This window comes from Bacteroides faecalis, assembly GCF_003865075.1.
Taxonomy (GTDB): Bacteria; Bacteroidota; Bacteroidia; order Bacteroidales; family Bacteroidaceae; genus Bacteroides; species Bacteroides faecalis.
In genome coordinates, this window is sequence record NZ_BHWB01000013.1 from 57672 (window position 1) to 115342 (window position 57671).

Sequence of the window (57671 nt, forward strand, 5' to 3'; positions counted from 1 at the left end):
AGGAATCGGGGGTAAATGGATGTCTCACCGGACAGCAGGCATTATAGGTACGCTGGTATTGGGAGCAGTAGCAGTACTATCGTACGTCACAGCTTTTCAATATTTCTCAGCACCACGTCTGGAAGATGGAACGTTCGCCACTTTAATACCTTATAATTTCACGTGGCTTCCTTTCACTGAGACTTTACATTTTGATTTGGGCATTCTGCTCGATCCTATATCAGTAATGATGCTGATTGTCATCTCCACCGTATCGCTGATGGTACACATTTACTCTTTCGGCTATATGAAGGGAGAGACCGGATTCCAACGCTATTACGCTTTCCTGTCTTTGTTCACCATGTCAATGCTTGGACTTGTGGTGGCAACTAATATTTTCCAGATGTATTTGTTCTGGGAATTGGTAGGTGTCAGCTCATATTTATTAATCGGTTTCTATTACACCAAACCAGCAGCTATAGCCGCTTCCAAAAAGGCCTTTATCGTAACAAGGTTTGCCGATCTAGGGTTCCTCATCGGTATTCTGACTTACGGATACTATGGAGGTACGTTCGGTTTCACTCCGGACACGATATCAATCATTAGCGGTGGTACTTCTATGTTGCCTTTGGCATTAGGATTAATGTTTGTGGGTGGTGCCGGAAAAAGTGCAATGTTCCCATTACACATCTGGTTGCCGGACGCAATGGAAGGTCCAACGCCTGTGAGTGCATTGATCCATGCAGCAACAATGGTTGTAGCGGGTGTCTATCTGGTAGCACGTATGTTTCCACTGTTTATTGCTTATGCACCCGACACATTACACATGGTTGCCTGGGTAGGAGCTTTCACTGCTTTCTATGCAGCAAGTGTGGCTTGCGTACAATCAGACATTAAACGTGTACTTGCCTTTTCTACCATCTCACAAATTGGTTTCATGATGGTAGCATTGGGAGTTTGTACTTCTATGGACCCGCATCACGGAGGATTGGGATACATGGCTTCCATGTTCCATTTGTTTACACACGCCATGTTTAAAGCATTGCTCTTTTTGGGTGCAGGTAGCATTATTCATGCTGTACATTCTAATGAGATGTCTGCTATGGGAGGACTTCGTAAATATATGCCAATCACTCATTGGACATTCCTGATTGCCTGTCTTGCTATTGCCGGTATTCCCCCTTTCTCCGGTTTCTTCTCCAAAGATGAAATCTTAGCAGCCTGTTTTCAATATCATCCTGTGATGGGTTGGGTGATGACTGTTATTGCAGCAATGACAGCTTTTTATATGTTCCGCTTGTATTATGGTATTTTCTGGGGCAAAGAAAACAAAGAAGCACATGCTGCACATACTCCCCACGAAAGTCCATTAGCTATGACTTTCCCACTCATGTTCCTGGCAGTTGTCACTTGTGGAGCAGGCTTCATTCCTTTCGGGCATTTTATCAGTTCGAATGGTGAATCTTACTCCATACATCTGGAGCCATCTGTTGCCATTACTAGTGTAGTCATTGCAATCATCTCCATTGCCATAGCAACCTGGATGTATAAGAATGCCAAACAACCGGTTGCAGATATGTTGGCACGCCATTTCAAGAAATTACACAAAGCTGCTTATAACCGTTTTTACATCGACGATATATACCAGTTTATCACACATAAGATCATTTTCCGCTGCATTTCTACTCCTATCGCATGGTGGGATCGTCATGTAGTAGATGGATTCTTTGATTTCCTGGCATGGGCAACCAATACAACAAGCGACGAGATCCGTGGTTTACAGAGCGGTCAGGTACAACAATATGCTTATGTGTTCCTTTGCGGAGCATTGGCACTAATCCTGTTACTGCTTCTATAATTCATAATTAATAATCTATAATTCATAATTATACAAATGAATTTCTTATCAATCTTCGTACTTATTCCTTTATTGATGCTGGTCGGACTTTGGGCAGCACGAGGAATTAAAGCGATTCGGGGGGTCATGGTCACCGGAGCATCAGCACTCCTGATTGCTTCTGTGGTACTAACCTTCCTGTATCTGGGAGAACGTAGTGCCGGAAACACGGCAGAGATGTTATTCCGTGCTGACACAGTCTGGTATGCACCCCTTCACATTGCCTACTCTGTGGGAGTCGATGGGATCTCAGTAGCTATGCTATTATTATCTGCTGTGATTGTTTTCACCGGTACATTTGCTTCCTGGCGTTTACAACCTCTGACTAAAGAATATTTCCTCTGGTTCACACTCTTATCCATGGGAGTTTTCGGATTCTTCATATCTATTGACTTATTCACCATGTTCATGTTTTACGAAATAGCACTTATTCCTATGTACCTTTTAATTGGTGTGTGGGGATCAGGTCGCAAAGAGTATGCTGCCATGAAACTGACGTTGATGTTAATGGGTGGTTCAGCCTTCTTGTTAATTGGTATCCTCGGTATCTATTTCGGTTCAGGAGCAACCACTATGAATATATTGGAAATAGCGCAATTAGATAACATACCTTTTGCTCAACAATGTATCTGGTTCCCTCTTACTTTCCTTGGTTTTGGAGTATTGGGAGCACTTTTCCCATTCCATACATGGAGTCCCGACGGTCATGCTTCCGCACCAACTGCGGTATCCATGTTGCATGCCGGAGTATTGATGAAATTAGGAGGTTACGGATGTTTCCGTATTGCTATGTATCTGATGCCAGAAGCAGCTAACGAACTTTCCTGGATCTTCCTTATATTAACAGGTATCTCTGTTGTATATGGTGCATTCTCGGCTTGCGTTCAGACAGACTTGAAATACATCAATGCTTATTCATCCGTATCACACTGCGGTCTGGTACTTTTTGCTATTTTGATGTTGAACCAAACAGCAGCAACCGGAGCTATCCTCCAGATGCTTTCCCACGGGTTGATGACCGCCCTGTTCTTTGCTCTTATCGGTATGATTTACGGACGTACCCACACACGTGATGTTCGAGAGCTTTCAGGTCTAATGAAAATTATGCCATTTCTCAGTGTATGTTATGTGATTGCAGGTCTTGCCAATCTGGGATTACCGGGATTAAGTGGATTCATTGCAGAAATGACCATATTTGTCGGATCCTTCCAGAATCCGGATGTATTCCATCGCACTTTGACTATTATCGCTTGTTCGTCCATAGTCATAACAGCAGTTTATATCCTCCGTCTGGTCGGTAAGATTTTATATGGTACCTGTACAAACAAACACCATCTTGAACTAACAGATGCAACATGGGACGAGCGTGTTGCTGTTATCTGCCTGATTGTTTGTGTAGCCGGATTAGGTATGGCTCCTTTCTGGGTTAGCCATATGATTGGTGAAAGTGTATTACCAGTTGTTTCTCAACTGGTACCTTAATTCATAATTCTTAATTCATAAATCAGACAAAATGGATTATTCACAATTTCTACATATGCGAGAAGAGTTGTCACTCATAGCCGTATTGCTTATTTTATTTCTGGCTGACCTCTTCATGAGTCCGGATGCACACAAAAAAGACGGTAAAGCACAATTAAACACAATGCTCCCTGTTATATTGATGACTATTCACACGGTTATCAATTTTGTTCCGGGCACTGCTGCCGATACTTTCGGTGGTATGTATCATTATATTCCGATGCACACAGTCATCAAGTCAATTCTGAATGTTGGTACACTGATTGTATTTCTGATGGCACACGAATGGATGAAGCGTGAGGATACTTCTTTCAAACAAGGTGAGTTTTATGTACTTACACTTTCTACCCTGTTTGGTATGTATCTCATGATCTCTGCCGGACACTTCCTGATGTTCTTTATCGGATTAGAGACAGCTTCTATCCCTATGGCCGCGTTGATCGCCTTTGACAAATACCGCCATAACTCAGCAGAAGCCGGAGCTAAGTATATTCTAACTGCTCTTTTCTCTAGTGCTCTGCTACTATTTGGTCTTTCTATGATCTACGGTTCAGCAGGAACACTTTATTTTGATGATCTCCCTGCTCATATCAACGGCAATGCACTACAAATAATGGCCTTTGTTTTCTTCTTCACCGGTATGGCATTCAAACTCTCATTGGTTCCGTTCCATCTTTGGACAGCTGATGTATACGAAGGAGCGCCAAGTACTGTAACCGCTTACTTAAGCGTTATTTCAAAAGGTTCAGCTGCATTTGTATTACTAGCTGTCCTTATCAAAGTATTTGCTCCGATGATTAATGATTGGCAGGAAATACTTTATTGGGTCATCATTGCAACAATAACGATTGCTAACATTTTCGCTGTTCGTCAGCAGAATCTGAAACGCTTGATGGCTTTCTCCAGTATATCACAAGCTGGTTATATCATGTTAGGAGTAATCGGAGGTACTGCACAAGGAATGACTGCTCTGGTTTATTATGTATTAGTTTATGCTACTGCCAACCTCGGTGTATTTGCAGTAATTACTATTGTAGCATTACGCAGCGAAAAGTTCACACTGGAAGATTATCAAGGATTATACAAAACAAACCCAAAGATTGCTTTCCTGATGACCATATCTCTGTTTTCTTTGGCTGGTATTCCACCATTTGCAGGGTTCTTTTCTAAGTTCTTCATATTTATGGCTGCTTTCGATGCAGGATTCCATCTGCTAGTATTCATAGCACTCGTTAATACAGTCATTTCTTTATACTATTACTTATTAATCATTAAGGCAATGTATATTTCTCCTTCTGATAATCCTATTCCAACTTTCCACAGTGACCGTTGTACCAAATTGGGATTGGCACTTTGTACTTTAGGTATCATCGGCTTGGGTATTGCAAGTATTGTATATCAATCCATTGATAAACTATCGTTCGGAATATAATAATAAATATATAATCTCTTAAAAGAAATGGGCTTGGTTTTATGACCAAGCCCATTTCTTTTAAGAGATATAAAATAACTTTATACCATCTCTGAATCCGTCAAATAAGGATGAGTAAACCAGAAACGAGAACCTTTTCCTAACTCAGAATCGACCCCAATTTTCCCACCTAATTGTTCCACAATACTTTGGCAAATAGAAAGTCCCAGTCCTGTACCATGTACAAAAGAATCTAGTTTCACAAAACGCTCGAAGATAGCATTCTGATGTTGTTTATCAATTCCTACACCTGTATCTTTTACATAAAACTCAAGTTCCTTTCCCTTCAATTCATAACCAACACAAATACTTCCCTCTGAAGTAAACTTAATTGCATTGTTCACAAAATTAGAGATAACCTGATGCAAACGATTTCGATCACTAACGATATGATAATGCGGAAGATTTGAATCAAAAATCAGTTGTACATTCCCTTTCACTTTCATTTGCATAGAAAGTACAATGTCTTCACACATCATATTCACATCCATATCAATATTAGTAAAATCAAAAGTACCTGCTTCAATCTTTGATAAATCAAGTATGTCAGAAATCAATTGAAGAAGCAAATCATTATTCTCACGAACTATCTTTATATATTCTTTTCTTTCATCCAAATCTTCCGCATCAACTAACAAATCAGAAAAGCCAACGATAGCATTCAACGGAGTGCGAATTTCATGACTCATATTAGCAAGAAAAGCACTTTTCAGCCGATCCATAGTCTCGGCTTTATCACGAGCTTGAATCAGTTCTTTTTCCGTTTCTTTCAATTCTGTAATATCATAGTTAATGCCTATAATTTCTATTTCATTTTCTTCCGGTTTATAAGTTGTTACCACTACATTCATTCGTACCCAATTCCATTTGTCTTTTGTTCCGGGACGACGAACCCGCATTTCTTCCTTAAAGTTCTTTGCATTGCCTTTTTTCACCTCTTCATAAAAATCAAGGATACGTTTACGGTCTTCCGGATGCATTTTATTATAAACACCAACGACCTCGCTCAATGGTATATCATCATCTTCACCCATATTTTTATACCATTGTTTGATAGCATACCCTTTCCTATCAATGAGATTTAATTTTGCATATCCCACTTTAGCATAGTCAGAAATCAGCAAAAAGAAATTTTCAAAATCACGGATACGTTTCATAGCATCCATACGCTCGGTATTATCAATACTAATCAAAATATATCCATTAAAATTTCCATCATTATCATATATCTTACTAACTTTCGTATACAAATCAATGACATTAAAACGTTTTGTATGATAATATTCACCAACTTGATCGAAAGAGTAATTCAAACGAAACTCAACCAAATCTTCATTTCGCACTCGCTCACGAATATCCTGTGGAACATTAGGATTGTCAAAGAAGTTCACGCCCAAAGCATCTGTCTTATCATTCAGCCCAAATATTTCCACATCCTTATTATTCATGTCAAGCAAGTTCCCATCTTTGTCATAAATCTCCACCCCAGCCGGAATATTAGCAAAAATATTCTTAAAAAGTTTCTCACTACGGTCTAATGCCCGGTTAGCTTTCACAGCCTCTGTAGAATCAAGAAACAACCCTACCAGCTCATTTTTCTCAGGAGAATAAACGATCCAATGCGTATAAATTCCGGTTCTTGGAAAATATTCATCAAATTCTTTATACGTTTTCGATTCTAGAATCTTCAATAAGTCATCCAATTTCTGACTATGATTAGCATATATTTCCGAAGCCTGTAAGCCTATATATTTCTCACTGGAGATACCAAATATCTTAGAACTGATTTCATTAGCATCCGTTATTCGATAATCACAAGGCACATCATTTTCGTCACGGATGATAGATAACCTCACATATCCCATCGGCATATATGAAAACAAATTACGCAAGAAAGATTGTTCACGTGTAATATTATCCTTTGCTTTTCGCAATTCCATACATATACTAACGATATTAGCCAAAGAAGCGAACCATTGATAATCCTCATTGCTCCACTCTCTATATGAACCAACAAGATCAATTCCCATATATCCCCAAATATGATCACTTGCCATCAAAGGAGTAATCATCAACGAACAAATTCCCTGTTTGGAAAGAATATTATATTCATCTACAGCCTCTTCCGGTAATTGCCGCAAAGAATTCAGAATAATCGGTTTACCTGACAATATCTGTTCAGTCCACCATTTAGTTTGATTACTAGGAATAGATTTTAAATATTCCTTTTCCGGAGATATACCCTCAGATACGACTTCGTACGTGCAACTATGATGACTATTCGTGTCATCATATTCAAAGATATACACACGTCCACCTCTATAAAGTTCCAATATATCTGTCAGAATCTTCATGATACAAGATTCCACTTCCTCATCCTGAAGGAAACATAATAAAGATCGGGAAATAGAATTCTGTTGACGTATCAAATTATTAACACGACGTAAAACCCCTTTTTTATCTATACTTTCCAGTGATTCTACCCGTTGAATCACCCCAAAAGACTTATCACCTCCATTCGTACCGGTACCTTTCTCACGTTCTGCCAGACGTGTATGTAGCCAAACTTCACCATACTTAGAATAAATGGGGAATGTCTGCTCATAGAAATTCTTATGAATGGACTTATTCGCCTGAAACTCACAAATCACTTGTTCACGGTAATCTTCACGAATCACTTTCTGGAAATCCTGAAAAGAAATAGTATCTCCTTCTAAATCTAAAAGGTCACAGAGAAAATCAGAACATAAATAGTGCCCTGCTACAAAATCTGCTTCCCACCATCCAATCTGGGCCAAGGAAGACATTTTACGATATCGTTTGTTGCTTGTTTGCATACCTTCATTTAATTAACCAGGAAGTCAGCAAATGTACATAAAATATTTTAATCTGGATACTATTCCTTTAGAAAACAAAGGTTTCTATTTTTCAAATTAAAAAAATGACAGAAGCTATATAAACGACTTCTGCCATTCCATTCAAACTATTCTTATAGCTAAATATATTCCTACTAATTTTAAGATTAATGGACTAAAATTGGAAAAGTATAACTTGTCCAGTCAAACACAGAAATAGTGGCACCTGCACAAGAATTATTTGCAGCTACATTAGCTGTTCCGTTAAGTACTTTATCGTGAACCGTAAAAGTTGAAGCAAGAGTATAAGTGATAGATGATGCCACATTCCCATCCCCTTTACTATCAGTCATATCAATCAAATCTTGTGTTCCTCCTGTACCGGCAATCAATACATTTGAAATAGTAGCTTTTGCACCGCGCCGAATTTTGATAACATCTACCATACGATCTACTTTATTTTGTGTATCGGCAGCATTATTTACGATTGTCATATTTTCAACTGTAAAATTTGCTTGTCTCAAATGGTCTTCTCCATCACCATCCAAGTTACCATCAGCTTCAATTCCACGCGGATCATCTTCTGTACTGGTATAACGGTTCTCCCAGATTCCATAACAGTTACTCAATTTACCACTATATCCTTGTGTAAAGTCAAACATATCATCATCAGGATTCACTACTAAGAGGTTAGTGACATTTACTGTACCACCGAAAAATTCGATAGCATCATCTGCACTTTCCAGAATATAAATATTATCAATCTTTGTTCCGTTACCAACACCATTCAAGGTCAGTCCATTATGCTCAATATTCTCAGTGGAACGTGCACCGGCATAGCAAATCTTCACATAGGTCAATGAACCGGAATTGTCATTGGTAATACTACCACCATACTTATAGTCATTATTAATCTCAGTTAATCCTATATCACTTGCACTCTGGCTGATACCGGAAATCGGTGCTTTACCGTTAATAATTACACCTCCCCAATAACCGGAAGATGGCTGAACAGCATCTGCAGTAAAAGTGATTGGTTTTTCTTTTGTACCATTTGCGTAGATTCTACCACCTTGTGCAACCAATAAATAATTGCCAAAACCTTGTTTAGCTTTAATTATCGCCCCTGCCGGAATAGTTAATACTCCTCCATCCGCAATAATCAGAGATCCGTCTAGATAATACTCTTTCGCCTCCAAAATTTCATTTTCTGTCAATGTTCCTCTCAATGTATTACCATTGACAACAATTGAACTTTCTGGTTTATCACCATTGTGATCATCACTTCCACAAGAAGTCAATACTAATGTCGTTGCTGCAACAGCAACCACCATAAAATTTAAAAACAGTCTTTTCATTTCCTTTAATATTAGTTATTATTGATACTGCTTAGAAGATATACGAACCCCCTAAGCTAATATTTATTCCTTTTTTGTAATTACCTAATACAACCTTATCTCCTCCCTCATTTGCCTTGCGAACTAATTTATGAGCAGGATTCAATAAATTTCGAGCTTTCAGATTAAGTGAGATATGTTTATTCAGTCTTGCCTGTGATACAAAATCAAGTGTAACCAAGCTATTCTCCATAATATCCTGAAAGCCTTGAGTACCTATAGTATATACTTTCTCGCCAATATAATTTAGGATGAATGTATTTACAAGACTAAAATTACCCTTTGTATAATTATAAGATAAATCAAAGTTAGCAATCCAAGGGGCAGCACCTTCCAACTGAGAACCAGTAGTAACTGTTGCCAAAGGCATTTTAGCATTCGTATATATATAGGAACTATTTAGTCCAAGAGAAAGGCGATTTGCTCCATCGCCATTCGCCCCAACCGAATGCGTAAAGATATTCTTACGTACCTCTATTTCTGCTCCTGCTACAGTTGCATGATCTGCAATATTTTCATACGAAAGGTATCCACCGGCACTTGCCACCTCAATTCTGGAAATAGGATTTTTAATGTATTTATAAAAAGCAGTTAATGAAATTAGTTCCGTCGGTGTAGGATTAAAATCCCATTTCAAATCTAGATTGTAACTATCCGAGGGCTTTAGTTTCGTATTTCCCTGACTACTAAAATTAACTCCGACATAGCGATAAGGTGAAATCTCTTTAGATTGTGGTAAAGTATATGTCTTACTTGCTCCCAGACGCAAAGAGTTCTTTGCATTCAGGTTATATTTCAAATTCAGGCTTGGCAGGAAGTAGTTCTTCTCAATCTTATTGGAACCTTTCGAACCACCTTTATTTACATCATAATCTACCTGTATATCAATATTATCATATTTCACTCCTACATTGGCAATCCAACGAGAAGAAAACTGATAAGTAAACTCCGTATATAGTGAATGAATATACTTCTTCACATCGTATATATCAATATTCTTCTGTAATCCGAACATTCCATTCGAAAAATTCTCCTGTGTATAATAATCATCCAATACTATTTCTGCCAGCGAGCCGAAATGACCAGAGGAATATGTCGGCATATTATATTCTGTCGATTCAAAATTATCATCTACCATTCGCCCAATATATCCTAAACGGATATTAGAGATTTCTTCAACATTATCTCTCAAACGATAGACAAAACCTGTTTTTATATTTAGATCACCTTCATTCAAAGAAGAAAAATATCGTTGTTGTGAATTTCCACGAAGTAATGAGTAACCATCCGACGACTTAGTTATATTATTGATTCGACGATCTGGTTCATTGCCATTTACAAGGTTATAAGAAATACCTGCATCAAGACTCAATTCTTTTGTCAGCCCCCAGTTAGTCATCAGTTGATTGACAAGTAACCAATTATCATTTATTTGTTGCCGACGGGTAAAGCCGATATTACCTTGATCATCGTCAAATATCGAGTTTTTACCATCATAATCACCAACAGATTGCGTATTAGCATGTATCATCATAAAATTATAACTCAAATGATGACGATTCTGCATATCATAATCCACATTAGCTAATGCTAACTGATTAATATTTTCAACATACTTTTTACCAACCATATCCTTATAAATAGTACCGCTAGTAGTCGTATTGCGTATTGTTTCTTCTGTATACTGGTAATCAATGGTATGTCCGGCAGTCACAAAAAAGGAAAGAAGGTTCTTATCTTTTCCTATATAAAAGCGTTTTCCACCTGATACACTATAACTTCGGTTTATCTGAAGGTTTTGTTTTGAAGGGTCCAGCTTGTTCTTAAAATCCCAACTAGTTTCAGTAACTGGCTGTTTATCGTCAACTAATCCCATAAAATTAACTCCACTGAGTTTAAGAAAATCGGCTGATACTGTTTGCGTATTTATACCTCCTGAAACACCGACACCTATGTTCTTATTTCCAATCAGTTCTTTGGATACGATATCAATGGTTGCTCCACTGACATCACTGCTGCCTCCAGCACTAAAAACTTTATTGACGCCTACAGACTGAATGATATCCGTACCAAAGAAATCAAGAGAAATGTTCTTATATTCGGGGTCTTCGGATGGGACTGCAAATCCATTGAAAGTAGTCGAATTATAACGATCGCCCAACCCACGCACGAAAACATTCTTCACTCCTTCTTGTTTAGATATTCCCGAAACTTTTGTTACGGCTCCTTCCGCATCTGCAACTCCTTTACGTGAAAGTTCCTTTACTCCAACAGACTGTACGGCAATAACTGCTTTTTGTTGTTCAAGTAACAACATATTTTCATTTTCACGATTTTTTTTTGCAACGACCACAACATCAGAGAGTTCAAGTGCATCTGTTTCCAATTCCAGATTCAGGATTACTAATTTCCCATTCTCCACACGTACCTTGCGACATATTTCAGTTTTGTATCCCACATATTTGATTTCAATATCATACATGCCTTCCAGAACTCCCATTCCATTCAGTTCAAAATTCCCTTCTGTGTCGGTAACAGTACCTGCATGAGTACCTATTAATCGTATGGTCGCTCCAATCAGCGGCTCCTTAGAAAGTTTGTCTTTTACGACACCTTTAATTTTGATATTTGCAGCCAAAGCAGGAAGTGCACATAGTATGCAAAAAAAGGCTACAACGGAAAGTCTAATAAGAAATAGTTTTTTCATCGAACTTTGCTATACGTTTTAATTACGGCAGCAAAGATATAGGGGCAGCGTTACAGAAGTAATACAAACTAAATACAATAAATTGAAATAGCAGTTTCAAGTTTGTTGCATATTTGCAATAAGACCAGAAACTGCTATTATATTAATAATACGAATATAAAACTGAAGTTTCTTTATTTCTAATTCTTTACTCTTAATTCTCGTAAATCTTCTCCGGAAGGATTCTGGAAGACTCGTAATCCAAATTCCGGAATAATAGCCAATACATGATCGAACACATCAGCTTGCACTTCCTCATAAGGAACCCAGTCTTTAATGGCAGAAAAGAAATAAAGTTCCAACGGAATTCCAGTTTCAGTGGGTTGCAATTGGCGAACCATGCAAGTCAGTTCCTGATTAATAGTAGGCAAACTTTTCAGATAACTATTCAAGTAAGCACGAAATACACCCAGATTTGTCTGACGACGGCCATTTACCAATATAGAATTATCGATATGATGTTCCTTATTATATATCTCAACTACTTCTTCTGTTTTGTCAATATAATCTTTTAATAGTTGAATTTTCCGATATTTAGCCAACATCTCCGGTGTACAAAAGCGTACACTGCTCATATCTATATTAATAGAACGTTTCACACGTCGTCCACCAGATTCACGCATTCCTTGCCAGTTCTGAAAAGAATCACTTACCAACAGGTAAGGAGGAATTGTTGTAATGGTATTATCCCAGTTACGGACTTTAACGGTATTCAATGTGACTTCAATCACTGTACCATCCGCACCATATTTCGGCATAGCAATCCAATCTCCTACCTTCAGCATATTGTTGGCAGAAAGTTGAATACCTGAGACAAATCCAAGAATCGTATCTCTGAAGACTAACATTAATATAGCGGCAGAAGCTCCTAAACCGGTCAGTAATACCGTTGGGCTTTTATTAATCAGAATACTTACGATAACGATAGCTCCAATAAAGAAGATCGTCACCTGAGCCGTCTGTAATAATCCTTTTAATGGTCGATCCTTAAACTGTTCCCGTTCACTGTACACATGATAAATAGCTGCCAAAAACACACTGATAAAACGAAGAAAGACAGCAATAATATAGATCAGACAGATACGGCGAAGAAAATCAAGTAGTCCCGATTGTGCATGTTCCGGGAATGCTATGGGGATTGCTATATAAATAAGTATAGGTGCCACCATGCGGCTAATGTGTATCATCACCTTATGGTCAAAAACTACATCATCCCAAGTCGCCTTAGTCCGCTTCACCAATTTTGCAACCGCCCGCAAAATAATATGGCGGCAGATCACATTGGATAACAAGGCAACACCGATAATAAGTATCAATACAATCCAATTGTCTGCCTTGTTTGCCCAGGTAGCATCTACTCCCATAGATACCAGACTATGATTCACTTCCTGCATCACTGCATTGGTGGTCTCCTGTACTCCTTCGGTCTTTGTAACTACAGTCAATGTATCTACTATCACTTCTTTCATATATTACTGACACCTTCTTTTGATAAATAATCCTGAATATCCTGCCTCAACCATTCATAATGGAGGAGTCTCTTATACGCAACGTTCTTTTTCAACATTATCTCTACACTGATCTGACTGTTCTGATAACAAGTCAGTTCATTTCTGAATTGTTCATTATGCTCTGCCAAACGTTTAATTTCCTGTTCCCGTTCCCGACGTAACACAGTGCAAACAGGAATCAATAATTTCATTACCACATTGTCCATCACATGATGTCCTTGCATATATAAATAGGTTGTTTCCGGAAGTAGTCCTAAATCTTTCAGTTCAGTCCGCAGTCCGTTCACATTATTGATATAATAAGGAAAACGTTTTTTCAACTCAAAAAGTTTCTGATCTACCCTATGTTGCAAGGCATCTAAGCTACGTTCAGGATGCTTAAGACTAATCTCATGCAAAGCTGTACAAGAGTGAAAGTCATACATTGGAAATGTATACGTATCCCGTTGACGGTAGAACCATACATTCCACAAGAAAAGCGGGTACACTATTTCGGAATAACGTTTCATATAAGCATTAAAATCCAGAATAAACCGATCGTTCAATGTCGATTGTACACATACTTCATGGAGACTTTCCGCAAAGCAATGATAGTTCTCAATAGCATATGTATATGTTTGAAAAATATATTTGTTCCGGTTGATTTTGCGAGAGGTGTTGGTTGCCCCTTGCAACAAGAAATCATAATCACTATCTACACAGGCAATCAGACTTTTTCCCAGTTCTGCTGTGTTCAGCGTATTCATAAGCACCATCTTCTTTCCCTTTGCCAATGATGTTGCTGATGGCAGCATTACCTGAAAATAACGTTCGTCATCTTCAAACTCCTCCAAAAGAGTACGCCAGAAAGCAACATCATCATAGCTTTCGACATAGGCAATAATGCGACGACGAGCCTTTTTCGAATAAAGTTTGTGTGCGGCACTGAAATAAGAAGAAGTCAGAGAATCTACAAGCCGGGCAGGACGTGCCGGTTTGTTTCCATCCGTTCTCACTTCTTCTTTCCGGGAAGGAGACGGAGCAGAATAATATTTACGGTTTGTGTTACTTTTTACGGTATCGTTATTCATAATCTATACGTGTTCTATTCAGAAGAGATTATTTTACCCCTTTTCCTTATGTGAAGGTGACATTGGAGCTGACACTTCAGCTATGTCGCTTACTTCCGTTACAGCATCCAACCATCCTTCCATCACAACAGCAGGTGAATGCGTTGTCAGAATAATCTGCACATTAGGATTCAGTTCACGAATCATTGAAATTAATTTTTGTTGCCACTCAATATGTAACGAGGCTTCCGGTTCATCCATAAACAGTACACAGTGACTATCATTTTGCACAAGTACTGTCAATAAGATCACCAACATCTGTTTCTCTCCTGAAGAAAGTTTATAAGGAAACAGTAATTCTCCATCCTGATAAAAGGCAATATCATTCCGTTTACGATCTATCTTTTTACGGGTGTAACTGAAAAGGTCGTCAATCATATCTTGGAAACGGCGTTTTGCAACAGATAAAGTGGCGGCTTTCCGGCGTTGTTCTTCATTTTCACAGGAAAGAAGTTCAATCATTTTATTACCTATATTGACTTGATAATCAAGATAACGGCGCTGTAATAAATAAAGTTGCCAATCCAATTCGGATTTCACATTCTTATCTGCCATTCGCGCAGTAAAATCTCCCATTATGAGAGGCCGATCGTAACTGCGGATTACATCATAAGGGATATATGTTGCTTCAGGATTATCAAAAAACAGATGTACTCCGTTCTTCCCGTCACTCTTTATCTCTCCGGAAAGCTGATCCAGATAATCTACTGAACGATTGAGAATCGTCGTCTTCCCTACTCCGTTGATACCGGAGAGAATGTTCACATCGGGACGCAGATCCCAGGCTATATCAAATCTATCCCAGAGACCTTGTATTTCTATACGACGGATATAATTGGCTTGTTGTTCCATAATATTCCACTTTAATCAAGGCAAATATAAACAAATCAAACGATAAATTGGTTACCTTTGCAGCAGTTTTCAATAAAGGTAACAATTAGAAGTTATGAATAATAGCAAGAACCTGCAAGGCCATCTTTTCGCACTCACAGCAAATGTAATGTGGGGATTGATGTCTCCTATCGGGAAATCGGCTCTACAGGAGTTTTCACCCATTTCAGTAACTACTTTCCGTATGGTTGGTGCAGCAGTTGCATTCTGGATACTTTCTATATTTTGCAAGCAGGAACACGTGGATCATCGTGATATGCTGAAAATATTCTTTGCTTCTTTATTCGCTTTGGTGTTCAATCAGGGAGTATTTATTTTCGGACTTTCGCTAACATCACCTATCGACGCTTCTATTGTTACTACTACTTTACCGATCGTTACTATGATTGTAGCTGCTATTTATCTGAAAGAACCGATCACTAATAAGAAAGTTCTAGGAATTTTCGTGGGAGCAATGGGAGCACTTATTCTTATTATGAGCAGTCAGGCTGCAAATAATGGTGGAGGAAGTATTATTGGTGACTTGCTTTGCCTGGTTGCACAGATCAGTTTTTCTATTTATCTGACTGTATTTAAAGGATTGAGTCAGCAGTATTCGGCTGTGACAATTAACAAATGGATGTTCATCTATGCTTCTATATGTTACATTCCTTTTTCATATTATGATATTTCTACGATCCAATGGGCTAATATTTCTACTATTGCCATCCTGCAAGTGCTCTATGTGGTATTGGGAGGTAGTTTCCTCGCTTATCTCTGCATTATGACTGCTCAAAAATTACTTCGTCCCACAGTAGTTAGTATGTATAATTATATGCAGCCAATTGTGGCTACTATCGCTGCAATTATTATGGGAATTGGAAGTTTCGGATGGCAGAAAGGAATTGCAATAGCACTTGTGTTCTTAGGAGTATATATTGTAACACAGAGCAAGTCAAGGGCAGATTTCGAAAAAGCAGGGAAAGAATTGTAAAGTTTACAATTCTCAGCTCTTCCTATAAGTTTTTTCCATAAAAAATCCGTCACCATCACTAATTCAATCTCAACTATCTAAATATTAATGATTAGCAGCGTGACGGAAAGTGTGATGGCAGTGTGACGAGAAAAATATCCGTCACACTCTGTATTTTCAATCTATATAGCTAAAATCTGTTTCATAGGGTGAAACTATTCGTTTCTCGGTGTGAAACTTTTAGTTTCAATAAGTGAAACCAATAGTTTCACCCTATAGAACCATTAGTTTCATCCTATTGAAACCAATGGTTTCAAAGCATGAAACACTTTTCTATTCTTTATCCTTGGTTATACTATCAATACGATACTCTTGTCCTTGCTTAACAACTTTAATTTTTAAAGTTTTATTCTTCGCAAAACTTACTTGGTAGGTATCTTCATTTATTGGAGTAATCTTAATAGAAGGACGCGATAAATTATCAAAATCGAAATCAAGAATCAATAAATCATATCCATGCCCATTATTTTCCAGAAACTCTTCCTTCTCAACTGCATCAAACTGTTTCAAGGCATTTGGTGTAAGATATTCAGTACGTATGGATGCAAGTTGGCTTGCCAATCCTTCCGGCATACTACAATATTTCAATGTGTAGGCATCATAAAAAGTTTTCAGAAATGAGAGAGGTTCTGATGTATTAATTGCCGGTATCACCGGGTTATCACATAACAAACTGTCTCCATAAAGACTACCATTCCATATCGGAGTAATATAATCAATCATATATTGTCCATCAATTTTAGTCACTCTCAAAGGAATATTTTGCGTACTTTCAAATTCACCACCTTTCCCCCACGTATAGCTAACCATATACCAATTATCATTCAAATGTTTTACGGTTAATGTCTCAAGGACATCGTCACTAACATCTTGCGCACGTATAATTGGATCACAATCCGTTGCTTTCCTTACTCTATCAAGTTTTTCAATAAGTCCCTTGGTCAATTTAATATTAACTGATTTCAATGATTTAGAAGGATGTTCAGCCAGACACACCTTGTAAAATTCCTTAATTAAATTAATTGCATCCTTTTCAACAATAGTATCTGTCGGAACCATGCTTATCCACACTGTATCTTCCTGGTTATCCGTAGATTCCGCAAATACATTCCTTTTCTGATTACCACAAGAAAAGAAAAAAATAGCACACAACACTAATGCTAGATTGACAAATGTTAATTTCAAAATAGTAGTATTAAGAGTTAATCATTAAATTCTCTGAAAGTATCTCGATAACTTTTTATTTCTTCAATTCTGCAAAATATGTATCCAACAAACTTTTAGCCGCTACAAATGAAGTCAAACTACCACCTAACACTTGTTTCTCTCTTTCCTGAAGCATAGTTTCAATCTTCGAATTATGATAGAAACTGTCACGTAGTTGTTCATTGATGCTTTCATACATCCAATACTTGCTCTGTTCATTACGACGATATTCAAAATAACCATTGTCTTTAACAAAGGCAATGTATTGATCAATCATGTCCCAGATTTCTTTTATACCTATATTATAGAATCCGGAATAAGTCATTACTTGTGGAGTCCATCCGGAATCAGGAGCAGGGAAAAGATGCAAGGCATTACGGAATTGAGTGGCAGCCAATTTTGCCCTTTCAAGGTTATCACCATCCGCCTTATTAATGATAATACCATCCGCCATCTCCATTATACCACGTTTGATACCTTGTAGTTCATCTCCTGTACCAGCCAACTGGATCAACAAAAAGAAATCCACCATCGAGTGAACAGCTGTTTCACTTTGTCCTACTCCAACTGTTTCTACGAAAATCTTATCAAATCCGGCAGCCTCGCAAAGAATAATTGTCTCACGAGTTTTACGTGCAACTCCTCCCAAAGAACCGGCCGAAGGACTAGGACGAATAAAAGATTTAGGATGCACAGAAAGTTGTTCCATACGAGTCTTATCACCCAAAATACTACCTTTACTACGCTCACTACTCGGGTCGATAGCCAAAACAGCTAACTTTCCTCCTTTTTCTAATACATGTAGTCCGAATACATCAATCGAAGTACTTTTACCTGCTCCAGGGACTCCACTGATACCTACACGAATAGAATTTCCAGAATAAGGTAAACACTTTTCAATTACCTCTTGTGCAACCGCCTGATGATCAGGCTTCACACTTTCTACCAATGTCACAGCCTGGCTTAGAATAGTAACATCGCCTTTTACGATTCCTTCTACAAACTCTGCCACCGAAAGCTGACGTTTTTTCGGTTTGCGTTTCAAATAGGGATTCACAGATGAAGGTTGCTCGATACCTTTATTGACAACCAATCCTTTATATTCTTCACTATTTTCCGGATGTTCCATAGCAGTGATTATTAACGTTTGATATTTATTTCAACTTTCGGGCGTAATGGATCATTTGTTATCATCAGGATACGCAAATGATGTTTCTTATTACCCACATCCCGTTTATGAATAGTTACTTTCAATTTCGTTGTCGCCCCCGGTTGAATGACCGTCTTTTTCAGGCTTACTCCTACAGAAGAATTGAATACTTGCAATTTGCTGATGACTAACGGAGTTTTTCCTGTATTAGTGATTACAATATTGCGACTTACCTTCTTCTTTTTTAATAACGCTTCACTAAGATCTATGTTCGTCTCAGAAAGATGAATAACAGGAGCATTTAATGAATCCTGAGCAGTCATATGAGAAAAGTTAGGAAGTAAAACCGCTGAAACAGGAATTTCATTGTCTTCACTGACTTTATCACCCGCAAAACGAGAAAGATATACGGAAGATTGTGTGAGTCCAAAGTCTTGCAGAAGCTCTGTATCCAGTGTCAATTTGATTATACCTTTCTTACCCTTCAACAAAACGTTAGGTTCCTTCTCCATTTTTAAATAAGGTGGTAAGTGCATTAATATCGGTTCATAAGGACGATCCGATAAATTAACAACTCCTATGGTGAGTGTCGGTTTTTCTCCACGATATAAATCTGAGAAAGCTATTTCATCTTTATCGATGCGAATATTCCCAATCTTAAAAGGATGAGTCTTAGTAAAATCTTTTACTTCTTTTACTACTTCACCTGCAAATTTCAAATAGACCAGATGAGGTTCGGCATTACTATAAATTCCTACCGACTTTTCAAAATGTCCCAATGCCTTTGCATCAAAAGAAGCTTTTACTGTTCCTTTTGCTCCGGGTGCAATGGGTTCTTTTGTCCAATCGGCAACCGAACAAGCACAAGAGGTAGTGACATTAGTCAGTACCAAAGGCTCATTGCCTGTATTGGTGATGATATATTCTACTGTTACCGGACTCTTCCATTCAATCTGTCCAAAGTTATGAATCTCTTTATTAGAAGAGATACGGGGTTGGGCGATAGCCGCCAATGCAATAGAAAACAGAGAAAATATAGATAGTAAACGACGTTTCATATAATACTTTTTATTTTGATGCACAAATGTAGGGGTTTTAGATGAGATAATGAACGGATTGAAAGGATTATCTTAAATCATTTGTTGTTCTTTAGGATAATTTTATTCCACAGTCACCAGCATCGAAATAGAATGTGAAGCATATTCAGGTGCATACGCACATTGCAAAGTAGCCAATCCTGTTTCATATGTCCCTTCACGACTCACGCGGTAACTGTATTCCAAAATATAACTTCCTTTTACTAAACGGTCAAAAAAGAAGTTAGTGGAAGCATCTTTGATATCGATATAGTAACCAAGTCCTCTATTCCAATGATAGCCGGAGAGATTGCCAATAGGTTCAAAGCAAACACCACGCTGATCTTTCAGTTGCACAAAGTCCATGGAACGATCTACACGAATACTCAGACGGGAAACCACTTTATCACCTACCCGGAGAACGGTTTTGTCTGTGATAGGTTCCAATTGAACCGTATTAGTTACCGTCATACGTTCCACATACAACTGTTTCTTTACCTTCAGTTCTCTACCTTGTTGTTTCACGTCACGAATCGGTGAATCATATTCAGCATAAACTGCTCCCCAAGCTATACCCGGATCTTTCTTCTCTACTTCAATAGTACGCGAATCAAGTATATTCTGCTGAGTAAATGTACGTTTGATATATCCCAATCCCCGAATAGTCGTCTTGTCCGGAGAGGTAGTTTGTAATGTTTCGTCGGCTATTGAGATTCGTACATTCTCTTGGTTATCAAGAAGATTTGTACCATTCATCAACAAAGCATAAATGGCGTCCACACTGGCTAAAGGAGAGCGCCACTGCTGGGTTTGTTTCTGTTTCAACAACCAGAGTTTCATTTCTTCCACGGTTGCATCGTTACCACCAACCAGACTTAACGCTTCCATTACAGTTACATGTGCACGAAGTTTCATGCCACTCCAAGTATATGGATTGTCGTTAAAGTCGAAGAACATACCTTGTTCGTCCGTCTTCGTCAGATATTCTTTCAAAGAAGCAATAAACTTTTGCGCTTCATCTACCTTTCCGGCTTTAGTCAATACAATGGCGGCAACAGCTTTCGCATCTTCGGAAGAAGAGGAAAGTAGTTCGCTGACTTTGGACAAGTAATAGGTGTAGGCTTCTGTATTGGCAACAGGAACTTCCTCTCCCGTAATAGCAATCAGATACAAATAATCCAAGATATTTCCTGAAACACTTATAGATTTCATATCCTCTTTTTGAGCCTTGAGATGTTGCTTATACTCTTCCAAAATAGACTGATGGAGATAATTGAAAGCAGTCCGTTGCATCTTCAAAGCAATACCACCAGTTTTTTCACCAGTCAGCATAGCCAAACGAGCATTCAATCCTAATATAAAGGTAGTAACAAAACGACTACCCCTCATTCCCTTATACCACGACCAAGCACCATTGGAGTCTTGCAATTTCTGTAACCTTGCCAAAGCAGCAGAGTTATTGCTAAGAATATTATTTAAATCAAACAAAGTCACTATCCGTTCTTTTTGTTGTTCTTCTGTTTGAGCTTCGAGTACCCAGGGAGATTCAGAAAGAAGAATATTTTTCACTTCCTGATTCTTTTGCAAGTTACTTAAAAAGGTTTCTTTGGTCCCACTCTGCTGTTTCCAACTATCAAATAGTGCCTTTATGCGAGGCTGGCTCTTCATGATGCAACCAGCCAATGTATTCACATAGTAAGCAATAGACCAAGAAATAGCATTATCATCCGTTGGAAATGCCAGTGACGGTAATGCCTGAACAGCATACCAAGACGGACTACCGGTAAATTCAATCGTCAATCTTCGATCGGTAACTGTTTCACTTTGATGGTTAAATAAACTATCGAGTGAGAAAATACGTGTTTCTTCACCACGAACAGGCATTGGAAGAGTCTCAACCAAATGTTCTTTATTGGTTAATATCGGAAGCAATTGTTGTTCACCATCACTGAATGTTCCGCTATCGGCCACTATACGGCAACCTACTACTTCATACTCATCACTTACAGTAAACAAGAAATTCACACCAATCGCCTTTCCTGCTTTTATAGCAAAGTCCTGCTTTTGAGTATTTATCACTTTATCTGTCATCGGATCAAAAAGAATCATACACACCGTTCCCGATTGCTTCTTACCTGTCATATTAGAGATAGAAGCAGCAATGGAAGTCTTATCTCCCACACGTACAAAACGTGGAAGATTAGGAGTCAGCATAAACTCTTTGCTCGTAGTAGCTTCTCCATCCAATGTGCCCAACATCATATTCTTAGTATGAGAATAACCGCGGAAATTCCAGCGCGTCAAGCTTTCGGGCATTGTGAATGAGAAAGAAACTTCTCCCCGTTCATTGGTACGAAGCTGCGGATAGAAGAAAGCGGTTTCGGAAAGGTTGGTACGAATATTTGCTGTTGTTTCAGGTAGCATTCCTGCCTCCTCTACGGAAACATTACTATCATTCTTTGATTGTGCCGACATGAGTTTAGCAATATCTATAGTTGATATCGCCCCTGTCATAGATATCATCTTCCGTTTTTCATAGGGTGCATAATTTATCTCATATATCATACATTCTTCAAAAGGTTCCTCCAAAGAATAAGATGACGGCTGGTTCGCAAAATGATCATAAGCTATCGCCGAAACTTTAAGATAATTAGTTTTTCCTATATACTGAAACAAATTATCCTGAACAGCATAGTGATCCCAATAAGCACTTGGTAAATTCCTTCCATAATACAAACCAAAGTTCATTCCCCTACTCCATATTTTATCTAACGAAGCATCATACATAGTTGCTAACATTTCTGCATTAGCAGCTTTACCCTGTGGAGTTTTGACTGTTAATTTCCATTCTTCTTTTTGTCCGGGACACAACCTATCACGAAATACATCCCATTTCATTGTCAGCTTTTCATTTGGTTTTCGCTTTACTAGTTTTACACTTCCTTGATGTACTTTTCCATCCTCCACCACACAAAGATTTACAACAATACCATCGCCATAATTTGACTGATAAGGATACTCAAAACGGACTATAGAATCAGATAAATTCAGCTTCCTACTCTCCAACAATCCCGTATTAGCAAACACATCCATTAGTACATAAGCATCTCTATTCGATGAACCTACATAGAATACAGCCGGATGTGTTTCATCAAACTTCGTTTCATGTTCATAAATCCATATCGGAATTTGAATCGGCGGATGCTTATCATCTTTAGAGAAAAGAACCGTATTCGCTTCAGCAGTCATTTCTTTGCCCCGATTGTCAATGACAGACATTTTCAACTTATAAGCCCCAGAAGGAACTTTTTTCCAGTCTACCATCATTTCTCTGTTGGAGATGAATGTTCCTGTTATTATCGGAGTTTGCTCTAATTCATTTTTAGATTGATCCTTTACACGATATAAACGATAGGTTCCTCCGACTTCTATTAACTGTCCATTCAAATTTTGTGTTTCAAGCACGAGTTTCACCGAATCATCCTTACAGTTCTTTTCAGCCAAAGCAACTTCTAAATTCATCGAACGACTTCCTGCTGACACTGTATAAATAGCCGTTTGAGTCTCACCGGCTGCATTCCTAACTTCTACTTTTATATCATAACAATAGTATACCTTTTCATCATTCTCATAATATTTGTTCCCGTCCAATCGTACCGGAATACTAAATCTACCACTCTTGTCTGTAATCACTTCACCGAAAGCAATATTCCTATGATCGACAACTGTCCAAGCCTCATAAGTTGAATAACTTATACTATAGGAAACAGTAGCATTCCGTAACAAAACGCCATTATAAGTTTGTACTTTTCCTTGTACTTGAACTTCATCTCCTAATCGATAGCTATTTGGCTGCTTTTCAAAAGTAATATCAAATGTAGGACGTTTATATTCTTCCACCCGAATGATTCGGCTTCCTGCCGATGTAACTAACTCGAAATCACCATTCCGACAAACAGAAGGAATTATAAATTCTGTAGTAAATGAACCAAACTCATTGGTTTGCAATGTCTTCTTCCCCACTTCCTGATGATTGACATCCTTTAAAGATACTGTATATTCTTTATTCGGAACCACATGAGCCGAATCCATCTTTTGGTTGTAAACAATTCCTTTCACATATACAGTTTGCCCGGGACGATATAAGGAACGATCAGTCAGTAATATGATATTTTCTCTTATTTTATTATCAGTATTACTTCCAAAACCTCTACCCTTGTAAATTTCTTGTTTGGACATAGCAATATCATCGTCTTTGGTTGCTATCAGATACTTATATGCTGATTTCCAAGGGAACACGACCTCTCCTTGCAACCCTGTAGTGAATTGCTGCAAAGTTTTATCATCTTTGTCATAAAGCGTAATGCACACATTGGGAATAGGTTGCCCCGTCTTTATATCAAGTACCACAACCTCCAATTGTTTTTCCGATATACTACGAGTCAATACCTTAAGCCTTGTCACTATCAATTCTTTCTCAACGTTTTCCACTTCAGAGTTGTCAGGAACAATACACATCCTGTACTTACCCACTTGTTCAGGAACCTTGAGTGTAAAAACAGTATCTTGAGCAAGATAATTTTCCGGACGAACGACTGAATAATGTTGCTCTGACATCAACTTCTCTGCCAGATAAAACCGGACAGTAAAGCCATCTATATTTTTATGAGAAGCCCTGATTTTTGTCTCTCCTCCCGGAAAAGTAACCTGTAATGCCCACACTGCCAAAGAAGGAAGTAGAATAGATTTACGAAGATTCTTCAAGTCATTCACTCTACGATACTTGGGATACAGTTGAATAGCTTCATCGCAAAGTTGCATAGCCATCGCCAATTGATTCTTTTCTATTAAATACTCGACTTCTGTCACATATATTTCGGCACAAACATCGAATGATTTATACTCCTCAATCAGTTTATTTAGTTTTGCAAGATACGGGTGCTGAGCCAATCCTGCCAGTCCCTTCTTCTCATTGATAGCCAGAGAATCAATCCCACATTCATTCATCGGACGTTGGCGTTTCAAATAACTTAAGTAGGTTAATATATAGCCTTCTTTATCATCTTCCCTTTGATAAACAGAAAATAGGTTTTCATAAAGTCTCAGAATATCCTGTTTTATCTTTTTTTCCTCTCTGGAAAATCTCATGATTTTACTTAAAGCATCGATACTACGAAAGGCCAACAGGTGATACATATTATGATGATAATATTCACTTGTCTCACCTAACTCTACAAAAGGAGTATAACCGTAGGAAGGAGTTTTCAGCAACAATACCGAATCCTCCATCGACTTACGAGTATGTAATTTGACGCTTTCTATGAACATTCTTTCTGTCCATTCGCGCATATCTGCCGGAACTTCTCCAACAATATCTTCCCGTTCACGAAGTTGTCTCAGATTTTTATCTACATAATCCGCATAGATTCCTGCAATCAAAGAATGTAAAATGGCGCGGTCCATGGGTATATCTGTCTGTTGAGCCCACTGCTCCAGACCTTGTAAACCAACATAAAAGCTATCAGGAACAATTATATCACGATATTTCATCCGCCACATATAGGCTTTTAGCATTTGTGGAGAATTCTTTTCTTTCTCTCCCTTCCGATAGATTACATCCGTCAGCTTTACCACAGTTTCGGGCAAACTTTTCTCTTCTGCTTGCTCCACCTGTTTCCACAATTTTTTGTAAGTCTGTGCTTGTACGCATGGGATACTTATCAGACATAGCAGTATTCCCATGCCAATCTGTCTTAGCTTCATAAATTGTGCTTTCATAGTTTTAATAAATGTTTTACTCTAGATTAACAAAGAAAAGAAATTAAATTCAGAAAATTAAGCTTTTTAGTTAAAATAATCGTTGAAGTGAGGAGCTCCTAGAGTTTATTTTGATTCTTCACAATGTTTAATAGGTTGTTGGTTGTCACATATTAAGAGAAAAGTTATTCTTACCCTATTATAAACTTCCTTTTGATTAAGAGAAATTAAAACTTGCAAGTATAAAAACAAAAGTTTCATTTATAGTTTAAGCTCTATAAAAAGAAAGATTACTATTAGAGAACGGAAAGTTTATCATTAATAGACAGTAATTTGTTTATTAATGAACATGCTTTAAATATATAGTCCTTATAGTGGTAAGAGACAATACATTCTGTGATATATAAAAAGTGAGGATAACACTCATAAACATTATCCTCACTTTAATAGTTTATTTATTATACTTTAATCACTTTACAGGTTTGAAAACCTATAGCAGCCCTACTTCTCAGAAGATGACACTACCACCATCGTTGAAGCTGAATGTGATGCATACTCCGGTGCATACGCACATTGTATGGTAGCCAGACCCGTTTCATAAGTTCCTTCACGACTGACATAATAACTATACTCCAATACATAGGTTCCTTTTCCCAAATGATCAAAGAAGAAATTGGTAGAAGCATCTTTGATATCGACATAATAGCCAATGCCATCATCCCAACGATATCCAGAAATATTGCCAACCGGTTCGAAACATGCGCCACGTTGATCTTTCAACTGTACAAAGTCCATCGGACGATCAACACGAATACTCAAACGGGAAACCACTTTATCGCCTACCTGAAGGTTTGTTTTTTCTGTAACAGGCTGTAGCTGGGGTACTTTATTTACGATACGCTCTACATACAATCGTTTCTGTACATTCAACGCTCCACCCTGCTGCTTCACATCACGAATCGGTGATTCATACTCGGCATAAGCTGCTCCCCATGCAATACCCTGATCTCGCTTTTGTACCTTAATGGAACGAGCATCAACCACGTTCTTTTGAGTAAACGAACGCTTAATGTATCCCAATCCAGGAACAGTTGTTTTACTCGGAGAAATAGTTTCCAACACTTCGTTAGCTATTGTTATCCGGACATCGCCCTGATTATCGAGAAGGTTCATTCCTTTCATCAGCAACGCATAAATAGCATCAACACTGGCTACCGAAGATTTCCATTGTTGAGTTTGCTTCTGTGTCAGCAACCAAAACTTCATTTCTTCTACAATTGCTTCATTACCACCAACGAGTTCCAGCGCCTCCATAACATCAACATGAGTTTGAATCTTCATGCCACCCCAATCAAACGGATTTTCATTGAAAGCAAAAGACATACCTTGTCCATCTGTCTTTGTCAAATGCTCTTTCAAGGAAGCAATGAACTCTTGTGCTTCTTTCTTACGTCCTGCCTTATCAAGCACGACAGCTGCAAGAGCTTTCATCTTCATTGAAGAAGATGAGAGCAATCCCCCCACTCTGGACAGGAAATAATCATAAGCAGCCTTGTTAGCGTCAGGAACTTTTTCGCCTGAAATCGCAATCAGATACAGATAGTCCAGCATATTACCTGGAAGGCCTGTCATTTTCATCCCTGCTTTCTGCGCTTCGAGAGTAGCTTTATATTCTTTTAAAGCTGATTTATGAAGATAGATGAAAGCATCTTGCTGCATCGCTAAAGCTAATTCGGTCGGTTTCTCACCTGTAAGCATAAACAAGCGGGCATATAATTCCATGATATAGGTAGTGACATATAAACTTCCGTTCATACCTTTATACCACGACCATGCTCCATCACCGTTTTGCAAATTTTGCAGCCTCCTCAAAGCAGCAGAGTTATTGCTGAGAATATTATTCAGATCAAACAGGGTAGCAATACGTTCTTTCTGTTGTTCTTCCGTTTGCGCTTCAAGTATCCAAGGTGATTCGGAAAGAAGGATATTCTTCACTTCCTGGTTCTTTTGCAGATTACTAAGGAACGTTTCTTTCGTTCCCCCCTGCAATTTCCAACTATCGAATATAGCTTTGATACGAGGCTGACTATTCATGATGTAAGCAGCCAATGTATTTGCATAGTATGCATTCGCCCAGGAAATAGCATTATCATTGGTAGGAAGACTCAATGAAGGTAATGCCTGAATAGCATACCAGGACGGATTACCCGTAAATTCAATCGTCAGCTTACGGTCTGTAGCCGTTGCACTATGGTGATTGAAAAGACTATCGAGTGAGAAAGTACGAGTCTCTTCTCCGCGTATAGGCATTGGAAGGGTTTCAATCAAATGTTCTTTATCACTAAGTACGGGAATCAATTGCTGTTCACCGTCACTAAACGTTCCGCTATCAGCTACCATGCGGCAACCTAAGATAGTATATTTATCGTCTACTGTGAACTGGAAGCTTACACCGATTGTCGCTCCTGCCTCGACTTTAAATTCCTGTTGCTGGGTACTTACTATCTTATCCGTCATCGGGTCAAAGAGAATCATACTTACCGTTCCCGATTGCACCTTTCCAGTCATATTAGAAATAGAAGCGGCAATGGAAGTCTTATCTCCTACACGTACAAAACGCGGAAGATTGGGAACAAGCATAAACTCTTTGCTGGTTACAGTTTCTCCATCCAATGTCCCCAACATCATATTCTTCGTATGAGAATATCCGCGAAAATTCCAACGAGTCAGACTCTCGGGCATAGTAAATGAGAAAGAAACTTCTCCTTGCTCATTGGTACGGAGTTGAGGATAGAAGAAGGCTGTTTCGGCAAGGTTGGTACGGACATTATCAGTCACCGGAGAGATAGTTTCTCCCTCTGCCTCCAATATTCCCGGAACATTTCCTGCGAGAGCATCCTTTAAACTGCTGCTTCGAGCAGTTACAACCGATTCTTCCAGCACTGCTCCTGTCGTTTTCTTTGAAAATTTAGCTCTGTTCTGTTGTGCTGGAGATGCAATTCCTCTTATCCAGAATTCCCCAACACCCTGCCCCGGTGCCGCTGGAATTAATGAGGATGGTACTATCACAAAGTGATCATATTCGGATGAAGGTACTTTGAACAGCTTTTTATCCCACTCATATTCAAACCAAATAGAGGAAGTAAAATTACCCATCCAGCTTATATTTATAAAATTCCGGTTATGGAGTACATTGAACATTTGCCTTTGCTTCCATATCTTATCCAAAGAAGCGTCATACATTGTTGCAAGCATCTCTGCGTCCGCACCTTTTCCCTGAGGATTCTTAATCGTCAGTTTCCATTCCTCTGTCTGTCCGGGACGTAACTTATCACGAAAGACCTCCCATTTCATATTCAATTTTTCATCTAATGAACGTTTCGTCAGCCAGACTCTTTCCTGATAAACTTGTCCATCTCTTACCATATATATATTTACAGCAATTCCATCACCATAACTCGCCTGATAAGGATACTCAAAACGAGCAATGGAATCGGATAAATGCAATACTTTACTTTCTAGCAATGCCTCGTTACTGAATACATCAACCATCACACAGACATCTTTCTCTGATGTACCGAAATAAAATACAGCCGGATGTGCGGCGTCAAACTCAGTGTTACTCTTAAAATACCAGTCCGGAGTCTGAATAGGCGGTCGTTTATCATGAACAGAATAAAGGATTGTACTTGTTTCTGCACTTCCTTCTCTACCCTGATCGTCTTTTGCTGATATCTTCAACACATAGGGCCCCGAAGGAATATCCTTCCAATCGAGGGATATTTCTTTATTAGAAGCAGCGGTTCCGGCAATGATTGGTGTATCTTCCAATTGCTTCATCGACTTATCTTTGGCACGATACAAGCGATATGTAACTTCTACATCAACAAGCTGACCTTGGTTAGAAGCATAGAAATCAAGTTTGATTGGTTCATCCTTACATGATTTCGGCATTAAAGATGTTCTTAAATACAATGAAGTATCTCCTGCAGAAATGACTTTTGTAGATGTCTGTGTCTCACCTGCGGCATTCGTAACGGTTACTTCTATCAAATAACTAAAGTAGTTTCCCCTACCGTTATTGTATAGTGTATCACCTTCCAATTGTACCGGTATTGTAAATACTCCATCAGCACCGGTTGTCACTTCACCGGATGCTATCAGATCATTCATCCTCAACTGCCAGAAACTGTAAGCTGAACGTTTTATGGTATATTTCACCGGAAGATCTCGTAAAAGGACGCCACTATAAGATTGGACCTTCCCTTTTATCTCTGCTTTGTCTCCCAATGATAATCTCCTTCCTGTTTCTCAAAAGTAATATCAAATGTCGGACGCGTATACTCTTCCACACGAATACTGGTTTCTCCAACCGGAGTTATCAATCGGAAGTCTCCATTCAAGCAAGCCAAAGGCAAGGTAAAGCTTGTTGTGAACGAACCGAACTCATTGGTACGTAAAGTCCGTTTGCCCACTTCCTGATTATTGTTATCTTGCAAAGAGACTGTATATTCTTTATCAGAAAGCACATAAGCAGTACCCAGCTTGGATGCATAAGCAATCCCTTTCACATAAACAGTTTGGCCGGGACGATATAGAGAACGATCAGTTAATAGAATAACTTTTTCCATCGTATCATTCATAACAGGAGATCTGAAAAATCCGTTTCTGATATCTTTCTTCTCCATAAAAGTATCTTCCCCTTTAGTAGCTATCAGATAGCTATACTCAGACTTCCAGGGGAATATAGCTTTCCCTTCTTCATTCGTCGTAAACACCTGCAAAGCTACATCCTTATTATTGTAAAGAGTAACCTGCGCATTCGAAATAGGATGTCCTGTCCGCGCATCCAATGTTATGACTTCGTATTGTTCTTTGGGTAATTCACTAGTCAAAACATAAAAATGAGTAACATTAAACTCTTTCTCAATTTCTTTTTTAGCACGGACATCGGGAACAATACGCATTACATACTTACCTACTCCCGGAGCTTTGAAAGTGAAAGTTGTATCTTGAGACTGATAATTCTCTGGTCGTATCACTGAATAATGTTGTTCGGATACGAACTTCTTTTCCCGATAAATACGAATAGTAAAACCATCCAGGTTTTTATGCGAAACTTTGATCTTCATCTCTTGCTCCGGGAAAGCAGTTTTCACCGTACTGACAGATAAGAAAGGAGCCAAAATTTCTTCCCGCAGATTCTTCAATGCATTGATTCTACGGTAATCAGGATACAAGCGAATAGCTTCTTCACAGGTCTGCAATGCAGCAAGTGGCTGTTGCCTTTCAAGAATCAAATTAGCTTTTGCCAACAACACTTCGGCACAAATATCCAGCGTTTTATAATCAGCAGCCAATTTATTCAAGTCTATCATATACGGATCTTCTGCCAGAACATAAGGAGCCGCTCTATCTACCACAGGATAAAATGAATAATTCGATTCGTATTTCCATTTCAGAAAGTTCAAAGAAGTCAGCACATAACTCTCTTCATCCCCTTTCTCCCGATAGGCAGAAAGCATATTATCATAAAGACTGGAAATATGTTGTTTTACATTCTTCTGCTTATCCAGATACTGCACTCTCAACAAAGCTTCAATGCTACGGGAAGCCAACAAATGGTACATATCATGATGATAATATTCACTCGTTTCACCCAATTCTATAAAAGGAATGTAGGTACGTGAAGAAGTTTTAAGCAATAATACCGAATCGGACATCGCTTTCCGGATATGAGTTTGTATTGTATCAACAAATATATTCGCTGTCCAATTGAGCATATCAGCAGAAACCACTCCTACAATATCTGTTTGCTGTCGAAGGGACCATTGATTTCTTGCTGCATAATCCGCATAAATCCCGGCAAGTAGTGAATGCAGAATAGCACGGTCCATGGGTTTATCGGTATGTTTTACCCATTCTTCAAGTCCTTTAAGACTAACATAAAAACTATCTGGAGTAATTCTTTCCCGATACTTCATGCGCCACATATAAGCTTTCAGCATTTGCGGAGAATTCTTCTCCATTTCACCTTTCCGATAGATTTCATCTGTCAGCTTTATCACAGTCTCCGGCAGGCTTTTCTTCTCAGCCTGTTCTACTTGCTTCCACAATTTGTCGAAAGTCTGTGCATGTATGCCTGAAATACATCCCAAACATAGCAGCATGATCATACCAATCCAGCCTATTCTCATAATCTTTTCCATTTTAATTCAATAGATAACTAACCTATGAATAACAAAGTAAGGAAATAAAGTTTAATATTTTATACTTTTTAGCTAAAAAAATGAGGATCACATCCTCAAAACGTATCCTCACTCAATGATTACTTAGTGGATCTTATCTCACTTTTCAATTATATATCCCCATTGAAATAATTCATTGCGACCTATTTCGGTGATGATTCTTATCAATAAAGAACTCATTTTCTCTGCCATAATCTTTAAACCTTATAAAATTACTAATTCTCGAAAAGCGAAAAACTAAATCTCTTCATAAAGAAAGTCTGTTTAAAGCAACTTATCCCTCAATAATTACGTTAGTCCTACTGATGTAATTGAACACCCTTCCGACCTTTTCATCTTGTTATCCTTTCCTAATATATGTTCCTCAACACAAGAACCAGAGTCTTTGTTTATACCTTGAACATCAAAAAGAGACATGTTTATATTTTATAGCACATTTCTTGATTTGTATCAACCGGATTAGTAATCAAGAGGTTGAATTGAATTACAACTAAGGCTGATAGTACAGATACGACAAAAGGCGCAGAAAGCATATCATCTGCGCCTTTTTATCTTTTATACCTATCTACATAAATAGGATAATGATAATATAATAGAAAACTACTTCATCGGTGTCTGCTCCAAAGTAGCAACAAGAAAATCATAGAACTTCTGTACAGTCGGAATATAAGCTCTCTCATCCGGTGAGTGCGGTGAACGCAATGTCGGCCCGAAAGAAATCATATCTAATCCCGGAATAATAGCACCAATGATACCACATTCCAAACCGGCATGGATTACTTTTACAGCAGGCTCTACACCAAACTGTTGCTTATAAGAAGTTTTCATGGCATGAAGTATCGGTGAATTAATATCTGGTTGCCAACCGGAATATCCTCCTGTCATTTCAACCTTCATTCCTGCCATAGAAAAACAAGATTCGAGACTTGTAGTTAAATACTCTTTCATACTATCACTGGAACTACGGGCAAGAATCTTAATCTCAGCCTTCCCTCCACCAATGGTTATTATAGCCAGATTGGAAGAAGTTTCCACTGTGTCAGGTACTGTTGGAATCATACGTGTTACCCCATTCTGACAAGCAAAAATAGCGTCAATCAAATTATCCTGGATTTCTTCAGGTACTTCACCGCCGGGAAGCTCTACCCGTTCAGCCTTAAAGCTGATAGGTGTTTCAATTGCAGAAAATTCTTCATTGAAAAGATCCTCACAATACTCCACCAAACCAAGAAGTTCTTCTTCGTTCTCTGCGGGAATTGTAATAACTGCATGCGCTTCACGAGGAATGGCATTACGCATATTACCGCCTTCCCAACTTGCCAGACGGGCTTCATAAGAAGCTACAGCTTCACGCAGGAAACGAACCAGTAATTTGTTTGCATTCGCACGACCTTGATTAATTTCCAATCCGGAATGTCCGCCACGCAAACCTTTCAACGTCACTTGTATAGCAATATCTCCTTCTTCAGGAGCTACTTCTTTATATTCTAAAGTAGCAGTAACATCCATACCGCCTGCACAACCAATATACAATTCTCCCTCATCTTCAGAATCAAGATTCAACAGAATTTCTCCGTTCAATGTTCCCGGCTTCAATCCGAAAGCACCGTACATACCGGTTTCTTCATCTTTGGTAATCAAAGCTTCCAACGGGCCATGTTTCAAATCTTTCGATTCCAATACAGCCATAATAGCTGCTACCCCAAGTCCGTCGTCAGCACCCAAAGTCGTGCCTTTCGCCTTCACCCAGTCGCCGTCAATATACGTTTCAATAGGATCTTTTTCAAAGTCGTGTATTGTATCATTGTTCTTTTGTGGAACCATATCCATATGCGCCTGTAGAATCACACCCTTCCGGTTTTCCATTCCTGGAGTTGCCGGTTTACGAATGATTACGTTTCCAGCTTCATCTACAAAGGATTCTAATCCCAGACCTTTCCCAAAGTTGATTAAGAATTCAGTAACCTTTTCCATGTGTCCCGATGGACGAGGAATCCGAGTCAATGAATAAAAATGCTTCCACACATTCTGCGGAGCTAAAGAAAGAATTGTACTCATAACAAATAATTTATTAAGTGATTACTTTCGCTGTCTATTGGTAAGCGGCAAGGCTACCAAACCACATATGCCCAACAAAACTACTAAAAAGGTTTGAATCCCGTGCACAATCAGAGCAAATATTCCCGCATCTGTTACATTTACTCCATAAAGCATCATCATCGAAATGATAGCAAAGTGCCATGGCCCTGCCCCGTTAGGAGTAGGAACAATAACGGCAAACGTACCACCGACAAACATGACCAAGGCCGCCATGATCCCCAAATGAGCAGTAAACGAGAAACAGTAGAATGTAAAGTAGAAATGAAGAAAGTAACACCCCCAAATGGCTAATGTATAAAATATAAAAAGAGGAATATTACGTACTCCTTTCAAAGACATCACACCTTCCCAAATATTCAGAACAAAACCTTTTACACGTTCATAAAAAAAGAGAGTTTTTCGCAGCGCATACAGAAGCACTGCCACCCCAATAAAACAAAAGAGAACAATATAGAACCATACAGAAGTGAGAAGATGAAGTAAAGAAGGTATCTTTGTCCCGGTATCATGTAGAAATGTAACAAATATAGGCATTTGCAACAAAACAGTAATTCCCGTAATCAAAAGAATAGTCAGAGTATCGACAAGTCTTTCCGTAACAACTGTACCCAATGATTTAGCAAAAGAAACATTATCATACTTTGCCAATACACCGCAACGACTCACTTCTCCTATTCGAGGAATTAGCAGACTGGCCGCATAGGATATAAAAATAGCATTTACACAATCACTCTTTTTAGGAAATGCATCCAAAGGCTCCAAAGTCTGTCTCCATCGCCATGCACGAAAAATCTGTGCAAATACCCCAAACACTAAGGAAAAGAGCATCCACCACCAGTTTGTACCATGCAACAAGATCTCTTTAGCCTCTGCAAAATCAAAGTTTCGATAGACCCAATATAGAATAAAGCCACCTAAAACAATAGGTAATACCAGTTCTAGTGTCTTTTTTAATAGTTTCTTCATCCTTAATTCTTTATTCTTCATTTAAAAGAATTACCTTTGTCAACTGCAAAAGTAATTATTTAGTTGGTAAATGAAATTAGTAAAGCCTAAAAAGTTTCTCGGACAGCACTTTCTAAAAGATCTGAAAGTTGCACAGGATATTGCTGATACGGTTGATACTTTTCCCGAATTACCTATTCTGGAAGTAGGACCGGGTATGGGAGTATTGACACAGTTTCTGGTGAAGAAAGATCGTCCACTAAAAGTAGTGGAAGTAGACTATGAATCGGTGGCTTACCTCCGTGAGGCTTATCCGTCATTAGAAGATCATATCATTGAAGACGATTTCCTGAAAATGAATTTGCACCGACTGTTCGATGGACAACCTTTTGTTCTGACAGGTAATTACCCTTACAATATTTCCAGCCAGATATTTTTTAAAATGCTGGACAACAAAGATATCATTCCCTGTTGTACAGGAATGATTCAGAAAGAAGTAGCAGAACGAATTGCTGCGGGACCGGGTAGTAAAACATACGGTATCCTAAGCGTATTGATACAGGCTTGGTATAAAGTAGAATATTTATTTACTGTAAGTGAACATGTATTCAATCCACCTCCTAAGGTGAAAAGTGCAGTCATCCGCATGACTCGCAACGAAACAAAAGAGCTGGGATGCAATGAAAAACTATTCAAGCAAGTAGTGAAAACAACTTTCAATCAGCGACGTAAGACATTACGTAATTCCATTAAACCGATTCTTGGCAAAGATTGTCCTTTGACGGAAGATGTAGTATTCAATAAACGTCCTGAACAACTATCAGTAGAAGAATTCATCAATCTGACCAATCGGGTGGAAGCTGCTTTAAAAGCAACAAATACTCCGGAAGCAAATTCTTAATTCTCCATTTTTAATTCTTGATTGATATGAATGAGGAATATATAGATAATGTAAAACATCTTATTGAACAAAAGGACGCCGACAAGGTAAAAGAACTCTTAATCGATCTTCACCCTGCCGACATCGCTGAATTATGTAACGACCTGAATCCGGAAGAGGCCCGATTTATTTATCGTTTATTAGATAACGAAACCGCCGCCGATGTACTTGTTGAAATGGATGAAGACGTTCGTAAAGAGTTCCTCGAAATTCTTCCTTCCGAAACGATCGCCAAACGATTCGTAGACTATATGGATACGGATGACGCCGTAGACCTGATGCGCGAACTTGACGAAGACAAACAGGAAGAAGTACTTTCACACATCGAAGACATTGAACAGGCCGGGGACATCGTTGATCTGCTGAAATACGATGAAAACACAGCCGGTGGTTTGATGGGTACGGAAATGGTGCTGGTCAATGAGAACTGGAGTATGCCTGAATGTCTGAAAGAGATGCGACAACAGGCAGAAGAACTAGACGAAATATATTATGTATATGTTATTGATGATGATGAACGACTGAGAGGTATTTTCCCGCTAAAAAAAATGATCACTTCTCCTTCTGTATCAAAAGTAAAACACGTGATGCAGAAAGATCCTATATCAGTACATGTGGATACTCCCATTGATGAAGTGGTACAAGCTATTGAAAAGTATGACTTGGTAGCTATTCCCGTCATTGATAGTATAGGCCGTCTGGTTGGACAAATTACGGTTGATGACGTCATGGATGAGGTTCGTGAACAATCGGAACGTGATTACCAATTAGCATCCGGTCTTTCACAGGACGTAGAAACAGATGATAATGTACTTCGCCAGACAACGGCACGTCTGCCATGGCTACTAATCGGTATGCTTGGTGGAATCGGTAACTCTATGATATTGGGAAATTTTGATTCTACATTTGCAGCGCATCCGGAAATGGCATTATACATCCCACTTATTGGTGGTACGGGAGGAAATGTTGGTACCCAATCTTCCGCTATCATCGTCCAAGGTTTGGCTAACAGTTCTCTGGATGCTAAAAATACATTCAAACAAATTACTAAGGAATCAGTGGTAGCACTTATCAATGCGACCATCATTTCCTTATTGGTATATACTTATAATTTTATCCGTTTCGGAGCGACAGCCACAGTCACCTATTCTGTATCAATCAGTTTATTTGCTGTAGTAATGTTTGCTTCTATTTTTGGAACATTGGTCCCAATGACGCTTGAGAAATTCAAAATAGATCCGGCCATTGCGACAGGACCGTTTATAGCCATCACAAATGATATCATCGGAATGATGCTTTACATGGGAATTACGGTTTTATTATCATAAAAACAAGATAAATAAAAAAAAACAAGCAAAATAGTATGAAGTAATCGTTTTATTTCATTAATTTGTGACCCAAAACTAATATACAATGATGGACGCTCATGACACTAATCTACCTCTGAATCAAGGGGAATTAGAAGAAGAAAAGAAAACAGTCGAGGTTTCTGAAGAAATTACGGGAACTCCGGTTGAGGATTTTATTACCGAAGTTCAACCTGAAACAACATCTAAGTTTCCCACTAAGGAAGAGATATTGAAGCGGTTGAAGGAGCTTGCTCAAGATGCAGACAATGCTAATAAGCAAGAGATCGATAATCTGAAACAATCATTCTACAAGTTACATAATGCCGAAATGGAAACTGCCAAAAAACAGTTTATTGAGAATGGCGGTGCTCTAGAAGATTTCGTTCCTAAAGAAGACTCGGAAGAAAATGAATTCAAGCGGCTGATGGGAGCTATCAGAGAGAAAAGAAGCATGCAGGCTGCCGAGCTTGAACGCCAAAAAGAAGAAAACCTGCAGGTTAAACTTTCCATTATCGAAGAACTGAAAGAATTGGTAGAATCAGGAGATGACGCCAACAAATCATACACAGAGTTCAAGAAACTGCAACAGCAATGGAATGAAACTAAACTTGTTCCACAAGGAAAAGTTAATGAACTATGGAAGAACTACCAGCTATATGTAGAAAAGTTCTACGATCTACTGAAACTGAACAACGAATTTCGTGAATATGATTTCAAGAAAAATCTGGAAATCAAGACTCATCTTTGCGAAGCCGCTGAAAAGTTAGCCGATGAAGAAGATGTAGTTTCTGCCTTCCACCAACTTCAAAAGTTGCACCAGGAATTCCGTGATACAGGTCCGGTAGCCAAAGAATTGCGAGATGAGATATGGAATCGTTTCAAGGCTGCTTCTACAGCTGTAAACCGTCGTCATCAACAGCATTTTGAATCATTGAAAGAAGCTGAGCAAAATAATCTGGATCAAAAGACTGTAATTTGTGAGATTGTAGAAGCAATCGAATACGATGAACTGAAAACATTCTCTGCTTGGGAGAACAAAACTCAAGAGGTAATCGCTTTACAAAACAAATGGAAAACCATCGGTTTTGCACCGCAAAAGATGAATGTGAAGATCTTCGAACGTTTCCGTCATGCCTGCGATGACTTCTTCAAAAAGAAAGGAGATTTTTTCAAAAGCCTGAAAGAAGGAATGAACGAGAATCTTGAAAAGAAAAAAGCTCTTTGTGAGAAAGCAGAAGCCTTGAAAGATAGTACCGATTGGAAAGCTACAGCAGATGCTTTGACCAAACTTCAGAAAGAATGGAAAACCATCGGACCAGTAGCTAAGAAGTATTCGGATGCTATTTGGAAACGTTTCATCTCCGCTTGTGACTATTTCTTTGAACAAAAGAACAAAGCTACTTCTTCACAACGTTCCGTTGAAGTAGAGAACATGGAGAAAAAGAAAGCACTGATTGAAAAACTTTCTTCCATTGACGAAAATATGGAGATGGACGAAGCTAGTACGTTAGTGCGTGAACTAATGAAAGAATGGAATACGATCGGACATGTTCCGTTCAAAGAAAAAGATAAATTGTATAAGCAATATCATGGATTGATTGACCAACTATTCGATCGCTTCAACATCAGTGCATCAAACAAGAAGTTAAGCAATTTCCGTTCGAATATCAATAATATCCAGGAAAATGGTCCACAATCTCTTTATAGAGAACGTGAAAGGCTTACACGTATTTATGAGAACATGAAGAATGAACTCCAGACTTACGAAAACAACTTAGGGTTCCTGACTTCTACATCAAAAAAAGGTAGCAGTTTACTAACCGAACTCAACCGTAAAGTTGATAAATTGAAGGCTGACTTAGAACTAATTTTGCAAAAAATTAAAGTTATTGATGAGTCATTGAAATAATAATGACTCTTCATTAATAATAAAAACAGGTTTGGTTGTCTTCTGGCAGTCAAACCTGTTTTTTTTAAATATATTTTAGACAGTAAGAACAAAAGAATAATTTCTATACGACCTATCTTATCTAGCTATTTTTTCTTCTTTTGTCTTTATATTCTTATGCCTAAAAGGCTTAGTTTATGTTTCCAGCCAGTTTAAAATACAGGTTACCACCACCAACTATGATTTTTTTAATCCCATTACTTAAATCCCGAATCCTAAAATGCAAAAAACCTACTAAAAGAATTCTTCTAGTAGGTTTTCATCTGTAAAAAGTATATTTTTCTGTTGGGCTACCAAGATTCGAACTTGGAATGACAGGACCAGAATCTGTAGTGTTACCATTACACCATAGCCCAATACTTCTGTTTTGCGGGTGCAAAGATACAAAGTTTTCGCGAACTTCAAACAATTCCAATATTTTTTTTGCAAAAAAACTTCAAATTATCATTCCGAACAGAAGATTCTACACTAAAAAACACAAAAATTATGTCATAACTTTCTTGTATCCAATAAATCAATGTATATTTGTCAAAGATATCACGTTTATAAACTGAAACAAAGGGGAATCCTTTTTTGTTATAAACCAAAAGAGAACATGAATTATTAATTTCAATCTAAGAATGAACGAGACAAAGATATTAATTGAAAAAATAAAAGAGGGAATTCAAGAAAAGAAAGGTAAAAATATTATTATTGCCGATTTAACTAATATAGAAGATACTATCTGCAAATACTTCGTTATTTGTCAGGGAAACTCCCCAAGTCAAGTAAATGCCATTGTAGATTCAGTTAAAGAATTTGCACATAAAGGTGCAAACAGCAAACCTTATGCTGTTGATGGCCTACGTAATGCAGAATGGGTGGCTATGGATTATGCTGATGTATTAGTACATGTTTTTCTACCCGAAACCAGAGCTTTTTACAATCTTGAACATCTCTGGGCTGATGCCAAACTTACCCAAATTCCCGACCTTGACTAATTTATAATTATGGATAATAACAACGCTAATAATAACAAACCTAACAATAATAAGGTTAATATGCCCAAGTTCAATTTGAACTGGATGTACATGTTTATCGCCCTCATGCTTATTGCGCTTTATGTGAGTAGTAACTATGGTAATGTAGGTAGTAAAGCCGTTCCATACAGTGAGTTTGAGAAATATGTAAAAAACGGATATATCGGGAAAGTTATAGGCAATGATGATAGAACGATCGAAGCTTATATCAAATCCAATGCAGTAGGTGTTGTATTCGGAGGAGACTCCAGCAAAATTGGAAAAAATCCGATAGTAACTACTAATGGCCCGTCCAACGATGAATTAAATCAGTTTCTAAAAAAGGAACAAGAAGCAGGAAACTTTGACGGAACATTCGATTATCCGACAAAATCAGATCTATTTCCGACAATTCTGACCAGTCTACTGCCACTTGTATTGTTAGTCGCCTTGTGGATATTCTTCATGCGCCGGATGAGTGGCGGTGGCAGTGGTGGTGCCGGTGGTGTCTTCAATGTGGGTAAATCTAAAGCACAACTCTTTGAAAAAGGAGGATCTATAAAGATCACATTCAAAGATGTAGCAGGTCTGGCAGAAGCCAAACAAGAAGTTGAGGAGATTGTTGAATTTTTGAAAGAACCTCAAAAATATACGGATCTGGGAGGTAAAATACCTAAAGGTGCTCTACTAGTAGGTCCTCCGGGAACAGGTAAGACATTGCTTGCCAAAGCTGTTGCCGGTGAAGCAAATGTACCTTTCTTTTCCCTCGCCGGTTCCGACTTCGTAGAAATGTTTGTAGGCGTAGGCGCTTCTCGTGTACGTGACCTTTTTAAACAGGCAAAAGAAAAAGCTCCTTGTATTGTATTTATTGACGAGATCGATGCAGTAGGACGTGCTCGTGGTAAAAATCCCGCAATGGGAGGAAATGACGAACGGGAAAATACGCTGAACCAGCTATTAACAGAAATGGATGGTTTCGGTTCCAATAGCGGCGTCATTATTCTGGCTGCTACTAATCGTGTAGATGTGCTTGATAAAGCCTTGCTTCGTGCCGGACGTTTTGACCGTCAGATACATGTAGACTTACCTGACCTGAATGAACGAAAAGAAGTATTCGGTGTACATTTGCGCCCTATCAAAATAGACGATACTATCGATGTAGATTTGTTAGCACGCCAAACTCCGGGATTCTCCGGTGCAGATATTGCTAATGTTTGTAATGAAGCCGCATTGATCGCTGCCCGTCACGGTAAGAAATTCGTTGGCAAACAAGACTTCTTGGATGCTGTAGACCGTATCATCGGTGGTTTGGAAAAGAAAACTAAAATTACTACCGAAGCAGAGCGCCGTTCTATTGCTTTGCATGAAGCTGGACACGCATCTATTTCCTGGTTGCTGGAATATGCAAACCCATTGATTAAAGTTACCATTGTTCCTCGTGGACGTGCATTAGGTGCTGCCTGGTATTTACCGGAAGAACGCCAGATCACAACTAAAGAACAAATGTTAGATGAAATGTGTGCAACTTTAGGAGGACGTGCTGCCGAAGACTTATTTATCGGTCGTATTTCTACAGGCGCTATGAATGACTTGGAAAGAGTTACCAAACAAGCATACGGTATGATTGCTTATTTAGGAATGAGTGATAAACTGCCTAATTTGTGTTATTATAACAATGACGAATATTCTTTCAACCGTCCTTATAGCGAGAAAACAGCAGAGTTAATTGACGAAGAAGTCAAGAAAATGGTGAATGAGCAATATGAACGTGCTAAACAAATTTTGTCAGAGCACAAAGAAGGTCATAACAAATTAGCTCAATTATTGATAGATAAAGAAGTGATTTTTGCTGAAGACGTTGAACGTATCTTTGGTAAACGCCCATGGGCTTCACGATCTGAAGAGATTATGGCAGCTAAAGAAAGTCAGGCAGCAGCCGAAGCTGAAAGAAAGCTAGCCCAAGAAGTGAAGGAAAAAGAAAAAGAAATTAAAGAAGAAGAAGCTGAAAATACTGCGGAAGAAAAAAGGGCTGACTCTAATAACTAATAACACGAAAAACGTTGAATAGTAATTTTATAAAACGGGCTATTACCGGAATCCTCTTTGTCGCTATTCTGGTAGGATGTATCCTTTCGGGAACATTAAGTTTTGGTATTTTATTTGTTGTGATCAGTTCATTGACTATTTTTGAATATGGGCAACTGATAAACAACCGTGCAGAAGGAGCCAATGTTAATAAGTTCATCATCATGTTAGGAGGAGCTTATCTTTTTCTTGCAATCATGGCATTCTGTATCGATGCAGCAGATTCAAAGATATTCATTCCATATATAGTACTACTACTCTACCTGATGATTAGTGAACTATATCTGAAAAAAGAAAATCCGTTACTTAACTGGGCATATTCCATGCTTAGCCAGCTATACATCGGATTGCCTTTCGCCCTACTGAATGTTTTGGCATTCCATACAGATCCTGAATATAGCAGCGTAAGTTATAACCCGATATTGCCACTATCGATTTTCATTTTTCTATGGTTGAATGATACCGGAGCTTACTGTATCGGTTCATTAATCGGAAAGCATCGGCTTTTTGAACGCATTTCTCCTAAGAAATCATGGGAAGGTTCGATCGGAGGTGGAGTCGTTGGTATCGGAGCCTCTTTTGTACTTGCTCACTATTTCCCATTTTTATCTATGTGGGAATGGGCAGGCTTGGCATTGACTGTTGTAATATTCGGAACTTGGGGAGATTTAACCGAATCGTTACTGAAACGTCAGCTTCATGTAAAGGACTCGGGTACAATTCTTCCCGGACATGGAGGCCTACTCGATCGTTTTGACAGTTCTTTAATGGCAATTCCCGCAGCAGTCGTTTACCTATATGTGCTAACTTTGCTTTAATTTATTTTCGAGGGAATATTACAAAAAAGAAAAGACTGGGAGTTATTCTTATCAGAAAGCTCCCGGTCTTTTACACACTAACACATCAAAACATCACTATTGTATCATAGAAGAAACAGTATGTACTTCTTTCGATTTATCAGGCACACCCACCGGATGATCAAAGTCAAGAACTACAATTACACCTTCTCCATTTTCCTTTGAATTTATCTTAACCTTAAAACCTTTCATTTCAGGTTCTGCATTTTCATCCTTTTCAGTAGGATAAAACTCTTCCAGATTATAGGACACCCGTCCCCAGCCCCAATCATTTGTCACATCATCATAAGTATTATAACGTAATTCCAAATACACGTAGCCATCTTCATCCACATTTTGAGTTTCAGGTGCTTCTATCTTATTCTGAACTAAACTAATACGATGTTTTTTTGAAAAAGGAACATTCTGATTGAAGATAATATTCAAGAACTTTCCTCCAAGCCACATATCTCCTTGATAAATCAAAATAGGATCATTACCGAACTCCTCTTCATTCTCTGCGGTCATCTCCTCCACTTCTTTGGTCAACACTTCATTAATACCTTTCATCTGCACTTGTACCCCGTCCTTAGTATCAGCTAAAGGATTAAAAATTGCAACTACACGTTTTCCATCCACTGGTCGATACCATGGAATTGCAGTAGTAACCGGATCAATAATCCCCCAACGGTCACCTTCTAAATAAAAACCGCCACCACCTGTAGCATGAACCGTTGCCCAGTCCCAACTAAAATCACCGATAGAATAATAATCATCGTCATCACACGATTGCAGCATAGGTACTAATGCCAGCAGCAACAAGCCTAAAATCCAATTAATTTTTTTCATATTAGTTCTTTTCTTTGTTAATCTTCTGTTTTATAAATAAAAAAACCGGGCAATTACTGCACCGGCTTTACGTTTATTCAGAAAAAGAAAGTTATTTTTTCAAAGTCCTCAGCATTTCATGCGCTGCTTGCTTGGGAGCTCCTGCAGGTCCTAACCGTTCTGCCACGTATGTATATCCCGCAAGCATAGTTTTCCTATATTCTGCATCTTCAAGAATATTCTTTAATTCCTGCTGCATATTTCCAACTGTCATCGTATCAGCTACCAACTCCTTCACGACCTCTCGGTCTGCAATCAAATTGACTAATGAAATATATTTCACTTTCAATATATGATGACGTAGGAATGAGATTACCTTTCCTATAGGAGTATGATAACAAACAACTTGAGGAACACGAAACAACGCAGTTTCAAGTGTTGCGGTTCCGGAAGTGACTAATGCAACTTCCGCATGCTGTAAAAGACGATAGGTTTGTTCAAAAACGATCTTCACTTTCGCTTGTCCTATATATTGTTTATAATATTCCGGCGAAATATTTGGCGCACCCGCCAAAACAACTTGATAGTTCGGAAAAGCAGAAACAGCTTTCAACATATCCGGCAAGTTATCCTTTATTTCCTGCTTTCTGCTACCCGCCAATAAAGCAATAATAGGTTTATCTTCCAAGTTATTATCAGTAATAAACTCCTGAAGGTTTTTAGGATTAGCTTCCTGATATGCAGTTACTTCATCCATTGTAGGATTTCCTACATAATGAATTGGGTATTGATGTTTATCCTCAAAAAACTCCACTTCAAAGGGAAGTATGGAAAAGAGTTCATCCACATCCCTCTTAATATTCTTAATGCGGTATTCCTTCCAAGCCCAGATTTTCGGAGAAATAAAATAATAAACCGGAATCTGTGTTTGCGCATGAACGAACTTGGCAATATTGAGATTAAATCCCGGATAGTCTACCAATATCACTACATCCGGATTCCAAGCCACAATATCCTCTTTGCAACGTTTCATGTTAGCAAAAATAGTACGCAAATGAAGTAGCACAGGAATAAATCCCATGTATGCCAGTTCCTTATAGTGCTTCACCATTGTCCCTCCAACAGCAGCCATCAAGTCTCCTCCGAAAAAACGGAAGTCGGCTTGTGGATCTTCTGCTTTCAAAGCAGACATCAAATGGGAAGCATGTAAGTCACCGGAGGCTTCACCAACAATCAAATAATATTTCATGGAACAATTAATTAATAAATTGAAGAACGAATTGTGAAAAACAAACAATGACGAATGAAGAATTGACTATGCAGTAAACACGTAGCCTATTCTTCATTCATTGTTTATTATTCTTCATTTCCCTCCATCCATTGATTTAGCTCATCTATAAAATCATAAGCAGTTAAATCAACCTTAGTTGGAGTAATAGCAACATATCCGTTAGCCAATGCCCAGTGATCATTTTTCTCATTTTCCGGTTCGTGATCGGTAAATTCACCTGTCAACCAGAAATAATTCCGATCGTTTTGACGTGGACAAACTTCCCACTCATTCGTCCAACATCCTTTTGCTTGTTCGCATACCTTTATTCCTTTAATATCAGGAGTATCTGGGAAATTTACATTCAGACAAGTCAAAGGAGGCAAACCTTTTTCCAATACCATTGCTGCAATTTTACGTATATATGGACCGGCTGCTTCAAAATCAGCACCCATATCGTGATTACATAAAGAGAAGCCTATAGATGGAACACCATTCAGACAACCTTCAATCACAACGCCCATCGTACCGGAATAATGCACATTTGTAGCAGAATTATCCCCATGATTAATACCGCCAACCACTAAATCAGGCTTGCGATCGAGCACCGTATTCCATGCAAGTTTAATGCAATCAGTCGGTGTTCCTGAACATTTATATACCGTCACTCCTACTTCCTGCTTAACTAATTTATAATGTACAGGCTGTGTCACCGTTAATGCACTGCTACTACCGGAACGCGGAGCATCAGGCGCCATTACTACAATTTCTCCCAATGTTCGAAGAAACTTAACCAATTCACTAATACCCTTAGCCATGATACCATCATCATTCGACACAAGTATCAGCGGTCGTTTATTTTCCATACTTTCAATCCTTTCCTTTTAAATATCTGCACAAAAGTAACAAAAAGTAGACGTAATACCAACCACGCACCTCTTTAATAATTAATCCATCACCTTATACATACGATTCGCCTAACCTAGAAAAGTTTATTTGTTCCACAGCTATCTCCGTTTCGTTCCATAATTGTGGAACGAACCAATCATCACATATCCAAATTCTAAGAATCGCTCCCCTTCGAGCTATATAGTACTATTCAGCACATTGCCACTCGTTTACAAATCTTAATCTTCTGCAAGCGACCAAAAAAAGAAATAGATTTCCAATATAAATATGTATATTTGCAAACTAAGAAAAGAAAATCTGATGATAAAACTGCCAAAGTTTTGTAATTGCTTAGCCTGGCAGTTATTAACAAAACAGGTGACTTATCAACAGAAATTGCAAAGTTTCTATTTTTTCGTAGGCGCTCTAAGGATTTATCACTTATTTCGCTGCCAATAAATTTAGAGAATATGGGAAAAATTATTGCTTTGGCCAATCAAAAAGGTGGTGTAGGTAAAACAACGACTACGATCAATCTCGCAGCGTCACTTGCCACACTCGAAAAAAAAGTACTCGTGGTAGATGCCGATCCGCAAGCAAATGCCTCTTCCGGTCTGGGAGTGGACATCAAGCAATCGGAATGTACTATCTATGAGTGCATTATAGACAGAGCCAATGTACAGGAAGCCATCCTCGACACGGAAATAGATTCTTTAAAAGTCATCTCTTCACACATCAATCTTGTAGGAGCCGAGATTGAAATGCTAAACCTTCCCAATCGAGAAAAGATACTAAAGGAAGTACTTACGCCCTTGAAGAAGGAATATGACTATATCTTGATAGATTGTTCACCGTCGTTAGGACTGATTACTATCAATGCATTGACTGCTGCCGATTCGGTAATCATCCCTGTGCAAGCTGAATATTTTGCCCTTGAAGGAATCAGTAAGTTACTGAATACAATCAAAATCATTAAGTCAAAATTGAACCCTGCTTTAGAAATCGAAGGATTCCTGCTTACCATGTACGATTCTCGTTTACGGCAAGCCAATCAGATTTACGACGAAGTGAAGCGACATTTCCAGGAATTAGTGTTCAACACTGTTATTCAACGAAATGTCAAACTGAGTGAAGCACCTAGTTACGGTATTCCGACTATCCTTTATGATGCGGACTCCACCGGTTCAAAAAATCACCTTGCTCTCGCAAAAGAGATTATTAACAGAAATAAATAACGAAGAAGATATGGCAACACAAAAAAGAAATGCATTAGGACGTGGACTCGACGCCTTGCTCTCAATGGATGATGTGAAAACCGAAGGTTCTTCTTCCATTAATGAAATAGAATTGGCTAAGATTTCTGTCAATCCCAACCAACCACGTCGTGAATTTGATCCGACGGCATTACAGGAATTGGCGGATTCAATTGCAGAAATCGGTATTATCCAACCAATCACTCTACGCAAACTCTCGGATGATGAATACCAGATCATCGCCGGAGAGCGTCGTTACCGTGCTTCACAAAAAGCAGGAATGAAAACAATCCCTGCCTACATCCGCACAGCCGACGACGAAAACATGATGGAAATGGCGCTGATTGAAAACATCCAGCGTGAAGACCTGAATGCGGTGGAAATAGCACTCGCCTATCAGCATCTGCTCGACCAATATGAATTAACTCAGGAACGCTTGAGCGAGCGTATCGGTAAAAACCGAACAACTATTGCCAACTACCTGCGTTTACTGAAACTGCCGGCCCCGATACAGATGGCTCTGCAAAACAAGCAGATTGATATGGGACATGCTCGTGCATTGATTTCATTAGGCGACCCTAAATTGCAAGTAAAAATATTCGAAGAGATACAAGAACATGGATACTCCGTCCGCAAAGTGGAAGAGATAGTTAAATCGCTTAGCGAAGGAGAAATCGTGAAAAGCGGTACACGAAAGATCACTCCCAAACGTGCCAAACTTCCAGAAGAGTTTAATTTATTAAAGCAACAACTCTCTGGGTTCTTTAACACCAAGGTACAACTCACCTGCTCCGAGAAAGGAAAAGGAAAGATCAGCATTCCTTTCGGAAATGAGGAGGAATTGGAACGTATCATGGAAATCTTCGATACGCTAAAAAGTAAATGACTAGAAAAAGTAAAAGATATCAGCTACTTATCATTACCCTGCTTCTCTGTTTTATACAGGTGGCAGGGATTGATGTGTATGCACAGGAGCCTGTAACACCAGTACAGAAAGATAGTACGATTCTGCAACGGCAGCCTCCGAAAGCACGTGCACGAAGACATCGTGACCCTGCTCAAGAACAGGATTCATTGAAGAAAGACTCTATAAAATTACTAAAACCGGAACGATTGCAATCAGTAGATAGTTTGTCTGCTGCAAAAATACAGGTAGCTGATAGTCTGAAAGCCTCCAATCAAATAGAGTTGAAAAAGATAGAACAACCAGAAGCAATTGTTATCAACCAAGACAGTCTTCCACCTGTACAGGATCTTAACAAAAAAATATTCGTACCGAATCCAACCAGAGCCACCTGGCTCGCTGTTGTTTTTCCCGGTGGAGGGCAGATATACAATCGAAAGTATTGGAAGTTACCTATCATTTACGGAGGATTTGCCGGTTGCGCCTATGCACTAAGTTGGAATGGGAAAATGTATAAAGACTATTCTCAGGCTTATTTGGACATAATGGACAGCAATCCGAATACTAAAAGTTATGAAGATTTGTTACCTCCTAATGCCAATTATAGTGAAGAGCAATTGAAAAATACTATTAAAAATAGAAAGGATATGTTCCGGAGATACCGGGACCTCAGTATATTTGCATTTATCGGAGTATATATCATTTCCATTATCGACGCTTATGTGGATGCGGAATTGTCCAATTTCGATATTACCCCCGACCTGAGCATGCGAGTTGAACCAGCAATTATTAATAACCAATTTAACTCCAACAAGAAATCAGTCGGCCTACAATGCGTATTACGATTTTAAAAGCACAACTAAGATTGAAGTTATTATTAAACATGAAGAAATTAGTAAACTATTGTCCGATTATTTTCTTTTTTTTACTAGCAATCCCGCAAGCTAGAGCCCAAAGTGTAGATGTAGTCATACATGAAATGGAACCGAGCGTAAAGAAAGCATCGATTTGCCAATGAGTATGACCTACCCGCTAGACATCTTATTGAATGACTGGAAGGCTAAAAATTATGTCGATTTAGGTAAAGATTGCAGTACAGCGGAAGTAAATCCCCTATTCAGCGATTCTGTCTATATCGACCGCCTCTCACGTATCCCGGCTATTATGGAAATGCCTTATAATGAGATTGTGCGTAAGTTTATTGATATGTATGCCGGACGTTTACGCAATCAGGTTTCTTTCATGTTGAGTGCCTGCAACTTTTATATGCCGATTTTTGAAGAAGCATTGGATGCCTATGGACTTCCATTGGAATTAAAATACCTGCCTATTATAGAATCAGCTTTGAACCCATCTGCTATATCGCGTGCAGGTGCCTCAGGATTATGGCAATTTATGATTGGAACCGGAAAAATCTATGGTTTAGAATCTAATAGCTTAGTGGACGAACGTCGTGACCCTATTAAAGCTACATGGGCTGCCGCACGTTATTTGAAAGAGATGTATACAATTTATGGAGACTGGAATCTGGTCATCGCTGCCTACAATTGTGGTCCCGGTACTATTAACAAAGCGATCCGTCGCGCAGGAGGTGAAACTGATTATTGGAAAATCTACAATTTCTTACCCAAAGAAACCAAAGGATATGTACCTGCCTTTATTGCTGCCAACTATGTGATGACTTATTACTGCGATCATAACATTTGTCCGATGGAGACAAATATTCCGGCAAGCACAGACACAGTACAGGTAAACAAGAACCTGCACTTCGATCAGATCTCAGAAATATGCAACGTTCCTTTAGACGAAATAAAGAGTTTAAACCCGCAATATAAGAAACAGATCATACCAGGAGAAAGCAAACCTTATACTTTGCGACTTCCCATCAACGCAATCAGTACTTTCATAGATAAACAAGATACTATCTATGCACATCGGGCCGACGAATTATTCCGTAACAGAAAAACGGTTGCAGTAAAGGAACCTACTCCTACTACACGCAAACAGACCGCAGCTGTTACAGGTAAAGGTAAGCTTACCTATTATAGTATCAAAAGTGGAGACACTTTATCTTCTATTGCTGAAAAATTAAATGTCCGGGTGAAAGATATCCAAAGTTGGAACGGAATGTCCAATACCAAAATATCTGCGGGGAAACGATTGAAAATATACAAATAAACAGTTTCTCGCTTGCTTCGTTCAGAAAATTGTTTATTTTTGCAAAACTAAGCAAGTGAAAGGATAACAAATATGGATAATCTGAGTCCCAAAGAAATAGCAGATGAGGAGATGATCAATCAGGCATTTCAAGAATTACTGAATGATTATCTCGCTACCAAACATCGCAAACGAGTTGAAATCATAACCAAAGCTTTCAACTTTGCCAATCAGGCACATAAAGGCATTAAACGCCGTTCCGGTGAGCCCTATATTATGCACCCTATCGCAGTTGCCAAAATTGTGTGCAACGAAATCGGATTGGGTTCTACTTCTATTTGTGCAGCTTTGTTGCATGATGTAGTTGAAGATACCGACTATACAGTAGAAGATATAGAAAATATCTTTGGTCCTAAAATAGCCCAGATTGTAGATGGACTTACTAAAATTTCCGGTGGTATCTTTGGAGATCGTGCTTCAGCTCAAGCAGAGAACTTTAAAAAGCTACTGCTCACCATGTCTAATGATATCCGCGTTATTCTGATTAAAATAGCTGACCGTTTACACAATATGCGAACTCTCGGCTCCATGTTACCAAACAAACAGTTTAAGATAGCCGGTGAGACTCTTTATATTTATGCACCATTAGCAAATCGTCTGGGACTCTATAAGATTAAAACGGAACTGGAGAATCTCAGTTTCAAGTACGAACATCCTGAAGAGTATGTCGAAATAGAAGAAAAGCTGAATGCTACAGCAGCCGAACGTGATAAAGTATTCAATGATTTCACAGCTCCTATCCGTACTCAATTGGATAAAATGGGACTGAAATATCGGATTCTGGCAAGAGTAAAGTCAATCTATTCCATCTGGAACAAAATGCAAACCAAGCATGTTCCTTTCGAGGAAATCTATGATCTACTGGCTGTCCGCATTATTTTCGAGCCACGCAATCAAGAGGAAGAGCTCAATGATTGTTTCGATATTTACGTATCTATTTCCAAGATATACAAGCCTCATCCCGATCGACTTCGTGACTGGGTAAGCCACCCGAAAGCGAACGGATATCAGGCATTGCACGTCACCCTGATGGGGAATAACGGCCAATGGATTGAAGTCCAGATTCGTAGCGAGCGTATGAATGACGTCGCCGAACAAGGCTTTGCAGCTCATTGGAAGTACAAAGAAGGAGGAGGTAGCGAAGACGAAGGAGAATTGGAAAAATGGCTGAAAACAATCAAAGAAATACTTGATGATCCGCAGCCGGATGCAATAGATTTTCTGGATACCATTAAGCTAAATCTGTTTGCTTCTGAGATTTTTGTGTTCACGCCTAAAGGAGAGTTAAAGACGATGCCTCAAAACTCAACAGCACTCGACTTTGCCTTCTCATTACACACAGATATAGGTAGTCACTGTATTGGTGCTAAGGTTAATCACAAACTTGTTCCATTAAGCCACAAGTTACAAAGCGGTGACCAAGTCGAAATTTTAACTTCAAAATCACAACGTGTACAACCTCAGTGGGAAGTATTTGCAACCACTGCTCGCGCTCGTGCCAAGATCGCTGCTATTCTTCGTAAAGAACGTAAAGCTAACCAAAAGATCGGTGAAGAGTTATTGAACGAATTCCTTAAAAAAGAAGAAGTTCGTCCAGATGAAGTAATCATCGAAAAGCTACGTAAGTTCCATAATTCAAAGAATGAAGAAGAGTTTTTGGCAGCTATCGGCAGTAAAGCCATCGTACTGGGTGATGCTGACAGAAATGAGCTCAAAGAAAAACAAACCAGTAATTGGAAAAAATATCTAACTTTCTCTTTTGGAAATAACACCAAAGAAAAACAAGAAGAGAAGGAGCCACAGGAAAAAGAAACGATCAATCCGAAGGAAATACTGAAACTCACGGAAGAAAGTTTGCAAAAGAAATACATCATGGCAGAATGTTGTCATCCTATTCCCGGTGACGATGTTTTAGGGTACATTGATGAAAATAATCGAATCATTATTCACAAACGACAATGCCCTGTTGCCGCTAAGTTGAAAAGCAGCTATGGAAACCGCATTTTGGCAACTGAATGGGATACGCATAAAGAACTTTCTTTCCTTGTATATGTATATATAAAAGGTATAGACAGTATGGGATTACTGAATGAAGTAACACAAGTTATTTCCAGACAATTGAATGTAAATATCCGTAAGCTGGCAATTGAAACCAATGACGGAATCTTTGAAGGTAAGATACAATTATGGGTTCATGATGCTGAAGATGTAAGGGCTATCTGTAGTAATTTGAAAAAGATTCAGAATATCAAGCAGGTTACTCGAGTAGAAGAGTAGAGAAGTAACACACGCCAATCATATTATGAAAAAGCAAATGAAAAACATGAAGAAGTTACTATTACTATCATTTACTGCAATTGCTCTTTCCAGTTGTGACTTTTGTGCTCTTGGAAAGATAGAGAACCAAACAAATGATACAATAAGAATAGTCTGTTATACTACTGAATCACTTTCGACATTTTATGCCAAAGGTGCAACTAAAGAATATAATGATAAGACAGGCGGTTATTTTTTCAGAATAAACCGGAATGGGAATGAGGGTCCTTATCATCAATTAAACGATAGCACCGTCTACTTCGACATTGCACCCAAAAGTTCCTTTAATAATATACGAATGGGTATGAACTTCACCTGGAGTGAGGAAAGAGTTCAAACCTTTCTATCCTATATAAAACGAATGGAAATCAGAACACCTAACAATACCTTAGTATATAATGGGGGAAAACAGTTAAACAATCTCTTTTAGAGAATAGAGACTCTAATAAAAAAATCCGAATTAATATAGAAAAATAGAGTTCTGAGGTATTCTCCCTAATCTCGCCCATCCAACTCTCTTTTAATAGCTAGCAATTCTTCTTTGATGTCTTTTAGCCGATTGACTATTTCATAGTTACGTATAGTAGCTTCCTTATTATCTTTCAACCGCTGCCGAGCACCCGGAAGCGTCATACCTTTCTCTTTTACCAAATGGTAAATCAGTCTTATAGTTTCTACGTCCTCCTTGCGATATTGACGTACTCCTCTTCCACTAGTTCTGGGAGAAATCTGTGGAAATTCTTTTTCCCAGAACCGAAGTAAAGAAGGATTGACACCAAACATATCAGCCACTTCCGCAATCGAATAATATAATTTTAATTCTTTATCAGTATGAAGCATGAAACTCGTTGTTTAAAGTAATTAATCGAATACCTTACCATGGTTAGCTGCTAATTGGATCATCTTTTCATAATCTTCAGCACTTAAATCCATGAAATAATAGTTGATTGGATTGACAATCTGCCCTTTCACATGGACTTCATAATGCAAATGAGGCCCCGTACTTTTTCCCGTACTTCCCACTTTACCAATTACTTCACCACGCACTACTTTCTTTCCAACTTTCGTATTGAATCCTTGCAAGTGAGCATAACGAGTCAAATAACCAAAGCCATGATCAATTTCGATCGTATTCCCGTATCCAGTTTCCCATCCTACTTTCACCACGGTACCATCACCTGTTGCATACACATCAGTTCCGGGATGCGCAGAGAAATCCATCCCGGCATGGAATTTAGTTGTACCATAAATAGGATCGACACGTGTACCATAACCGGATGCAGTCTGACGAAGATCTTTATTGGAAATAGGCTGAATAGCCGGAATACATTTCAACATTTCATCATGGTTCTTACACATATCCACTACATCATCAAAAGATTTGGATTGGATATAAAGTTGTTTGGAAAGTACGTCTAACTTCTGAGTTGTATTCACTACCAACTTTGAATTGACCATATCCATCAATTCCTCATAACGGTTCGTTCCTCCGTAACCCGCCTGGCGAATGGCCGGAGAGATAGGATCAGCTTGCAGAATTACCCGATACAAATTATCATCACGTTGCTGGATATCTTGAAGAACACCCATTGCATCATCCAAACGGCGAGAAAGGACATTATATTGTGCCTGCAAACGGCTGTTTTCAATTCTAAGTTCCTTCTCAGACGGAGAGCCAAATACCAGAAGTAACACGAGGAAACACCCCGCTCCCAACCCCATACCGATAAAAAGCCGCCGCAAAATACTAAGCGCACGTTGTCGTACGGTAGGGTAAATTCGGTCATACGTCTGTGTCTGTGGATTATATATGTAGTATACTTTACGCATCTTTTTGGAAATATTTCGCACATTAATACGGCAAAAATAATAAAAACGAGCTATCTTTGCACTGTTTTTTGAGAATATTAACCTCAACAATAGATATATAGAAGTATGTTGACTGCAAAAGAGATCAGAGATTCATTCAAGAATTTCTTTGAGTCGAAAGGACATCACATTGTTCCCTCGGCTCCGATGGTGATAAAAGATGACCCTACCCTGATGTTCACTAACGCGGGTATGAACCAGTTTAAAGATATTATTTTGGGCAATCGCCCGGCAAAATACCACAGAGTCGCAGACTCTCAGAAATGTTTACGTGTAAGCGGAAAGCATAATGACCTTGAAGAAGTAGGACACGATACCTATCATCATACCATGTTTGAGATGCTAGGCAACTGGTCATTCGGTGATTACTTCAAGAAAGAAGCTATCAATTGGGCTTGGGAATATCTGGTAGAAGTATTAAAGCTGAATCCGGAGCACCTGTATGCAACTGTATTCGAAGGTAGCCCTGAAGAAGGATTGAGCCGCGACGATGAAGCTGCCTCTTATTGGGAACAATTCTTACCTAAAGACCATATTATTAATGGTAACAAACACGATAACTTCTGGGAAATGGGTGATACAGGACCATGTGGACCTTGTTCCGAAATCCATATCGACCTTCGCCCGGCTGAAGAACGTGCTAAAATCTCCGGTCGTGATCTGGTAAATCATGATCATCCTCAGGTTATTGAAATATGGAATCTTGTGTTCATGCAATATAACCGCAAGGCCGATAGCAGCCTTGAACCACTTCCGGCAAAAGTAATCGACACCGGTATGGGATTCGAACGTCTTTGTATGGCCTTGCAAGGCAAAACATCCAATTACGATACAGATGTATTCCAACCGATTATCAAGGTTATCGCTGCTATGGCAGGTACTGAATATGGAAAAGATAAGCAAAGTGACATCGCTATGCGTGTAATTGCTGACCATATCCGTACCATTGCATTCTCTATCACTGACGGTCAGTTGCCTTCAAATGCAAAAGCAGGTTATGTTATCCGACGCATACTTCGTCGTGCCGTTCGTTACGGATATACTTTCCTCGGTCAGAAACAAGCATTCATGTATAAGTTACTACCTGTATTGATTGAGAATATGGGAGAAGCATATCCTGAATTGATTGCACAGAAAGATCTGATTGAAAAGGTTATAAAAGAAGAAGAAGAAGCATTTCTCCGTACTTTGGAAACAGGTATCCGCCTGTTGGATAAGACAATGGAGGAAACAAAGGCTGCCGGAAAGAGTGAAATCAGTGGTAAAGATGCCTTTACTCTATATGACACTTTTGGTTTCCCTCTCGATCTTACTGAATTGATTCTCCGTGAGAATGGAATGACAGTCAATATCGAAGAGTTTAATGCTGAAATGCAACAGCAAAAACAGCGTGCTCGTAATGCTGCTGCCATTGAGACTGGCGACTGGATTATTTTGAAAGAAGGAACAACCGAATTTGTAGGTTACGATTACACCGAATATGAAGCTTCCATTCTTCGTTATCGCCAGATCAAACAGAAAAACCAAACTTTGTATCAGATTGTACTTGATTACACTCCATTCTATGCAGAGAGTGGTGGTCAGGTTGGTGATACCGGTGTATTGGTTAGCGAGTTTGAAACCATTGAAGTGATCGATACTAAAAAAGAAAATAACCTTCCGATACATATCACCAAAAAGTTACCCGAACATCCGGAAGTTTCGATGATGGCGTGTGTAGATACTGACAAGCGTGCAGCTTGTGCAGCCAACCACTCAGCAACTCACTTACTGGATGAAGCACTTCGCGAAGTTCTGGGTGAACATGTAGAGCAAAAAGGTTCATTGGTTACTCCGGACTCTTTACGTTTTGACTTCTCTCACTTCCAGAAAGTGACGGATGAAGAAATACGTAAGGTAGAACACTTAGTGAATGCCAAGATTCGTGCGAACATTCCATTGAAAGAACACCGCAATATTCCTATTGAGGAAGCCAAAGAACTGGGAGCAATTGCACTCTTTGGTGAAAAATACGGAGATAAAGTACGTGTGATCCAGTTTGGTTCTTCTATTGAGTTCTGTGGAGGTACACATGTTGCCGCAACCGGAAATATTGGTATGGTGAAAATCATTTCTGAAAGTTCTGTTGCAGCCGGTGTACGCCGTATTGAAGCTTATACTGGTGCTCGCGTAGAAGAAATGTTGGACACAATCCAAGATACACTCAGTGACTTAAAAGCACTCTTTAATAATGCTCCGGACCTCGGTATTGCCATCCGCAAATACATCGAAGAAAATGCAGGTTTGAAGAAACAGGTAGATGACTTCATGAAAGAGAAAGAATCTGCACTAAAAGAAAGGTTGCTGAAAAATATTCAGGAAATCAATGGAGTGAAAGTTGTGAAATTCTGTGCACCGCTTCCTGCTGAAGTGGTGAAAAACATAGCTTTCCAACTTCGTGGTGAAATTACTGAAAACTTATTCTTTGTTGCAGGAACCATAGATAATGGTAAACCAATGCTGACAGTCATGATAAGCGACAACCTGGTTGCAAGCGGATTGAAAGCCGGCAATCTGGTGAAGGAGGCAGCTAAACTGATTCAAGGCGGTGGCGGTGGACAACCTCACTTTGCAACTGCCGGAGGGAAAAATATAGATGGAATGAACGCAGCCGTCGAAAAAGTATTAGAACTTGCTGGAATTTAATAAATAAAAAACTTAAATTAAAGAATGTAGAATTGCCATGCAACTATTCAGCTAATTCTTCATTCTTTATTTTTTAATTCTACACTATAAAAGAGATTAGTTTCCAATGAAAAAAGGAGACTTATCTCTTTTTTTAGTTTATTTTTTCTACCTTTGTAAACAGATTAATTATTTTCTTTATCCTTCAAATAACAAAATAAGTAATCACTAATACCTCAAAAGACAATGAAAACGCCGATTCATCTATACCTGTTTTTAGCTTGTATATTTGCAGCTTGCAATGCAACAGAAGAAAAACAAGAAATAGATTATTCATCGTACGTAAATCCATTTATCGGAACCGATTTTACTGGAAACACTTATCCCGGCGCCCAAGTCCCCTTCGGCATGGTACAGCTCAGTCCGGATAACGGA

The 57671-nt window shown here is 38.7% G+C and carries 34 protein-coding genes, 1 tRNA gene and 2 pseudogenes (2 of these 37 cut by a window edge); 18 read left to right on the forward strand and 19 right to left on the reverse strand.

Features of this window, described 5'->3' with window-relative positions; genetic code table 11:
• The 3 genes in view from nuoL to EJF25_RS18115 are tightly spaced (at most 36 nt apart) and all read left to right on the forward strand, a layout consistent with a single transcriptional unit that may run on beyond the window.
• Nucleotides 1-1837, forward strand: the 3' portion of a protein-coding gene (nuoL, locus tag EJF25_RS18105; RefSeq protein WP_125042245.1) for an NADH-quinone oxidoreductase subunit L. Its footprint begins 53 nt before the window's first position; 1837 of the gene's 1890 nt are visible here — the last part of the coding sequence; the start codon falls outside the window, past its left edge; the stop codon is at nucleotides 1835-1837.
• Nucleotides 1838-1873: 36 nt separating this feature from the next.
• Entirely contained in the window at nucleotides 1874-3358 is a 1485-nt protein-coding gene (locus tag EJF25_RS18110) for a complex I subunit 4 family protein (RefSeq protein ID WP_125042246.1), read from the forward strand.
• A gap of 31 nt (nucleotides 3359-3389) precedes the next feature.
• Nucleotides 3390-4829 carry an NADH-quinone oxidoreductase subunit N gene (locus EJF25_RS18115; RefSeq protein WP_125042247.1) on the forward strand — a complete coding sequence of 480 codons (1440 nt, stop codon included), beginning with the start codon at nucleotides 3390-3392 and terminating at the stop codon, nucleotides 4827-4829.
• An 80-nt stretch (nucleotides 4830-4909) separates the two neighbouring features.
• On the opposite strand, the gene EJF25_RS18120 is transcribed toward EJF25_RS18115, so the two are convergent.
• The 6 genes from EJF25_RS18120 to EJF25_RS18145 form a co-directional block, all read right to left on the reverse strand.
• Nucleotides 4910-7705, reverse strand: a complete 2796-nt coding sequence (locus EJF25_RS18120; protein WP_200832939.1) for a sensor histidine kinase — start codon at nucleotides 7703-7705, stop codon at nucleotides 4910-4912.
• 185 nt (nucleotides 7706-7890) lie between these two features.
• Nucleotides 7891-9081 carry a beta-helix domain-containing protein gene (locus EJF25_RS18125; protein ID WP_125042248.1) on the reverse strand — a complete coding sequence of 397 codons (1191 nt, stop codon included), beginning with the start codon at nucleotides 9079-9081 and terminating at the stop codon, nucleotides 7891-7893.
• Between the two features lie 31 nt (nucleotides 9082-9112).
• Nucleotides 9113-11827, reverse strand: a complete 2715-nt coding sequence (locus EJF25_RS18130; RefSeq protein WP_125042249.1) for a TonB-dependent receptor — start codon at nucleotides 11825-11827, stop codon at nucleotides 9113-9115.
• 179 nt (nucleotides 11828-12006) lie between these two features.
• Nucleotides 12007-13335: a mechanosensitive ion channel family protein gene (locus EJF25_RS18135; RefSeq protein WP_125042250.1), complete on the reverse strand. Its 1329-nt coding sequence runs from the start codon at nucleotides 13333-13335 to the stop codon at nucleotides 12007-12009.
• On the reverse strand, nucleotides 13332-14447 hold the full coding sequence (locus EJF25_RS18140; protein ID WP_235016862.1) for a DUF4435 domain-containing protein: 1116 nt from the start codon (nucleotides 14445-14447) through the stop codon (nucleotides 13332-13334). Before EJF25_RS18140 ends, EJF25_RS18135 begins: the two co-directional genes overlap by 4 nt.
• Nucleotides 14448-14480: 33 nt before the next feature.
• Nucleotides 14481-15338 carry an AAA family ATPase gene (locus EJF25_RS18145; protein ID WP_125042251.1) on the reverse strand — a complete coding sequence of 286 codons (858 nt, stop codon included), beginning with the start codon at nucleotides 15336-15338 and terminating at the stop codon, nucleotides 14481-14483.
• A 94-nt stretch (nucleotides 15339-15432) separates the two neighbouring features.
• Between EJF25_RS18145 and EJF25_RS18150 the strand changes: the two genes are divergently transcribed.
• On the forward strand, nucleotides 15433-16350 hold the full coding sequence (locus EJF25_RS18150) for a DMT family transporter (RefSeq protein ID WP_125042252.1): 918 nt from the start codon (nucleotides 15433-15435) through the stop codon (nucleotides 16348-16350).
• Between the two features lie 312 nt (nucleotides 16351-16662).
• Here EJF25_RS18150 and EJF25_RS25120 read toward each other — a convergent pair whose 3' ends face one another.
• The 7 genes and pseudogenes from EJF25_RS25120 to EJF25_RS18185 form a co-directional block, all read right to left on the reverse strand.
• Complete coding sequence (locus EJF25_RS25120) at nucleotides 16663-17574, reverse strand: DUF3828 domain-containing protein (protein ID WP_200832940.1); 912 nt, start codon at nucleotides 17572-17574, stop codon at nucleotides 16663-16665.
• A 55-nt stretch (nucleotides 17575-17629) separates the two neighbouring features.
• Nucleotides 17630-18724, reverse strand: a complete 1095-nt coding sequence (gene meaB, locus EJF25_RS18160) for a methylmalonyl Co-A mutase-associated GTPase MeaB (RefSeq protein ID WP_125042253.1) — start codon at nucleotides 18722-18724, stop codon at nucleotides 17630-17632.
• An 11-nt stretch (nucleotides 18725-18735) separates the two neighbouring features.
• On the reverse strand, nucleotides 18736-19803 hold the full coding sequence (locus tag EJF25_RS18165; protein WP_125042254.1) for a DUF1573 domain-containing protein: 1068 nt from the start codon (nucleotides 19801-19803) through the stop codon (nucleotides 18736-18738).
• 102 nt (nucleotides 19804-19905) lie between these two features.
• Nucleotides 19906-25584: an alpha-2-macroglobulin family protein gene (locus EJF25_RS18170; protein ID WP_125042278.1), complete on the reverse strand. Its 5679-nt coding sequence runs from the start codon at nucleotides 25582-25584 to the stop codon at nucleotides 19906-19908.
• Between the two features lie 495 nt (nucleotides 25585-26079).
• Nucleotides 26080-31775 (reverse strand): annotated as a pseudogene (locus EJF25_RS18175) (alpha-2-macroglobulin family protein).
• 651 nt (nucleotides 31776-32426) lie between these two features.
• Nucleotides 32427-33884 carry an aminoacyl-histidine dipeptidase gene (locus EJF25_RS18180; RefSeq protein ID WP_125042255.1) on the reverse strand — a complete coding sequence of 486 codons (1458 nt, stop codon included), beginning with the start codon at nucleotides 33882-33884 and terminating at the stop codon, nucleotides 32427-32429.
• Between the two features lie 21 nt (nucleotides 33885-33905).
• Complete coding sequence (locus EJF25_RS18185; RefSeq protein ID WP_125042256.1) at nucleotides 33906-34892, reverse strand: lysylphosphatidylglycerol synthase transmembrane domain-containing protein; 987 nt, start codon at nucleotides 34890-34892, stop codon at nucleotides 33906-33908.
• Nucleotides 34893-34962: 70 nt separating this feature from the next.
• Between EJF25_RS18185 and rsmA the strand changes: the two genes are divergently transcribed.
• The 3 genes from rsmA (at nucleotide 34963) to EJF25_RS18200 (ending at nucleotide 39069) form a co-directional block, all read left to right on the forward strand.
• Nucleotides 34963-35772, forward strand: a complete 810-nt coding sequence (gene rsmA, locus EJF25_RS18190) for a 16S rRNA (adenine(1518)-N(6)/adenine(1519)-N(6))-dimethyltransferase RsmA (RefSeq protein ID WP_125042257.1) — start codon at nucleotides 34963-34965, stop codon at nucleotides 35770-35772.
• Between the two features lie 26 nt (nucleotides 35773-35798).
• Nucleotides 35799-37139 (forward strand): magnesium transporter, encoded by a 1341-nt coding sequence (gene mgtE, locus EJF25_RS18195; protein ID WP_025074771.1) that lies wholly within the window; start codon nucleotides 35799-35801, stop codon nucleotides 37137-37139.
• Nucleotides 37140-37224: 85 nt separating this feature from the next.
• A complete protein-coding gene (locus tag EJF25_RS18200) occupies nucleotides 37225-39069 on the forward strand; it encodes a DUF349 domain-containing protein (protein WP_125042258.1) in 1845 nt (614 codons plus the stop codon).
• Between the two features lie 324 nt (nucleotides 39070-39393).
• Here the strand turns inward: EJF25_RS18200 and EJF25_RS18205 are convergent.
• Nucleotides 39394-39464 (reverse strand) — tRNA-Gln (locus EJF25_RS18205).
• A 264-nt stretch (nucleotides 39465-39728) separates the two neighbouring features.
• Here EJF25_RS18205 and rsfS point away from each other — a divergent pair.
• Genes rsfS through EJF25_RS18220 form a run of 3 tightly spaced genes read left to right on the forward strand, consistent with a single transcriptional unit; the run spans nucleotide 39729 to nucleotide 43009 of the window.
• Entirely contained in the window at nucleotides 39729-40088 is a 360-nt protein-coding gene (rsfS, locus tag EJF25_RS18210) for a ribosome silencing factor (protein ID WP_125042259.1), read from the forward strand.
• 9 nt (nucleotides 40089-40097) lie between these two features.
• Nucleotides 40098-42152 carry an ATP-dependent zinc metalloprotease FtsH gene (ftsH, locus tag EJF25_RS18215; protein ID WP_125042260.1) on the forward strand — a complete coding sequence of 685 codons (2055 nt, stop codon included), beginning with the start codon at nucleotides 40098-40100 and terminating at the stop codon, nucleotides 42150-42152.
• A gap of 14 nt (nucleotides 42153-42166) precedes the next feature.
• Nucleotides 42167-43009 carry a phosphatidate cytidylyltransferase gene (locus EJF25_RS18220; RefSeq protein ID WP_125042261.1) on the forward strand — a complete coding sequence of 281 codons (843 nt, stop codon included), beginning with the start codon at nucleotides 42167-42169 and terminating at the stop codon, nucleotides 43007-43009.
• A gap of 96 nt (nucleotides 43010-43105) precedes the next feature.
• On the opposite strand, the gene EJF25_RS18225 is transcribed toward EJF25_RS18220, so the two are convergent.
• The 3 genes from EJF25_RS18225 to surE form a co-directional block, all read right to left on the reverse strand.
• Nucleotides 43106-43876, reverse strand: coding sequence for a NigD1/NigD2 family lipoprotein (locus tag EJF25_RS18225; protein ID WP_125042262.1), 771 nt, complete (start codon nucleotides 43874-43876; stop codon nucleotides 43106-43108).
• Between the two features lie 91 nt (nucleotides 43877-43967).
• Nucleotides 43968-45104, reverse strand: a complete 1137-nt coding sequence (lpxB, locus tag EJF25_RS18230) for a lipid-A-disaccharide synthase (RefSeq protein ID WP_125042263.1) — start codon at nucleotides 45102-45104, stop codon at nucleotides 43968-43970.
• A 107-nt stretch (nucleotides 45105-45211) separates the two neighbouring features.
• Nucleotides 45212-45991 (reverse strand): 5'/3'-nucleotidase SurE, encoded by a 780-nt coding sequence (gene surE / locus EJF25_RS18235; protein ID WP_125042264.1) that lies wholly within the window; start codon nucleotides 45989-45991, stop codon nucleotides 45212-45214.
• 492 nt (nucleotides 45992-46483) lie between these two features.
• Between surE and EJF25_RS18240 the strand changes: the two genes are divergently transcribed.
• From EJF25_RS18240 to EJF25_RS18265, 6 genes and pseudogenes are all read left to right on the forward strand, one after another.
• Nucleotides 46484-47248 (forward strand): ParA family protein, encoded by a 765-nt coding sequence (locus EJF25_RS18240; protein WP_125042265.1) that lies wholly within the window; start codon nucleotides 46484-46486, stop codon nucleotides 47246-47248.
• Nucleotides 47249-47258: 10 nt separating this feature from the next.
• Nucleotides 47259-48152 (forward strand): ParB/RepB/Spo0J family partition protein, encoded by an 894-nt coding sequence (locus EJF25_RS18245; RefSeq protein ID WP_125042266.1) that lies wholly within the window; start codon nucleotides 47259-47261, stop codon nucleotides 48150-48152.
• Nucleotides 48149-49021: a DUF5683 domain-containing protein gene (locus EJF25_RS18250; protein WP_125042267.1), complete on the forward strand. Its 873-nt coding sequence runs from the start codon at nucleotides 48149-48151 to the stop codon at nucleotides 49019-49021. The genes EJF25_RS18245 and EJF25_RS18250 overlap by 4 nt, the downstream gene beginning before the upstream one ends.
• Before the next feature lie 32 nt (nucleotides 49022-49053).
• Nucleotides 49054-50348 (forward strand): annotated as a pseudogene (locus EJF25_RS18255) (lytic transglycosylase domain-containing protein).
• Nucleotides 50349-50420: 72 nt separating this feature from the next.
• On the forward strand, nucleotides 50421-52664 hold the full coding sequence (locus EJF25_RS18260; RefSeq protein ID WP_125042268.1) for a RelA/SpoT family protein: 2244 nt from the start codon (nucleotides 50421-50423) through the stop codon (nucleotides 52662-52664).
• Nucleotides 52665-52710: 46 nt separating this feature from the next.
• Complete coding sequence (locus tag EJF25_RS18265) at nucleotides 52711-53133, forward strand: hypothetical protein (RefSeq protein WP_125042269.1); 423 nt, start codon at nucleotides 52711-52713, stop codon at nucleotides 53131-53133.
• Between the two features lie 65 nt (nucleotides 53134-53198).
• Here the strand turns inward: EJF25_RS18265 and EJF25_RS18270 are convergent, their stop codons facing one another.
• Together EJF25_RS18270 and EJF25_RS18275 are read right to left on the reverse strand one after the other, a co-directional pair.
• A complete protein-coding gene (locus tag EJF25_RS18270) occupies nucleotides 53199-53543 on the reverse strand; it encodes a MerR family transcriptional regulator (protein ID WP_125042270.1) in 345 nt (114 codons plus the stop codon).
• A 21-nt stretch (nucleotides 53544-53564) separates the two neighbouring features.
• On the reverse strand, nucleotides 53565-54533 hold the full coding sequence (locus tag EJF25_RS18275; protein WP_125042271.1) for a M23 family metallopeptidase: 969 nt from the start codon (nucleotides 54531-54533) through the stop codon (nucleotides 53565-53567).
• 105 nt (nucleotides 54534-54638) lie between these two features.
• Here EJF25_RS18275 and alaS point away from each other — a divergent pair, with 105 nt between their 5' ends.
• Entirely contained in the window at nucleotides 54639-57257 is a 2619-nt protein-coding gene (alaS, locus tag EJF25_RS18280; RefSeq protein ID WP_125042272.1) for an alanine--tRNA ligase, read from the forward strand.
• Nucleotides 57258-57482: 225 nt separating this feature from the next.
• On the forward strand, nucleotides 57483-57671 hold the 5' portion of the coding sequence (locus EJF25_RS18285; RefSeq protein ID WP_125042273.1) for a GH92 family glycosyl hydrolase. The gene runs 2046 nt beyond the window's last position; the window shows 189 of its 2235 coding nt (coding positions 1-189); its start codon is at nucleotides 57483-57485; its stop codon lies off the right edge, out of view.

Excerpts from the sequence above, each read along its gene's own strand:
- EJF25_RS18110 (WP_125042246.1), top strand. The coding sequence starts at position 1,874 with ATGAATTTCTTATCAATCTTCGTACTTATTCCTTTATTGATGCTGGTC.
- EJF25_RS18115 (WP_125042247.1), top strand. The coding sequence starts at position 3,390 with ATGGATTATTCACAATTTCTACATATGCGAGAAGAGTTGTCACTCATA.
- EJF25_RS18120 (WP_200832939.1), bottom strand. The coding sequence starts at position 7,705 with ATGCAAACAAGCAACAAACGATATCGTAAAATGTCTTCCTTGGCCCAG.
- EJF25_RS18125 (WP_125042248.1), bottom strand. The coding sequence starts at position 9,081 with ATGAAAAGACTGTTTTTAAATTTTATGGTGGTTGCTGTTGCAGCAACG.
- EJF25_RS18130 (WP_125042249.1), bottom strand. The coding sequence starts at position 11,827 with ATGAAAAAACTATTTCTTATTAGACTTTCCGTTGTAGCCTTTTTTTGC.
- EJF25_RS18135 (WP_125042250.1), bottom strand. The coding sequence starts at position 13,335 with ATGAAAGAAGTGATAGTAGATACATTGACTGTAGTTACAAAGACCGAA.
- EJF25_RS18140 (WP_235016862.1), bottom strand. The coding sequence starts at position 14,447 with ATGAATAACGATACCGTAAAAAGTAACACAAACCGTAAATATTATTCT.
- EJF25_RS18145 (WP_125042251.1), bottom strand. The coding sequence starts at position 15,338 with ATGGAACAACAAGCCAATTATATCCGTCGTATAGAAATACAAGGTCTC.
- EJF25_RS18150 (WP_125042252.1), top strand. The coding sequence starts at position 15,433 with ATGAATAATAGCAAGAACCTGCAAGGCCATCTTTTCGCACTCACAGCA.
- meaB (WP_125042253.1), bottom strand. The coding sequence starts at position 18,724 with ATGGAACATCCGGAAAATAGTGAAGAATATAAAGGATTGGTTGTCAAT.
- EJF25_RS18165 (WP_125042254.1), bottom strand. The coding sequence starts at position 19,803 with ATGAAACGTCGTTTACTATCTATATTTTCTCTGTTTTCTATTGCATTG.
- EJF25_RS18170 (WP_125042278.1), bottom strand. The coding sequence starts at position 25,584 with ATGAAGCTAAGACAGATTGGCATGGGAATACTGCTATGTCTGATAAGT.
- EJF25_RS18180 (WP_125042255.1), bottom strand. The coding sequence starts at position 33,884 with ATGAGTACAATTCTTTCTTTAGCTCCGCAGAATGTGTGGAAGCATTTT.
- EJF25_RS18185 (WP_125042256.1), bottom strand. The coding sequence starts at position 34,892 with ATGAAGAAACTATTAAAAAAGACACTAGAACTGGTATTACCTATTGTT.
- rsmA (WP_125042257.1), top strand. The coding sequence starts at position 34,963 with ATGAAATTAGTAAAGCCTAAAAAGTTTCTCGGACAGCACTTTCTAAAA.
- mgtE (WP_025074771.1), top strand. The coding sequence starts at position 35,799 with ATGAATGAGGAATATATAGATAATGTAAAACATCTTATTGAACAAAAG.
- EJF25_RS18200 (WP_125042258.1), top strand. The coding sequence starts at position 37,225 with ATGATGGACGCTCATGACACTAATCTACCTCTGAATCAAGGGGAATTA.
- rsfS (WP_125042259.1), top strand. The coding sequence starts at position 39,729 with ATGAACGAGACAAAGATATTAATTGAAAAAATAAAAGAGGGAATTCAA.
- ftsH (WP_125042260.1), top strand. The coding sequence starts at position 40,098 with ATGGATAATAACAACGCTAATAATAACAAACCTAACAATAATAAGGTT.
- EJF25_RS18225 (WP_125042262.1), bottom strand. The coding sequence starts at position 43,876 with ATGAAAAAAATTAATTGGATTTTAGGCTTGTTGCTGCTGGCATTAGTA.
- lpxB (WP_125042263.1), bottom strand. The coding sequence starts at position 45,104 with ATGAAATATTATTTGATTGTTGGTGAAGCCTCCGGTGACTTACATGCT.
- surE (WP_125042264.1), bottom strand. The coding sequence starts at position 45,991 with ATGGAAAATAAACGACCGCTGATACTTGTGTCGAATGATGATGGTATC.
- EJF25_RS18240 (WP_125042265.1), top strand. The coding sequence starts at position 46,484 with ATGGGAAAAATTATTGCTTTGGCCAATCAAAAAGGTGGTGTAGGTAAA.
- EJF25_RS18245 (WP_125042266.1), top strand. The coding sequence starts at position 47,259 with ATGGCAACACAAAAAAGAAATGCATTAGGACGTGGACTCGACGCCTTG.
- EJF25_RS18250 (WP_125042267.1), top strand. The coding sequence starts at position 48,149 with ATGACTAGAAAAAGTAAAAGATATCAGCTACTTATCATTACCCTGCTT.
- EJF25_RS18260 (WP_125042268.1), top strand. The coding sequence starts at position 50,421 with ATGGATAATCTGAGTCCCAAAGAAATAGCAGATGAGGAGATGATCAAT.
- EJF25_RS18265 (WP_125042269.1), top strand. The coding sequence starts at position 52,711 with ATGAAGAAGTTACTATTACTATCATTTACTGCAATTGCTCTTTCCAGT.
- EJF25_RS18270 (WP_125042270.1), bottom strand. The coding sequence starts at position 53,543 with ATGCTTCATACTGATAAAGAATTAAAATTATATTATTCGATTGCGGAA.
- EJF25_RS18275 (WP_125042271.1), bottom strand. The coding sequence starts at position 54,533 with ATGCGTAAAGTATACTACATATATAATCCACAGACACAGACGTATGAC.
- alaS (WP_125042272.1), top strand. The coding sequence starts at position 54,639 with ATGTTGACTGCAAAAGAGATCAGAGATTCATTCAAGAATTTCTTTGAG.